This is a genomic window from Patescibacteria group bacterium (assembly GCA_023473585.1).
Classification (GTDB): Bacteria; Patescibacteriota; Microgenomatia; order JAMCYU01; family JAMCYU01; genus JAMCYU01.
Genome location: JAMCYU010000003.1, coordinates 1 through 57671, shown reverse-complemented (window position 1 = coordinate 57671; position 57671 = coordinate 1). Strand labels below are relative to the sequence as shown.

The window sequence follows — 57671 nt, the reverse complement described above, 5'->3', positions numbered from 1 at the left end:
AAGTTCCTGTTTTAGGTTTTGACCCATCCCAAATTCTTCGTTGTCTTTTTTGGACCACAACGCAAGATTAAAGATGATCCCCAAATAAAAACCGACGGTAAAGATTCCCCAATATAACATCATAAAAGACCTTTTTAGAGTAGGTGCGGTGCAGAAATTTGGCTTAATTTTAACTCTTTAAGAGGAACTGTCAAGAGAGATTAAATAGGTTAATAACTATCAATAGCTATCTTACTTTACTTTAATACTATTAATATAGATAAGAAACTATCAGCTCTACCAAGCTTTTAAAGGAAAAATCAAATTATAGTAGAAAAACTTTCTCTTCTTGACAGGTTCTTTTCGAACATACTAATATGGTTATATAACATCTATCGGTGGTTTAATTAATGAGCTATTCTCTTGAAATTAAAACTAAAGCGTTAAACTTGAGAAAACAAGGATTCTCTCTTAAGGAAGTTGCTGATGAGTTAAAGATAGCCAAAAGTACAACTTCTGTCTGGCTTTCTACTGTCGTTTTAAATAAAAAGGCTCAAGAAAGACTTAAGAAAAGAAGTATTTTGGGACAATATAAAAGTCAACTAATCGCTCGAACAAAAAGGGAAAAGGTTCTAAACGAATTAAATAGAAGGGCGATTAAGGAGTTGAGGCATGTTAGATTCAATAGACATCTTTGTCGATTTTTCTGCTCTTTGCTTTATTGGTGTGAGGGAACAAAAATAAATAGAACCAGTCTTAAGTTTACTAATTCCGACCCAGCAATGATTGCTGTCTTTTTAGAGCTTTTAAGAAAATCTTTTGATCTTAATGAGGCTAAATTTCGGGCTTTAGTTCATATTCATGAATATCATAATGATAAAAAACAAAAGACTTTTTGGTCGAAAATTACTAAAATTCCGCTCACTCAATTTAACCGAAGCTATCGAAAACCTAATACTGGAAAAAGAATCAGAAAAAATTATCAAGGTTGTGTATCAATAGTCTATTACGACGCTAAAATTGCAAAAGAGCTAAAAGCCTTATATAATACACTAAGCAAACACTTAGGGGTGTAGCTTAGTTGGTAGAGCTCTCGTCTCCAAAACGAGCGGTCGCAGGTTCGAGTCCTGCCACCCCTGCCCTCTTTTTAAATCTCCTCGAGAAGTTTTTTGAGACTTTTTAGGAATTTCGTTAATTGTTGAGGTTTTAAATGGCGTAAAAATTGGCTCGTCGTCCTTCTTTTAACCAAAATCTGCTTTAACTTATGATAATTGCCGTAGGGTCTTTGAATTAAATCCTGGGCTTTGTATTTCCCAAAAAGACTAAAGTAGAGACCCTGTACTAACATATTTTTAATTAGTCCTCCCCTGCCCTCCAAATCCAGCCGGCGAACGGAAACAAACGGCGAACTGCTTTTGATAATTCCGAATTTGCTCCCATTTTTAACGGCTCTTTGAATATAATCAGTATCTTCGGCAATTTTTGCCAATTTTTCATCAAAACCGCCGATTTTCCAATGTAGGCTTTTTTTGGAAAAAATTGTCCAGCCATAAGCCAGAGGAAAGATATTTTGCATAATATCCATACCCCAGTTGGTAACCAAATAATAATATTGATCAATAACTTTCTTAGTTAAAGGAGCGCTGATGGGATTAGCTAAATCCAGTTTTTCTTTTTTAATTTCCTTTAGACTCTTTTCTAAAAAATCATTCGGTAAGATCGTATCGGCGTCCAAAAAAAGCAACTGCTTAAACTGCGCTTTTTCCGCTCCCCGATTTCTTTGGATGGCCGGTGAGCGCTTTTCGGAAACGACAATCTTTAAGGCCGGCAAATAAGCCCTAAAGCTTTCGGCAATGACCAAAGTTTTATCTTGAGAGGAACCATCGGAAACAATCACTTCAAAATCCCGGTAGGTTTGCCGGGAGAGAGAAAAAAGAAGGTAACCGAGATAATCGGCCTCGTTTAGAGTCGGAATAATGATGGAAACCGATGGTAATTTATTATTAGCCATAATCTTTAGTCTACAACTTTACGATTACAATCAACAGTGTTTTTAGGTATCCAGTATGTAAAACTATCTAAATCCCCGCAGTGACTACAACAAACTTCTTCTTGAACCAAAAGATCGCCTCTTTTTCCTTTTCCAAGAACGCCTCTATTAAGATAAACGCTCGGACAGCCGCATCTCTCACAAACCTGACTACTAGCATCGGGTTTAAGAAAAATCCCCAGCTCTAATGGTTCTTTTTTAATAACTGGTCCGCCATCATGGGGACAATCTTCGTTGGGACAATTGGCAACCAAAGCCGTTGACCCGTCCAGGGAAATCTCAAAAACGCAACCACAAAAACTTGTCAATCGAACACCATAACCGTTTTTTAGAGCCTGATAATCTCTTAAGGCAAATTTACTGTGCCGACATCTTTCGTCAATCAAGCTCGTATCAACCGATCTATAGCCTTGATAGTCATTAATGGCTCTCTGCTTAACGTATTGATACCAGGGCTTGGCAGTTAAATCACACTCGTTTCGTCCGTGGGCTTCTTTGCTTTTTCTGGCTGACCAATAATTGACAGCTCCTGTTCGTGTCAAACCAAAATGACGAGCGACAAAACCATAGCTTTCTAAAAAAGCGGAACGTACGGCGATGTCTTCTTCGGTAATTTTTCCATCTTGAGTCAGATTTAACGCCTGACTGTCCAGAATCAAAATCTTCGCCTCGCTTCTAAGTTCCTGACTTAAAACTCCTAGCAAACCAGAAAGTTTGACTTCATCTTTAACCGCATTATCAACATAAATAGTCGCACCGCCAAGCTCTTTTGGTCTTGGAGTTTGGTCGAAGACTCTTTGGGGATCATCGGTCCTAACAATGGTTTCGCCCCAATCCGAATTAATACCCAATGTCAATGCCCGAATTTCACCGGTTTGTGGCATTAAGCGAATCATTAAGTTGGTGCGGTCTCTTAGGGGCGATGGCCTAACTTCTCGTAAAAGAAAATGGGGGTTAAGGTCTTTTTCCAAACAAAAGAAATCCGAAACAGTCTGGGGAGCCAGCAGACGAAAATGTATAAGTTGTTTATCAACTCCGCCCCAACAGGTCAACTCTCCTAAATTTTTTTCTAGCTTATTAACCATAAGGAAAAAAGGGAATAAACGGGGCTTATCTTATCACTTTTCTTGAAATTTATCTAATCCAGAAGAAACTTCGTTTAAAACCTCCTTGAAGATTTTTTTTGCTTCCTGATAATTTTCTTTTCCGACCATTTCTTTTGCTCTCTCAAGCTTGTCAACTGCGGCAACGGCTATTGGCCGGTAGCCTTTTATTCTGGTTAACCCAAGACGATAAATAAACGTGCCTGTTTTTCCCATGATCATTCCTTTTTGTCTTTTGTCAGTACCCTTTTCCGGAAACTTAAAGGCTTCATGAATAAGGGCAAGCTTAAGTTCATCTCTTGTCCTTTTTAAAATGTCCCTGTCTTTCATCCTCTGATCAATAAGTCCTATCCTCATGGCTTCAAATTTACCAACGATAAAACCAGTCTCATGAAAACGATATTCAATTCTTTTAACCACGGCCTCAAGTTTTTTCATCATTGCTCCGGGGTTGCGGCGATCACCTTTGTCTTTACCCTTGCTTGCTTCTTCCAAAAGTAAATCCATATCTCTTTTTAAGGCTGACCGTGCCCGCCTCATCCCCGATTTTTCCATTAATTCCAAGGTCTGTTGGTAAAGATTCCTAAAGATCTCTTCAAAATCTTCGCGGGGAATACCCCTGGTTTCTTGTAAGGCATTCGTAACTTTGTCAATTTGTTCTCTAATTAACCCTATCTGTTCTAGCTCTTTCCCTTCATCTCTATATCTTTTTATGACATGATCCATATTCCTTATCCCTGCCTCAACCGCTCCTCCGTCTTTTTTAACCTGATGAAAAATCACCTCGGAAATCGGCCTTCTTTTTGAATCTAGCAGCCTTGCAAAAGTCCAACCCCAGGGTAATTTTGAAAGAGGAAAATAAAGCTCGGGCTTGATAATAAAAGATCGCTCTCGCCAGACCGGATAGAAAATATCACCTTGGGGAGAAACCCTAACCGAAGTTCCGGGAAGACGCCACATTTTGGCAATTTGTGTATTTCTTTCCGTTCTTTGGATAATAAAAAGAGGCAAACTTCCGCGGACCCTTTCTCGAACCTTAAGCCTCTCGGGAGGGACGATTCCTGACAAAGCAACTTCCGGCTGTCGAGGTTCTTTTCTTTCCTGTAGTACAACTCCCATAAGCTTTTCCTTAAGCAAAAGAACATTATATCAAAGATAAATGAGTGAAATTATTACAACGTAAAAGCTTTGCTTATTGATATTTCTTTGATTAATTCGTTTCGCTCACTATACCACTTGAAAGTTGCTTTTTTATCAATTGATCTATTATGATATATTGATTCCCGGAATCGGAGGCTATAACTTGAGGGTTTTGAGGTAGGCGCGGAATTCGCCGTTGATGTCCGACCGAGCCAGGGCAAATTCGATCACGGTTTTTAAATATTCCAGTTTGTTGCCAGTATCATAGTATTTCCCGTTTTGGATTTCGCAGGCGTAAACCGGAATTCCCTGATCGCGTAAAATATTAATCGCGTCAACCAGCCAAATTTCGCCGCCCTTGGCCGGTTTTAGGCTTTTTAAGGCCGGAAAAATCTCCGGCGGCAGAATATAAGCGCCGTGGGTGGCTAAATTGGAAGGCGCCTCATCCGGCAAGGGTTTTTCGACAATTTTTTTAATTTTATAAACCGGGCCTTTTACCGGTTCCAGTTCGGCAATCCCGTATCGGGATAAATGATCCTTTGTTTCAATCCGCACGCCCGAAATGACAACGCCCCCGTATTCCTGCCAAACTTCAATCATTTGCTTTAATCTTGGCGGATCGGCTTTAATGAATTCATCGCCCCACATGACGGCAAAACTTTCATTGCCGATAATCGGTTCGGCTGACAAAACCGGCGTCCCGTTCCCATAAAGCCCTTTTTGGCGAACGTAAATAAAATTTGCCATTTCCGCAATTTTCTTCAATTCCTCAAGCATTGTTTCTTTTTTACCCTGTAAAAGATTATTTACCAAATCAGCATTAGGTATATCAAAATGGTCCTCAATCGCTCTTTTTGCAGCACCGGTGACGATGACGACATCCTCAATGCCGCTGACCACCGCTTCCTCAACCACGTATTGAATTACCGGTTTGTCAACCACGGGCAGCATTTCTTTAGGCATAGCTTTGGTTTGAGGAAGGAAACGGGTTCCGAAACCGGCAGCCGGAATAACGGCCTTGCGAATTTTTTTCATCTATGTTATTATATCTCCCGTATTCCCCCAAAGTCAAACAAAATAATTTTTAAATTGGGGAAAAGATCGAGAGCAGGATGCAAAGTCCCGTTGTTTTTTTAAAAGAGGTTAAAACCGAACTGGCCAAGGTTGTTTGGCCAACGAAAAAAGAAACCATCAGATTGACAACCGTGGTGGTTGGAATCAGCGTCAGCGTTGGTTTATTTTTAGGCGCGATTGATTATCTTTTAACCAAAATCATGGAAATTATTTTACAAAAATGAAAAGTAACGAACAAAAAGTTGTTGAGGCTGCCTGGTATGTTGTCCATACCTATTCCGGTCATGAGGTTAAGGTCGCCCAGGCCCTCAAACAGCGCATTGCCTCAATGAAACTGGAAAATAAGATTTTGGACATTATCGTCCCCACCAGAAATGTGGTCACGGTCCGCGCCGGCAAAAAAGAAGACGTTAAAGAGAAAATTTTCCCCGGCTATCTTTTAGTCAAAATGATTTTGGACGATGACAGCTGGTTGGCCGTAAGGACGACACAGGGCGTCACGGCTTTTGTCGGGACCGGTGATAAACCCACCCCCATCTCTCCTTCTGAAGTTGAGGCCATTAAAAAATTCATGGAGATGGAAGCGCCCAAATATAAAACGGCGTTTTCTGTTGGCGAAGCGGTCAAAATTATTGACGGCCCGTTTGCTGATTTTTTAGGCTCCATTGAGGCCATTGATGAAGAAAAAGGCAAAATCAGAGTTTTGGTTTCGATTTTCGGCCGGGAAACACCGGTTGAGCTTGACTTTTTACAGGTAGCGAAAATATAGTTATGAGTTCGGGGTTTTGAGTTCGGAGTATTTTACTCTGTATCATAACTCATAACCCATGACTCATAACTCATAACTAATTATGGCTAAAAAAGTTAAAACCATTATTAAATTAAATTTACCGGCGGGCGAAGCCACGCCGGCACCACCGGTTGGCCCGGCTTTAGGTCAACACGGCCTGCCAATCATGGAATTTGTCAGGGCTTATAATGAAAAAACCACTGAGCTTAAAGGACAGGTTATTCCGGCGGTCATTACGGTTTATGAAGACCGGACTTTTTCTTTTGTGACCAAACTGCCGCCGGTTGCAGAAATGATTAAAAAGGCCCTGGGTTTAGAAAAGGGCGCCAGCAAAGCCGGACAGGAAAAGGTTGCCAAATTAAATAAAACTCAAATTGAAGAAATCGCTAATAAGAAAATTAAAGATTTAAACGCCAATGATCTTGCGGCGGCGGAAAAAATTGTCGCCGGCACCGCCAGAAGCATGGGCATAGATACCGAATAATCTATGGGAAAAATCAGAATCAAAACCTTAGGCAGCGATGCCGAAAAAGCGCAGAAAGAACATGATAAAACCCGCCGTGAGGAAAAGAAAAAACGGCTGGTTCATCTTGCCAATCTTAAGGGCGGCCAAAAACTGGTTGACATGACTGATTTGTCAACCCCAACTCCAGAAACGGAAATAGAAGAAGAAGCTCCAACGACTCCGGAAGAAACAAAAAAGAAAGCTAAAATTAAAGAAAAAAAACGTTCAACCCGTTATCTTGAAGCGAAGAAATTAATTGATCCGGGAAAGCTTTATTCCCTTAGCGAAGCCTTATCTTTAATCAAAAAAACCAATCTTAGCCGTTTTGACGGTGCCGTCGAAGTCCATCTTAATACGACCGAAAAGGGCATTCGCGGTCAGGTCAGTTTACCGCACGGTACCGGTAAACAAATCAGGGTCGCGATCGCCGATGACGAGCTTTTGGCGGAAATTGAAAAAGGCAAAATCAATTTTGATATTTTAGTTTCCAGCCCGACCATGATGGCCAAGTTAGCCAAGGTGGCAAAAATCTTAGGCCCTAAGGGTCTTATGCCGAATCCGAAAAGCGGCACCATCAGTCAGGACCCGGAAAAACTGGCCAAAAGTCTTTCCAGCGGTCAAATTCAATTTAAAACCGAAACCGAAGCCCCTATTATTCATCTGGTCATCGGCAAGACAAGTTTTTCCGACAAAGATTTGGAAGATAATTTTAAAGCCTTAATTGCAACCATCGGTTCGCTTAAGATAAAAACGGCCTATCTTAAAACCACCATGAGCCCGGCCGTTAAGGTCAACTTTGCTTAAAATTTTTACTTGACATCTTGTTGGTTTTTTGTTATAAATGACCTGTCCTAAGACAGTAGGCATCCATAAGACCTACCGAGGAGAAATTAGTTATTAGTAATTTGGTTATTAGTAACTTAAGCACTCGGTGAGAGTGCTTTTTTTTATTTAAGAAAAACAAAGGATGAATAAAAATCAGAAGATCCAAGCCGTCAGCGAATTAAAAGACAAACTAGAGAGAGCAAAGTCTCTTGTTTTAACTGACTACCGTGGCTTAACCCATCGACAGCTTGAAGAAATGAAACGGGCGATGCGGGAAAGCGGTGCGGAATTTTTAGTGACAAAAAATCGGCTTTTAAAATTGGCCATAAAGAAGGAATTGGGCGAAAAATTGGAATTTTCAAGTTTTGAAGGTCCAACCGCTTCCCTTTTTTCTTACGAAGACGAAATTGCTCCTTTGTCGGTTTTGGCCAAATTTATGAAAAATTTTGGCTTGCCGCAAATTAAAATCGGGATTTTGGGCGAGAAAATTTTAAAAAGCGACGAGATTCTTAAAATCGCTGCTCTCCCCTCTCGCGAGATCTTAAGAGCGACTTTGGTTGCCAGACTTAAATCGCCCCTTTATGGTCTTCGTTATGCACTGCATTGGAATATCAATAAATTAACTTTAGTTTTAAAAGCCGCTTCGACTTCGATCGCGGCAGGTAAAGGAGGTGAAAATCATGGCTGAAGAAAAGGTTAATAAAATTTTAGAAGAAATCGAAAAATTGTCGGTTTTAGAGCTTAACGATTTGGTTAAGGCTTTAGAAGAAAAATTCGGGGTGGCGGCAGTTACCGCGGCTCCCGCAGCTCCCGCCTCCGCCGCGTCTGACGCGGCTTCTGGCGAGGCAAAGGACGAAGGACAAACGGTTTTCAATGTCGTTTTAGCCACTGCGGGCGCCAACAAAATCGGCGTGATTAAGGTCGTTCGTGAGATTAATCAGGCTTTGGGTCTTAAAGAGGCTAAAGATTTAGTCGAGGCCGCTCCCAAAGACGTCCTGACCGCCGTCAATAAAGCGACAGCTGAAGAAGCGAAGAAAAAGCTAGAAACCGCCGGTGCTACCGTTGAGTTGAAGTAAAATAGGTATTGACACACCTCTATACCTTGTGATACATTAACTCGCGGAGGTATCTATTATATGGCACTTGGTGAAGAATGGCCCGATCTTCTAACTGTCCGAGAAGTCGCCAAAATCTTACGCGTTTCTCCTTTAACGATTAAGCGCTGGGGCAAAAGAGGTAAACTTCCAGCCATCAGAATTAATTCCCGAGGAGACAGACGCTATAAAAAAGAGGCAGTCTTGTGGCTCCTGGGAATTCAACAAAAGTCGGCCTAAATTAGATCTTTGATGTTTTTTAAGTCTTCCGCCGCCTGGCTGGGGTCAATGGTATTAACATGAAGACCCGTTCCCAATTCAAGTCCCGCCCTCTCGGCTAATCTGGGAATAATCCGTAAATACCAATTTTCCGCTGGAGCGATATAGAAGTTATAGGAAAGATCGGGAAAGAGAAATAGCAATTTTTTCAAAACATCCTGCAAAATTTTCGCCAAATCATCAAGGCAAGCGTCAGATAAATCACCAAAGGTGTAACCGTTTTTCCGTTCCGACTGAATGCATTCTTTCTGGGCAATCCAAACCTCATACGGCCACTGAGAAAAATCGGGGCAATACGTCACAAAATGAGAATTATCAAGAATGATATTGCGGACCGGTTCCAAGGGTAAAACGTCAAGTCTTATCTGTCTGGGAAAAACCACAACCTGTGAATGGGGATGAAGCAAGGATTCTCCTGATCTTAAACCCTTATTATTAAAGATTAAAACCTGTCCGGTTTGCGTTAAACGACGGTAGCGCTCACGATAAACTTTTAAAATAATTTTTACTTGCTCCAAAGGTAAATCATTTAAATCAAATTTATGATCGGGAGAATGAATAATCACTTCGTGGGTATCGGTAATCGGATATTTATTAGGGACGACTCTGACCAGCCACTGGTTATCGTTAGGGGTGCTTTTCCCCCAACGGTAAATCTCCGGTGGTGTCATTCCTTCATTACCATAGCAAAAGGGACAATCACCACGCCAAAAATAGTCACCTTTTTTGACAACTTGGCTGGCTTTTTCTTCTTCACGAATTTGAGAAGGCCGCGAGGCCCGACTCGGGGCAATAACAACCCACCGTTGTGTTTTGACGTCAGGAACAAATTTAGCCATACCTTAATAATAGCTAAAGATTTTTAACGATGCAACGTCTATTTATTTGCAGCCGCTACTTTATGATAAAGCTCTAAATAAGATTTGGCACTTTTATCCCAGGAAAAGTCCTGATTCATCGCCGAAGTAACCATTTGTTCCCATTCTTTGGGTTTAAAATAAGTTAAAAGGGCTCGTCTTATCGTCGTAAGCAGCGCCGAAGCAGAATATTCTTCAAAAACAAAACCGGTTTGCTTATCCAGAACACTGTCGGCTAGACCACCGGTTTTCCGCACGATGGGTAAACCGCCATAGCGCATGGCAATCATTTGGGGTAAACCACAGGGTTCAAATTTAGAAGGAACCAAAATTAAATCCGTTCCGGCGTAGATCTCGTGTGCCAAACGTTCATCAAAGCGATCAACCATAACCATTTTATTACCGGAATTAGCGGCTAGGGCTTGAAATTTTTTTTGCCAACTCTGGTCACCGGTACCTAAAAGAATAAAGTGCAGATTTTCCCGCTCCAGCAGTTTTTCCAAAGCTTGGTAAAGAATATCCAGCCCTTTTTGGCGCGGTTCTAATCTGCCGACAAAAGCCAAAACGGGAATTCTTTCATCTACCCACAACCCCAATTCTTTTTGAAGAGCTTTTTTATTGCCGATTCTTGCCATTTGATAATTAGATTGATCATATTGCTTGTTAATGAGCTGATCCCGTGACGGATCCCAAACTTCCGTATCAATACCGTTTAAAATGCCGCTCAGTTTCGAAGTCTTTTTCTGCAAAACTCCCTCAATCCCCCAGCCGAACTCTGGCGTTAAAATTTCTTGAGCGTACGTTGGCGAAACCGTATTCACATAATCAGCGTGATTGATCCCCTCCATTAAAAGGTCAATGTCGCTGTTTTGCGCGTCCCATTTAAGAAACTCACAGGCATCAGCCTGAAGATCAAGCTTTTGTAAAAGATCAACCCGCGCAATTCCCTGATAAGAAAGATTATGAATGGTTAAAAGAGACGGGAGATGATCGGTTGGGGGCGGACAGGAACCGGATAATAGAAGCGGAACCAAAGACGTATGCCAGTCATTAAGATGAAGGAGATTAAAACGATTATTTGTCTCTCCCATTTGTAATTTAACATATTCGGCAATCGCCCTTGAGAAAAAAGCAAAACGGGTAACTTCACTTACCGTTCCGGTAAAGGCCTGATGACCGTCTTTAGAAAGATATTGATTATTTTCCAAGAGCAGAACCGGAATCGTGGTTTTCGGCAAATTTATCTGCCAAACAAAAACTTGTTCCGCCTGGCCAGCAAAGGAAACCACAAGATTCGCCACTTTAATCTCTTGAGAGCCGGGGATTTTGACATCTTCGTAGCGGGGAACCATAATTTTTATTTCGACGCCCAGTTTTGCCAAAGCTTTGGGCAGACTCCCGGCCACGTCACCCAAACCGCCAACTTTAATAAGCGGCGCGACTTCAGAAGCACAATATAAGACTTTCATTTTATTCGGCGCTTCAAGAATACCTCGCAATTTATTGCGAGGATGAATTGAAGCAAAGAAAACATTCTCCCTTAAGGGTGAAACCCTGCAATTTATGGCAGGGAGAATGTTATTTTCTCAAGCAAAATTTTCTTTTGCGCCTCCATAAATTCGACAGGAGCCTTAATAAGAAGAGCGTGTTTTACCAGCTGACTGGCTAGGTAAACCAGATCAAAACCAAAAATCGTTTCAAAATCAGAAATCGGCATCGATATGCTCTTTTTATACTCTTTTAGCAGTCTATCTCCCCAATTGCTACGGCGCCAGCCCCAAAGATAAAAATCCGTCAAATCCCACGCCGGATTATTAAAATGAAGAAGGTCCCAGTCAATCAGGACAAAATTTTGCTCTTTATACATAATGTTTTGCGGATGAGGATCACCATTGGCTAAAAACAGGCTATATTTATCAATAATTTCTTTTTGGGCAAGAAGAAAGTTTAGGACCTTGTCGAAAAATCCCCGGCCGAACTCCTGATCCAGGGCTTCTTTGGTCTCAATGATATTTCCGAGGTAAAAATCGGCCGACCGCGTTTCCATCCCTTCTTCCTTAAAAGTCATTTTCTGTAATTGGCTTTCGGCTCTGGCAAGCTTCTCGGGATTAATCAAATTCAACGCTTCTTGACTTAGGCCATGAGTTTTAACCGTGTCGCCGGCCAAAGGCCAAGGCAGAAATTCCAGCCAAAACCAACCGTCTTTTGCCCAAAATTGCGGGACGATATCAGCCAAAGCGCCGCCGTCCTGATGAACCCGCTTGGAGAATTTAACAATCCTTTCGGCCGCGGGGTTTTGTTTGAGCGCAAAAAGCTCACCCTTTTCGTTTTTGACTAAAAAAACGCTGCCGGCTTTAAGGTCTTTGATTTTCGTAAAACCAAGTTTCGAAAAATCTAACATTCTAAATTAATATAGTAAAGAGGCGACGCGTAACAATTTTGAAATACCGCCTTATGGCAATAACTATATTATCAATCTCAATTACGTGCTCTGCCATAGCTTTTAGGAATAGACTGAGTCGCGGTTATGGAAAAATTCGTTACCGCCGACTCAAAAACATCTCTATTCCGGTTGTCCGGGAGCGATTTTCTGATATTTTTTCTTATATTTTTCCGCTAATTTCGCGTATTCTCCCAACCTGCCTTCGGCCCGCAATTGATCAACGACATGAATCAGATTATAAATATCCAAACCGTGTTCCAGCTTATAAAGCGAATCACGCCACCTGATCGCCTGTTCAAATTCCTGCCTGGAGATAGCCTTAGCCATTTCTTTTTTCAAAATCTCAATAATCGCTTCGTATTCTCCGGGCTTGGCTCTTTTCTTAAAAGGAATTTTAATCCAGGCCTGTTTTTCAGCGTGAAGCTTGTGCACGACGCCTTCTCTTTGCCAAGAAAAAGCCTGGGCCATGATGTCCTGATAAAGACGGATCGCCTCTTCTTTTTTAGAAGCATCAGCACTTGGCGTCTTTTCAACAACATTTTTTAAATTAAAAGCGCCGACCTCGATTTCCTCAATACTCCACCAGGCATCAGGGTTAGCCCACCAAAAAGCGTTACACGATTCTGCCCGATCCAGCATGATTCTTTCCTCTCCTCTCGCTTCCCCAGCCACTTTAATCGCCAAGTCAAGTAATTGTTTTAAAAGAACATGGATTCTGTTTTTCTGGCGATAGTAAAGATAAAAAGGTTCGTTTTTGTCAATTTCTTCCTGGCTTGAAGCCCAAGAACAAGGGACAGGATCAAACTGTTCCCCTTTATCCTTAAACTTTTCTCTTGCCTCTGAAACCGTCACAAACTCGAATTTATCCGAAGCGAAAAGATTAAAAAGCAGGTTTTCCAGTCCCGGACGGTGATGACCGAAGGTTTCGCCGTCCATCGCGGTCAACAAATATCTTTCCTTGAGAAGTTCCGGTTTTAAAGCTTCGTAAGTCGACTCAATTGTCCAAACTTGAGCTCCCATAATTAAATTTGAAGCCCGGCGTTCCCGGAAAATAACCCGCAGAGGTAAATCTTTAATTTGGTAGATCTTTTTAAAGTCTTCTGTTTTTATTTTCTCTTGGCCGGCAATTTCGTCTAACATAATCCAGTTAAAACCCAAGGAGGAAACCACTTCGGCAACCTTGCGGTCATATCCCATTTCCGGCGGAAAAAACCCCTTAGGCTTCCAAACCGGCCCGAAATATTTTCGGTTCGTCTCATCATTCAGTTTTATTTGACGTTCAATCTCGCTTTCGGGCAAAATCGGCAAAAAGGGATGATATTTACCGCTGCCCGTCAACTCCAACTGTTTATTTTCCGCTAAGTGACGTAAGCCGTCAATCACGTCGTTGGCCCCGTTTAAGGCCAGCAATTCGGTCAAACAGGCATTGATATTTATCGTCAGACGGGCTTGGGGATTTTTTAAGAAGCCGTTAATGAGGGGTCGGTAACTCTCATCAATAATTTTTTGCAGAATTTCCGGCCGTTGATTCGGCGGCTGATAAAAATGTAAAAAAATTGCCCAGACCATAAGTTAATACTACCAATAATTACCAATAAATACCAATTTCCTCATTTAACATGGCACCATTTCTTCACCGTAAAGTTGGCGTCCGTTTAAGATAATTTCCTTATATAAAGAAACGGCCTGATTTTTCTCTAATTCGGAAGTTGAGCTTTTTAAGACGACGTCCTGAAGCATTTTGGCTCCCCTTTCGACCATTTTGGGGTGCCAGCAAGGATGATGCGAAGCCCACCAGAACTGATCCGAATGGATCGCCCGATCAAGAAGCACGTGGACTTCCTCGGTTGCCTGCTCACCCACCTTTAAGGCTAAATTGAAAAGTTGCCATTGAAGCCTATGAATCGGATTTTGCGGATTATCCCAACGGTCAAAAGATTCTCCCCAAGTTGAAAACTTAGGTTCAATTTCCCCAGCCACCGGAAAGAAATTAAAAAGGTCTGAAATTGTCACTAACTTCAATCTTTGATCCTTACTTGAACCGTTTAATAATTCTTCTAAAAATGAGAGCTGCTGAGGCTGATGATGGCCGAAAGTCTCGCCATCCATGGCTATGACAAGATAACTATCCTCATCTAAATTATATCTTTGTGTCTCAAAAAACCTAAAAAGTTCATGGAGATTGGTTATGGTTGCAAAAGCCACGGCTAAGGAGAGTTTTCTGTCTCGAAAAAAGAAAGATAAATGGTCGCTTCCTTTTTTTTGGTAAATTGTCTTTTGGGAACCAATCATTTGCTTGAAAGACTGCGCCGACTCCTCAAGAATTACCCACTTAAAGCCTCTTTCCTCCAGGATCTTGCCGACCTGGGGTGAATAGGCCATTTCCGGCGGGAAAAACCCTAAGTTTTGACTTATCCAAACCGGCCCAAAATATTTTTGGCTAAGTTCGTCATTTACCTTTATTTGTCGTTTTATTTCCTCGTCGGGAATTTTGGTTAAAAGAGGATGGTAGGCCGCCGAAGCCGTCAGCTCAATCTTTTTCTGCTCGGCTAAATTTCTAAAACCGGCCACGATTTTTTCCAAACCAACTCTCTCTAGTTGCTCGGCTAAAGAAACCGAGAAGTTAACCGTCAAATGACCGTTTGAAGCCTTGACAAGACTCTCCAGAATTTTTTGGTAGCTTTCTTGACTAATTTTTTTGGTAATTTCCGGAAATTGTGTCGGCGGTTGATACAGATGGAGAAAGAGGGCAAGCTTAAGCATCACTCCTCCATTCTAAAGGCCCGTGGCGGATTAGAAGAAAGACTTCCCTGACGAAAAATGATAGCTCTTTCGTAAAGACCTAAATATTTTTGAGCTGAAGCACGCCAGGAGTAATCTTTTTTCATCGCTCTTCTGACCAGTCCTTGCCATTCCGATTTGTCTTTATAAGACTCTAAGGCTCGAATAATCGTGGCAAAGAAAGAAAGATCATTATAATTTTTAAAGGAAAAACCTGTACCTTCATGTTTGTCGGGATCATAATCAATCACGGTGTCAGCCAAACCTCCGGTTGCCCGCACAATCGGAATACTTCCGTAGCGCATGGCTTCAATAACCGTGATGCCTCCCGGTTCCCATTTAGAAGGAGCCAAAAACATATCGGTGCCGGCAAAGATTTTCCGCGGTAAGGTCCAGTTTGGTAAAAGATGGGTCCCGATTTGTCGGGGAAATTTTTTCTCAATCTCGGTAAAGAAACCGCGATATTTGTTGTCGCCACCGCCCATCGCAATAAATTGAATCGGGTATTCGGAAAGCAAAAAGGGTAAAATGCGCGGGAAAAGATCAAGCCCCTTTTGTTCCGTCAGTCTTCCGGCAATCGCTAAAATTGGCGTTTCTAATGATTGAGGTAAACCAAACTCTTTTTGCAGGTCAAGTTTATTTTCCTGCCTTTTCGCAATATTTTTTAGGGAAAAATTGGTTTTAATAATTTTATCGGTTAACGGATTGAAATCGTCATAATCCAGACCGTTTAAGACACCAAAAACTTTAGTCCTTACCTCTTTAAGGAGCATATCCAACCCCTCGCCGTATTCCGGAGTTAAGATTTCCTTGGCGTAGTTTTCAGAAACGGTATTGACAATATCAGCGTAGAGAATGCCCCGTTTCATAAAATTTTGTTTTCCCAGCCTCTCGTTGAAAAACGAGGCAATTTGGCTCCGTCCATCATCAATCTCCAGTTCAGAAATAAAACGATGATCAAAAGTCCCCTGATGGGTTAAATTATGAATCGAAAAAACCGTCGCGATCTTCCTTAATTTAGGTTCACTTTTATAAACGGTTCGCAGATAATTAACCAAAAAACCGGTATGCCAGTCGTTGCAATTAATAACGTCAGGCGTCCAGTCAAAGACTTTTAAAAACTCCAGGGCGCCTCGGGAAAGAAGAGCAAAACGAATCGGGTCGTCAGTATAACCATAAACGTTGGCCCTCATTTCGTAATACTCCATATTTTCTAAAAAATAAACGATTGGTTCTTTGGCCCCGCCTTCCCAGGTCTTGACATTGCAGATTAGTTCTCTCATTCCCTCTTTTTCACCGGTCGGGACTCTTAATCCCTGATAAAGCATCTTGATCCCGTATTTTTTCTCATCAATGGAACCGAATTTGGGAAGAAAAATTCTCACATCAACTCCCAGTCTTTTTAAAGCTCGGGGAAGAAAAAACATCACCTGCGAAAGCCCGCCGATTGAGGCAAAGGGCGCCACTTCGGTCGCGACGAATAAAACTTTAAGGGGTTTATTGCCAAACATATAACCTCATTATATCGAAGATAAATGAGTGTAATTATTGATATATCTTCGATTAATTCGTTACACTCATTATATCTAACTCAGTTTCGCTTTGCAAACCAAAAAGATAAACTTAAGCAAGGCAAGCTGCCTTTTAATTCTCCAGGGTTGAAAGATTAAACGAAATAACCATTCTAGCCCTATCTTTTGCCCCCATTTTGGCGCCCGCGGCAACTTCCCGGCAAAATAATCAAAAGCTCCACCGACAGAAAGAAAAACGAGGGGCCGATGAATAAAAAATGATCGTCGATGAATAAGTTGATTGATAAAAATCTCTTGTTTTGGGGCACCCATACCTACCAAAATAATCTGCGTCTCCGTTTTATTAATCTTCTCTGTTAAGAGGTCTAAATTATAACCGCTTTCCATTGCCCATTGATTGCCGACTCTTTCCATCCTTGGCCCTTCTTCCCCCCAGGCTTTAAGTTGAGGATATTCTCTTTTCAAGCAATCTATCGCCTGGAGTGCCAAAAGAGGCGATCCGCCAATAAGTCCGATAGGTAAGCCCTTTTCCGCGGCCAGTTCTATCAGTTTTTTGGCCAAATCCGTTCCGGTAATTCTTTCGGGAAGCTTTTTACCTTCGAGACGACTTGCCCAAATAACCCCCCAACCATCGGCCACCGTTATTTGGGCTGAATTGACAATCTCTTTAAACTGTTTGTCCTTTTGGGCGTAAACAATAATTTCCGGATTGGGCGTAAAAATAACTAAGGGTCGAAAACTTTTTAAGTGGTCATTCGTCTTTAGTCTTTGGTCTTCTAAAAGGTATTTTTCAATTTCCTCTAGGACCTGATGCCAATTAAGATTAGAAAGACCAATCCCACCGATATCAATCTTATTTTCACTCATAACATAATGTTCTGGGTCTTTTTAAAAGATTTGCTGTTTTCCCTCTTGATAAAAATTGAACACTTTTTGTCTTTCAAAGAATAATCAATATCTAAAGGAATTCTTTTTATTATTTTTATTTATATTCAAAATAAGCTAGCTTTTTCTGTTGACTTACTATAAGATATAACTTTATACAGCTTCTAAAACTCTTTTTTAAGCGGAAACAATTTGCCATTTGGCTTATAGATATAACTATCAGCTTATTATCTTTTAACGATTGACCGTTTGTAAAGTTCAAGATTTTCAATCGCGACGCCCGTTCCCCGAACCACACAAAGCAAAGGATCTTCAGCCACGTGAGCCGGAACACCGGTCGATTCCGTAATAAAACGGTCCAGATGACGTAAAAGCGAAGTTCCGCCGGCTAAAACCATGCCTTTGTCAATAATATCCGAAGCCAGTTCTGGGGGCGTTTCTTCTAAAACACCCTTGATACAGGCAATCATTGACACCAAGGGGAGTTGAATAGCCGCCGTAACCTCGCTTGAATTAACTTCAATCATTCGCGGCAAACCGGAAAAAGCGTCACGTCCGCGAACTTCCATTTTCAACTCCTGGTCCAAAGGGACGGCCGACCCGATTTGAATTTTGATCTCTTCACTCATCCGTTCACCAATGATTAAATTATAATGCTTTTTTATATAGTTTGATATTGATTCGTCGATTTTATTGCCGGCAACTCGGGCTGATCTGTGAACAACGACCCCGCCCAGCGAAATGACGGCTGTTTCCGTCGAGCCGCCGCCAATATCAACAATCATGTTTCCCGAAGGTTGAGCAATGGGGATTTTGGCGCCAATAGCCGCCGCTAGGGGTTCAAAAATAATATAAACATTTCTGGCTCCGGCCGCTAAGGTCGCGTCTTCAACCGCCCGATGTTCAACTTGCGTACAGCCGGTCGGCACGGAAATCATGACTTCGGGTTTGAAAAGCTGGTGATGACCGCAAACCTTATCAAGAAAATAACGCAGCATGGCCTCGGTCACAACATAATCAGCAATCACCCCATCACGCATCGGTCTTGAAGCGGTAATATAGCCGGGCGTCCGACCAAGCATTTCTTTGGCTTCGTTGCCAACGGCGACAACGCGATTGTCAGGCATGGCGACCGCCACGACGGTTGGTTCATTTAAAACAACCCCCTGCCCGGCTAACCAAACTAAAGAATTGGCGGTGCCCAAATCAATACCGAGGCGTTTAAAAAACATAATTAAGGTCAATTATATCCTTTTTATGATATAATTTCAATGTTTATGAAAAGAGCCATAACAACAATTTTCTTAATTTTGGCCCTGATCGCCACGACCTTGGCCGTGATTGCTTTTGGCCGCGGTTACCGTTTTAATCCTGGCCAAAAAAACCTTTCCTCAACCGGCCTTTTGGTCGTCAGTTCCGATCCGACCGGCGCCCAGGTTTGGCTTGATGGTAATCTTAAAACGGCCACCAATAACACTCTGGCTCTTTCTCCCGGCTGGTATCAGGTAAAAATCACGAAAGAGGGGTTTTTGTCCTGGGAGAAAAAATTGCGCGTTCAGGGTGAAGTTGTAACCGAAACGCAAACCATGCTTTTCCCAAGCACCCCTTCCCTTTCACCCTTAACAACCAGCGGCGTGATTGCGCCGGTTCTTTCTCCGGACGGCACGAAAATCGTCTACGCCATACCTCTTAAAACCGGTTCAACCAACGAAATTTCAGTGAAGGCGGGACTTTGGGTGTTTAATTTAAATTCACAGCCCTTGGGTTTTTCGCGTGATCCCCTGCTTTTAGCCAAATCAAGCTCCGGCTTGGATTTTGCTCAGGGAACATTTGCCTGGTCACCGGATTCCAAACAAATCCTAGTCTCCATCGGTGCGAACCGTTATCTTTTAGAGGGTGAAAAAACGAGCACGGCCGTGCCTCTAAGCTGGGATGGCTGGAAAAACCTTTTAAAAGATTGGGCTCTTTTGGAAAAAGAAAAAGAAACCGAGAAAATGATTCTTTTACCTCCGGAGATGGCCAAAATAGCCACCGAAAGCGCGAAGATTTTCGCTTTTTCGCCTGACGAAACGAAACTTCTCTATCAAGCCACGGCTTCGGCGACTCTAGCCCAATTTTTAACACCAGCCCCAATCGCGACTAACTCTACGCCGGAAGTCAGAATTCTTAAACCGGGAGCAACCTATATCTACGACCTGAAAGAAGATAAAAATTTTGAAATCCAAAAAGACGGAGCTTTATTGTCGTGGTTCCCCAGCTCGAGACACTTAATTGCCGTCGAGTCGGATAAGATTTCGCTTATGGAATATGACGGAACGAATAAATCAACGGTCTACAACGGCCCTTTTGAAAAATTTGTCGGTCCTTCGCCTTCGGGCAGCAAACTCTTGGTTTTAACCTCATACAACCGACCGACAGGCCCGCAATTTAGCGGCATGGCTAATCTTTACTCCATTAATTTACGCTGAAAGGACATCCCCGGGCTGAGTTGAACAGCCAATCTTTCCCTTCCGCCTTCGCTAAGGCTACGGCGAGACAAGTAGGACGCGACTGCTCTAAAATATTTGCGCCCTTGGCAAGAATCGAACTTGCAATCTTTCCCTTAGGACGGGACTGCTCTGTCCAGTTGAGCTACAAGGGCGCAAATATTTCAAGGTTCTGGCGAAAGCCAGGTTCTTCTCCAGTTGAGCTACGGGAACATACTGTTTGTATTCTAACATAAATTGCCATATAATGAGCAAAACGAATTATAAGTTATTTGCTTAATTCGGGGTGTAGTGTACCGGTAACATGCACGGTTCGGGACCGTGAGATAGAGGGTTCGATTCCCTCCACCCCGACCAAAAATGAAAATCATCCTGGCTTCAGCTTCGACGGGAAGAAAAATGCTCCTGGAAAAACTGGGACCTTCTTTTACGGTTATTCCGGCTCACATCGACGAAGAAAAATATCAAGACCCAGATCCGCTCCAATTAGTGCAAAAAATTGCCAAAGCCAAGACCATGGCCGTGGTCAAGATATTAAGAGATAAGGAGATTAAGAAACTAAAGTTGATCATTGCGGCGGACTCCATGGTTTATTTCCGGGGCAAAACCTTTGGCAAACCAAAATCAAAAAGCGAAGCCAAGAAAATTTTACAGCTTCTTGCCGGACAAACTCATGAATTTATTACCGGAGTCTATATTTTTAATACAAAATCAAAAAAAGTGTATCAAAAAGCCGTTAAAACAACCGTAATTTTCCGTCAGTTTACCCAAAAATGGATTAACGAGTATGTCCAAACGGCCGCGGTGACGACCCACGCTGGAGCTTATTCGATCGGTGATGCGATGATGAAAGGAAAATTTAAGCTTATCGGTTCAGAAACAAATGTCGTTGGTCTACCCTTAGAGGTTTTATTACCGATCTTGAGGAAAGAAAAAATCCTCTTTAAAGGTTCAATACTCAAGGATTTCTTCCGGAGAGAACATTAGCTTTATTTCTTTGGCTGCCGATTCCGGGCTATCAGAGATATGGACGACATTTCTTTGAATTTCAGTGCCTAAGTCGGCACGAATCGTTCCCTTTTCGGCTTTCGCCGGATCAGTCGCCCCGCTCATTCTCCTAACTTGACTAACAACGTCTTCACCCTGCCAAACCATAGCCATAACCGGCGTTTCATTCATAAAAGCCGCGAGGGCCGGAAAAAAAGGTTTGTCCAGATGATGCGCGTACCATTGATTCAGGAGTTCATCGTTCAGCCAAACTAATTTGGCGGCAATCATCTTAAAACCGGCCTTTTCAAAACGGGCCATAATTTGGCCGATTAAGCCTCTTTGCACACCATCCGGTTTAACTAAAATAACGGTTTTTTCCATCTAATTTACAACTTTAGCAAATTCTTAAATTTTTGTCCATCCTTAAAAGGACCGATCACCGCCAAATTAAGCTTTGCCTCTCTGAAAACATCATCGGCCACCCTTTGGATATCTTCTTTTTTAACCCGATCGATCTTTTCCATCATTTCCTCCGGCGTTTTCACACGATTTTCCAAAATCTCGCCCGAACCGAAGATTGAAGCCGTAAAACGGCTATCCTCCAGTTCCAAAATCAAACGGCCTTTTAAGAATTCCTTGGCTTTAATAAGCTCTTTTTGAGATATATCTTTTGCTTTTGATACTTTTCGATATTCTTCTAGAATAACCCTGATCGCTTCTTCAATTTTCTCCAAATCAACTCCGGCTAAAGTCACCAGATGCCCCACATCAGCGTAATGTTCGGCCACGGAATGAACATAATAGGCCAAACCCCGTCTTTCGCGAACCTGAATAAAAAGCCGCGAACTCATGCCCCCGCCTAAAATCGTGGCCAAAATTCCCAAAGCATAACGATCGGCATGAAAAAGATTGTAACCCCGAACGCCTAAAACCAAATGAGCCTGTTCGGTTTTTTTATAAACGATTTTGGCTTGGGCTTTATCTTGCTTGTCTAAGGCAGGCAGAAAAGTCCAGGTTTTTTTGTTCTGCCAGCCCCCAAGACTCTTAACGACTAAATCCTTAATTTTTGGCTCTTGCCGGCTGATCCCGCCCGCGATAACCACTACTGTGTTCTCCGGCGCGTATAAACCGTTAATGTATTCCATAAAATCGGCTCTTTGAATTTGGGCAATCGTTTCTTTACGACCGGCAATATCCCAACCCAAAGGCGTATCGCCATATAAAAGTTCTTCAAAAATCTCGCCGATCTTTCTTGATGGCGTGTCCTCATAAAGATTAATCTCTTCAATAATGACGCCTTTTTCGCGATCAATCTCTTCTTTGTCAAATTGAGAATTAAGAAGCATGTCCGATAAAACATCAATTAAGACGGGTAAGTTTGGGCTGGCCGCTTTAACGTAAAAAGCGGTTTGGTCTTTAGAGGTAAAGGCGTTAAATTCACCGCCAATCCCTTCGATTTCGGAAGAAATGGCAAAAGCCGAAGGTCTTTTTTCCGTTCCCTTAAAAGCCATGTGTTCCAAAAAATGTGACAGGCCGGAAATCGGCCTTTTCTCATAACGGCTGCCGGCACCGACTAAGATCATGACCGTCACCGACTGGACATGCTCCATCGGAACGGTAATCAAGCGGAGACCGTTAGGTAATAATATTTTTTTATATTCCATAAGCTTACATTTTCTCTAAGGCTTTTATCCCCAGTAAATTCAGCCCGTTTTTGATGATCTGACTTGTGGCCGCGGTTAAGACCAGCCTTTGCGCCCTAAGCTTGGGGTTCTCTGCCTTGAGAATGGAAAGCTTATTATAAAACAAATTATATTTTTGCGCCAGATCAAAAAGGAAATTGCAAAGGAGATTGGGCGAATAGGTCTGCGCCGCCAAAATAACGATTTCTGGAAACTTATAAAGAGTCCGCAAAATGGCAATTTCCTCTGGCGCGCGGGGAGCCTTTTGAAAAAATTCATGGCCGATGGCCGCTTTTTTCAAAACACTCATACATCTGGCATAGGTATATTGTAGATACGGTCCGGAATTGCCCTCCAGCTGAAACATTTTCTCCCAGTCAAAAAGAATATCGGTCGAGAAATGATGGCCAAGATCAAAATATTTAATGGCGCCGATTCCCACCGCCAAGCTGACCTCTTTTTTCTCCTCCGGCGTTAAACCCCGACCTGTTTCTCCCTGGTCAATAATTTTTTCTGATCGGGAAACGGCTTCGTCTAGGACTTCTTCCAAATGCACGGTTTTCCCCTGCCGGGTACTCATTTTTCCACTAGGCAAACGTATCAAACCATGTCCTATATGAACAAACTGCTCCGGCTTTCCTAAACCAAGTTTTGAAGCCACGCTAAAGAGCTGGCGGAAATGAAGCGTCTGATCTGCCCCAACTTCATAAAGATATAAATCCGGGTGCCAATTTTCTTTTCTAAAGGCGATGCAGGCCAGGTCCCGGGTTTGGTAGGTCGTCCCGCCATCTGATTTAAGAAGCATAAAAGGCGGCATCTTCAAGTTAGTCAAGTCAATAATTAAGGCGCCATCGCTTAAAACTGCCAGTTTTTGTTTCTTGGCTTCGTTAATGACTGCCTCCATCTTGTCTTGGTAGAAACTTTCACCATAAGCAAAATCAATCTTGACGTCTAAAAGCTGATAAAGACGATTAAATTCCCGCAAGGAAAGCGCAATACAATCCTGCCAGATTTTTTGGGCTTCCTTGTCTTTGTCTTCAAGTTTTTTAAACCAGGTTCTCGCCTCTTCCTCCAGGGTCGGATCTTTTTCCGCTTCCTCATGAAACCGCACGTATAATTTTTCTAAATCTTCTATCTGCAAACCCTGCGTTTCTCCTTGGTGCCATTTTTTAATCGCCACGATCAATTTTCCAAATTGAGTCCCCCAATCGCCTAAATGGTTATCGCCGATCGTTTTCCAACCTAAAAACCGATAAAGATTGTAAAGGGCTTGACCGATAACGGTGGAGCGCAAATGGCCGATGCCGAACGGCTTGGCGATATTCGGAGAAGAATAGTCAATAATAACGGTTTTCCCCTGACCAATTTTTGCGGAACCGTAGCTCTCTTTTGCCTTTAGCACTTCGGCAAGCTCAGTGCTAAGATAGTCAGTTTTAAGCCACAGATTAATAAAACCCGGTTTAACTGGTTCAATCTCCTCAAGATAATCTCGCTTAATCTTCTTATATTCATTAACAATAAGTTGAGCGAGGTCGAAGGGACTATGAATTGCGGTCTCGCGTTTATCTAAAAGACCCGTCTTTACTCCAAAGGCCACCATCGCTATGTTTGTAGAGTAGTCTCCATGTTCCATTTGGACCGGATGTTCCAAGGTTGGCTCAAAACCCATAACGCCAATTTTCTCCAGGGTTTCTTTTAAATCGGCAATTATTTGATCACGGATCATATAGGCTAAATTATTGAGTGATTTTATTACTGTTCTTCGATTAATTCGTTTCACTCATTATACAACTTCCATTACCTTTCGGAAAGAACTACAATAAGATAAGACAAAGACGAAAATATGACTAATATGACCCATAAGACCAATAGGGGCGGATACGAAAGTTTGGTTGTTTATTGGTTGGCCACAACTATCCACGACTTAACGGTTATTTTCTGCCAAAACTATATTGATAAAAAATCAAGAACCTTTGACCAAATGGTTCAAGCGGCCAGATCGGGCAAGCAAAATATCGTCGAGGGATCTTTGGAGAAAAGCGTTGAAGGAAATCTCAAGCTAACCGGAATAGCCCGAGCCAGCTTTGGAGAACTTTTGGAAGATTTTAAAGACTTCCTTCGTCAGAGAAATCTTCTCCTTTGGGACAAAGACAATCCGCAAAATTTAGAAATCCGTCGAACGAAAGATTTACCAAATAAGTCTTATACGTCTTATTTGTCTTATATGACCTATACGCGTAATCCCGAAGGATTGGCTAATCTTCTTATTACTCTTTGCTATAAACAAAGTTTTCTTCTTGATCGTCTTCTAAAAGCCATCGAGGAAAAATTTATTAGAGAGGGTGGTTTCCGGGAAAATCTTTTTAAAAAGCGCCACGATTTTAAAAGAACTCTCTAGTTTTTTCTCCACCATTTTTCCCCATCCGAGACAATCTCTATTTCTCCGTCTTCGTCCGTTCGCAAGATCCTAATATCCTTGTCTCGTAATATCCCTAGAGTCTCCTTAGTCGGATGGCCGTAAGAATTTTTACCTACGGAAATAATCGCCAGCTTTGGTTTGATTTGCTCAAGAAATGAAGACAAGAGACTGGTTTTACTCCCATGATGCGGTACTTTTATGACTTTTATATCACTAATTCCTGATTCCTGATTTCTTATTTCTTGTTGCACGTCTTGGCCCGCATCTCCGGTTAATAAAGCGTTAAATTGGTTATAGGTAAGTTCCAAAACCAAAGACAGCTCGTTTAAGTCGGTTTGACTCGTTTGGGCGCCCAGAACTTGAGTTGAGGGCCAAAGCACCAAAAAACTTAAATTATCCAAAAGAATTTTTTCACCCGCGGCTTCTTTTTTCAGAGGAATTTTATTGTTTTTGATTAAATCCATTAATTTTTTATATTCTTCTCCTTTTCCTTCCGTCCCGCTACTAATAAAGTAATCTACATTATATCTTTCTAATACAGAATTTAGACCGTTTAAATGGTCGGCCTGGGGATGAGACAAAAAGACCAGCTCGATCTTCCGATCGTAAAAGGGCATATGTTTGCCCAGGCAACCGAGCACCTTTTCATTCGGCCCGCCGTCAACCAAAATATCCTCTCCGTTTGGGGTTCTTACATAAATCGCGTCTCCCTGGCCGACATCGCAAAAAACCAAATGGAGCTTGCCGTCCGGCCAAGAAGAAAAAGCCGCCAGAAGCAAAACAAAGCCTATTAATGCTCCCCCAAGTAAATATTTAAGGGAAATTTTCATGGTTTTTTAAAATGGGCTGGCGGCAACGAATTTTTCCGTCGCCACTTCTGCTCAAGTCAATTATAGCCTAGTCTTAGATTCAAGTATTGCTGAATTTAATATCCATTAAAGGTAAGTGTGACTCCTCTAAAATTGTTGACCGCCGGCCCCTCAATAAACACAAGGACGCCAGGTTATAATTTTTGACATCTCCACTCATTACGGCTGCGCCATCGTTTTAAAATTGCTAACGTGCTAGTGCGCTAAAACATTAATCTAAACAAGACAACGTGGAGTGAAAAAATTCATAACCGGCGGCCGCTTTCGCTCGCCTAAAAATTTATGGCCGCAAAGGGTATTCTGGCTGTCAACTCAACGACTTCGATAAAATAAGTCAAAGGCAACCAAATAATCCAGGCCAAAGGATAAGCTAAAGGCCAAAAAACTAAAGACAGAAGACTTAAGATAAAGCCCAAAACCATAATCGGCTGGACAATCCATAAAACCAAGACATTCGTGACCGGCGCAATCAGCGAAAGCTGCTTAAAAGTAATTAACATTACCGGCAAAGTAAAAACTTGAGCAGCCAGAGTCGTTTGTAAATTATCCTTCGTCTTTTTCAAAATTTCTTGCCCTACTCCCCTTGTCTTTTGGCTTTCCGGTTTCGAAGCAAAAAGAATAATGCCCAATGTCGCCAAAAAGGAAAGTTGGAAACCGACATCGGTCAGCCAGTTTGCAAAAAAAATTAACATGATTCCGGCGGCCAAAACCAAACTTAGCAAACTCCAGTCCCGTCTGCCAAAATAAACGGCAATAAGCGTCAAAGAACCCATGATACCGGCCCGAACAACCGAAGCCGAAGGGCCGACGAAGCCAATAAAGACAAAAATACTTAAAAGAGTAATGAAAATGGATTTTTTCCGGCCCAAAAAAAGAGTTAATTTGCCTATCAGGGCAACTAAAATCGTGATATTCATCCCCGAGAGAGCAATGACATGCAGGGTTCCGGTTCGACGGAGCGCCTCGTAAAAATCACGAGGCATCGTCTCTTTCGTCCCCCACAAAATTCCGTTTAAAAGAGCGGCCTGGGGCTCCGGTAAAAGCTTATTGGTCTTCTGGCTGAAAATATTCGTCGTTTTTGTATTAGTTAATCTATATTTTGATCGAGTTTCACCAAAAACAGGCCAAAAATTTTGACAAGAAAAGAAAATAGAGACAAGAAAAATGGGAATGAGTATGTTTTTCAAAAATTGCTTTTAAGAATTTAATAGACGCTGATTTTGTCTTTGATTTTTTCAAAAGTTGACTTGTTAATAATTTTTCTGCTTAACAGGTCTTCAATCGCCTGGTAGGGTCGGCCGTCAATAATTTTTTGCGCCGTAACCGGACCAACCCCGGAAAGTTTATCCAAGTCGCTTGAACTGGCGTTATTGATATTGATTTTATTCGCTATATCTTCATATCCTAATATCGCTTCTCCCGTCTTCCTCTCCCCCATCTTGGGAACATAAACTTTACCTCCGTCAATAAGCTTGGCCGCTAGGTTTAAATTCTGACTAATCCACTCTCTGTCCGCCTCACCACTTAAACCACCGGCCCTAATTAGCAGATCCTGAATACGACTGCCAGAGACAAGTTCATAAACGCCGGGGCTGACAATGGCGCCTTCAACGTCAACTTTAATTTGGGCGCTAACGGATGCCCCTAGATTAGCTTCATTTTCCCGAGTAAAAATAACCCTGGCACTTTCCTTATTTGATTGCCAAAGAAGAACCGCTCCGACTAAAAGAAAAACTGCCAGCAAAGCGAAAACAAGTGGGATTTTATAAAAGGCAATAAACTCATAAATTTTACTGGTGTTAATAATTCTCTCTTCCGCTTCGGGATCAGTAAATTCTGTCTCTTTGTCGGTCATATCACTTATTGTCCATTATGTCTCATTCTTTATTCTATTATTCTTAATTATTCGTATATTCCTTGTGTCAATTTAACTAGTTTTTACTCTTAAATCTCAAGGCTAAAAATGGATAAATTGACGCGCGATCGCGCATGATTTTATCCATAGACCAATTTTTTTGCTTGATTTTTCCACCATGGTTGTGGTAAAAGATCGCTTGGTAAACATGGATCAACTTCTAAAATCGCCAAATATTCCTCTTCCCACGACTTTTTGTCTTTCTCTTTTTGGTATTTTTCTACAAAATTTTGATATTTCAAATTTAGATCATCAAGACGCCAAAGCCTATTGGCCATCTCCTTTTCGTCGCCAACGAAGATTTTTTTGGCTTCCAAAGCAATGGCGTTATCCGATAAATTATTAACTCCAAGATGTTCTGCTAATTCCACTGCCACGTCAAAAGGGGTAATATAAACGCTCTTTTGCCACTGTGCAAAACCAAGTTCCTTAAGCTTTCTGCGCAGTCCGTCTCTTTTGGTTTTGGAAATCTCCGGAATATCAAAAATCACCATCCGCCATTTTCCATCCCATTTTTGCCCAAATCTTTTGGCCAAAGGAATGTCATAAACCAGTTTAATTTTCCCTCTGGAAGTAACTCTAAAAAAAGGTTCTCCTCTTTTAACAATTCTCTCTATCTGACCTGCTTTAAGCATTTGTCTGATTATTTTTTGAAAATAATCGTCTTTATATGAGATGAATTTAAGAGAAAGATATGGACTGGTCAACGTCTTATCCCAATCAGCTATCTCATCTAAACCTGCGGCTAAAAGAAGAAGTATTTTTTTAGTCAAACTACGCATTAACTTTATTATTAAGTCTCTCTATTAAATTTGTCAACTCTTTTCTCATGCCTAAAAATGGATAAATTGACGCGCGATCGCGCAAACTTTACGCTAAACTTGACAAAAAGAAAGCAGAGAGAGAGAGAGAGAGAGAATAGGATAGAAAAGGAGGTAAGTATTGTGGAAGATAACATAGACAAAATACTAGAAATTAAACCAAAAGAGGAAGAAAATGAGGGGCTAATAAAATTACGAAATTTTATGAAACCAGGAGAAGTATTTTTTACAAATTCCTGGGACGGCAAAACACCGACACCACACCTCTTTTCTAAACCTGTAGAGGAAATTGCCGCTGAATTAAAAAAACCGGTGATTATCAAAGTGTCAGGATTATTCCACAGGCTTTTGATTTAAATGGTAACCAAGCAGAGGGTTATCATGCGGTGGTGGTGAAACCAATCCCTAAGCGATCTTAACAATTGGTAACAAAGTTAATTAATTTCCCGGGAATAAAAACTACCTGCTTAACTTTTTTGCCGGCTAAATATTTAGTGGTTTTTTCGCTTGCCTCTGCTAACTTCTCTACTTCCTTCCTGACGCCTGATATCTGATACCCGATATCTAGCTTCTCTCTCACTGTTCCATTTACCTCAATAAGCATCGTTACCGTTTTTTCTTGAATTACCCTGGGGTCGTATTTTGGCCACGGTTGCTGATGGATAGACCACCTTTCCTCATGGCTAAAAATGGATAAATTGACGCGCGATCGCGCATGATTTTGTCCGTTTATTCTCTGCCAGAGTTCCTCGGTTAAATAAGGAGCAAAAGGCGCCAGGATCAGTAAAAATTTCTCTAAATCGCTTTTGTTCAAACCCCTTAAATCAACCTGCCAGACATTAATAAATTCCATCATCGCGGCAACCGCGGTATTAAATTTTAAGTTTTCCAAATCCTCTCCGACTTTCTTGATCGTCTTGTGCAACGCTTTAAGTAATTCCGGATTGGTTTTCTCGCGAGAAGTTTTGCCCATGGTTAATTGCCAAACCCTTTTGAGGAAACGGTAACAACCCTCGACTCCCTCGTCACTCCAGGCAATCATTTGTTCAAACGGCCCCATAAATGACTCATAAAGCCGGTAGGCATCAACGCCGTAAGCTTTAACAATCTCGTCGGGATTAATGACATTGCCCTTGCTTTTGCTCATTTTCTGATTGTCAGGTCCCAAAACAACACCATGCGAATGCCGGCGAGCGTAAGGCTCTTGCCCTGGGACAACGCCCAAATCGGCTAAAAACTTATAAATGAAACGCGAGTAAAGAAGGTGCAGGGTCGTATGCTCCATGCCTCCGTTATATAGATCAACCGGCATCCAGTAATCAAGTTTTTGACGGTCGGCGAATTTTTTCTGGTTTTTTGCATCACAATATCTTAGAAAATACCAGTTTGATCCAGCCCAGTTTGGCATGGTGTCCGTCTCCCTTCGTGCTGGCCCGCCGCACTCAGGACAAGCCACCTCAACCCATTCCTTAATGTTTGCCAGGGGTGATTCTCCGGTTTCCGTCGGCTGATATTTTTCCATGTAAGGCAATTTAACGGGTAAATCTTTTTCCGGTACCGAAACCGTCCCGCATTTCTGACAATAAACAATCGGGATCGGTTCGCCCCAGTAATGCTGACGCGAAAAAACCCAATCGCGAAGCTTATATTGCACGGTTCTCTCTCCCAACTGACGTTTAGTCAACCAGTCGGTAATTTTCTTTCTGGCCGCCAATGAGGACAAACCGGAAAATTCTCCCGAATTAATTAACTTCCCTTCTCCTTCATAGGCTTCTTTCTGAATTTCTCCGCCGGAAACAACCTCTTTGATCTTCAGGTGATATTTTTTCGCAAATTGATAGTCTCTTCGGTCATGAGCCGGAACAACCATCACCGCTCCCTCTCCATACCAGCCAATCACGTAATCACCAACCCAAACGGGTAGTTTCTCCTTATTGAGGGGATTTAGAGCGTAAAGACCGGTAAAAACTCCGGTTTTCTCTTTGCTAAGATCCGTTCTTTCCAGCTCCGACTTTTTTTGAGATCGCTCAAGATAGACCGCCACTTCCTTGGGCATCTTCTTTTTGATTTCCGGCATTTTTAAAAGAGGGTGTTCCGGCGCCAAAACCAAAGCGACGGCCCCGAATAAAGTGTCCGGACGAGTTGTAAAAACCTCAATGGCAAGATTAGAAATTGGAAATTTTATCTTGGCCCCTTCGCTTCGACCGATCCAGTTTTCCTGCTGGATACGGATGCGGGGTAAATAATTGACAATCTTCAGGTCATCCAAAAGCCTTTGGGCGTAGGCGGTAATTTTTAAAAGCCATTGTTTCTGCATCCTCCGTTCGGTCTGACAACCGCAGCGTTCGTGCGTCCCGTCAGCTAAAACTTCCTCCTGGGCCAAATTGGTCTTGCAGGACGGACACCAATTAACCGGGACGTCCGCTCTATAGGCCAAGCCTTTTTCTAAAAGTTTTAAAAAGATCCATTGCGTCCATTTATAATAATCAGGGTCGGTGGTATTGACTTCTCTTTCCCAGTCAAAAGACAGGGCCCAAGTCTTGGCTTGTTTTTTAGAATTAGCAATGTTTTGAGTCGTCGTTACGGCCGGATTAATCCCGGTTTTGATCGCGTAGTTTTCGGCCGGCAAACCGAAAGCGTCCCAGCCAAAAGGATATAAAACATTAAAACCCATCATCCTGTATTTACGGGCTAAAGCATCAATGGCCGTAAAGCTGCGACCATGACCAACATGTAATCTTTCGCCGGAAGGATAAGGAAACTCAACGAGAAGATATTTTTTAGGTCTTTTGTCAAAATCAACGGCCCGATAAAGTTTTTCCTTTTCCCACTTTTCTTGCCATTTAATCTCAATTTCACCTGGATGATAAGACTGTTTCCCCGAAGTTTTACCGAGGGGCCATTTTTTTTCAATTATTTGTGGTTGATCTTTTGTTTTCATAATTCGTTTTACTCATTATAAATCAGGCTCGTCCAACATGCAACCGGAAAAACACAAAAACCTGCAAAAAAAATTTGTCAAAAAATAAGGCCACAGAACAATCTTAATTCGAACAAAAAGTTCTCTGGCAAAGTAAGTTTCAGACTGCTAAACGATAACTTCTCTTAAAAAGAAAAAGAGGGAAAGAAAAATATTTAGGCAAAACTAAAGTAAACCATTCTTAGAGACAATGACTATGGGACATATACCGTTGGGAAAAAAGTTAATTTAAAAACTTATTAAAAGACTAAAAAAGACGAGATAAAAACAAAAACAAGAGAAAGTTTTCACACAGACAAGTTATCAAATAACATCATAAGCATAATTAAATATGTATAAAATTACAACCATTTGAAACAAAAGTTGTTCTGTTTGGTAAAGTTAAGACCTTTTGATATAGATAATAGATAGTTAAATGAAGAAAAAGTAATTAAAATAAAACCAAAAATTAATTCTCTTTATTTTGCAGAATTTATTAAATTTTCAATTAACCTTCCTAATAATCCCCGCAAAGAGATATTCTTATACTCCATCTTCTCTCTTTTTGGGCAAAAATACCGCTGCAAAAATCAATCTTTTTTAATTCTTAAGAATGAGTCTTTTGCGTAAGGGATAAATTAAAACAGAGTCAAGCAGCCATGTCTTTTGTCTGCTAAAAGCAGGGTTCTGTCGCTTTTAGACCTCTCCGGCTAAACCTGAAGCCCTTGCGTTAATTATGACCGGCTTTGTCTTTTATCTTGCTTTCTTGTCTTTTTTCCGCAACTATTTTTGCGGGAAATTTAGCCTCAGGGCGGATAACATTCTCCCTTAAGGGTGAATGTATTCTTGAAGTGCCGAATAAAAAATTACCCCCTTGCGGGGGTAACTTTTCAGAAATTTATTTTGAATAATTCAAAATTACATTCCCTTGCTTTTACTAAAGCATTCACGACAAAGAACGGGACGATCACCTCGGGGAACGAAAGGAACTTCGTCTTCCCGACCACATTGGCTGCAGGTAATCTTCGTCATCTGTCTTGTGCCTTGCATTTGGCTGCGTTTTGTTTGACGACAAGCCGGGCAACGAACAGGAGCGTTATTGAATCCTTTTTGTTGATAAAACTCTTGTTCACCGGAAGTCCAAACAAAATCAGCGCCACAATCGCGGCACTTTAAAGTTTGATCTTGGAAAGCCATTTTTTATTTCACCTCCCTCCCTGGTTAAATTCCCAGAAGCTTCGTTTCCTCCATGCTCCTGGGAAAAGCCGCCAACTGGCGGACCAGAGAGATGGTGAACACCGATGATCCGGGTACATGTACTTGACGTATTGTAACACAAAAAATCTAAAAAAGCAAAAGTCCTACTTTGATTGTGTTTACACCATAAAAAGCTTAGCTTTTTATGGTGGACCCGGGGGGAATCGAACCCCCTTCTCCTCCATGCCATGGAGGCATGCTACCGGTATACCACGGGCCCTAAAAAAAGCTATGCTTTTTTCAGGGTAAACCCATTGTCAAAAGAGTTTACTCTTAATAAAAGGTGCTTGCACTTGAAAAGACCTGCGAAGCCTTATTCTTCGAATAGTCTTTTCAAGTGGACTCGAGCGGACTCGAACCGCTTATTTACACTGAAAAATCGACAGATTTTTTAGTGCCTCCCTCAACCTGCCCGCCGCTCTTGTGGACTGGAGGAGATTCGAACTCCCCACCTCTGCAATGCGAATGCAGCGCTCTACCAAATGAGCTACCAGCCCTCATGCGCTTCGGCAGGCGGGTGCGAATGCGGCGCATTACCACTGTGCTAATGGCCCTCGCCAAACTTATTTATTATATCATAAAACTTTTTTACCACAAGATTCTTCTTCCAAGACCTGGTCCTACCTAATTCTTCCGACCCTACCAATAGCAACTTACCGCCTCCCAAAGGCTAAAAATTATCTTGGGAAAATGCGGGAATTAAAATTCATGTCTCTTTTTATCATGTTCTTTTTACTACCTAACCATATCAATTTAGCCTCAAGCTCCCTCTTGACAAGACCTCTTTTTTATTATTATAGTTAAGTTATGGCAAGAGATTTTCCTTGCCGTAACGAGAAATTGAAGTTCAAATGACGCCTGCCCGAGAGAGATTAATTACCGCCAAAGACTTAATTCTGCTTTGTCAAAAACAAGGTATTGGTCTTGGTCGCGGGAACCCCAATAACCGTCTGCGTTATTTTACTAAAATCGGCCTCATCCCCCATGCCCAAAGAAAACAGGTCGGAGTGAATGCTTTCACCGAAGGTCACTACCCTTTCTACACCCTGCAACTTCTGGAAAAAATCCAGGAATTAAAAAAGGCCGGCAAAACAATGGCCGAAATTGGCAGAATCATGACCGCGGAAAAACTCAAGTATGAAGTCCAAACTACCGGACAAACTCTTGGACAGGATTTAAGTCTCAAAACGCCACCCCCCACCTTCGGCTTTCGGCTTTGGAATTTTGGCTTTCGAATCCAAAGAAAATTTGTCTACACGCTGGCGGGAATCATTTTATTAACCGGCATCCTTGTGGGACTGGCCGTAACTCCTTACGGTAAAGATTATCTTCAGCGTTTAACCGCTTATTTTTCTCAACAATTAGCCAATTTAATCAGACCCTCTTTATATTTTCCGGAGGTCGCCGGTGTTAAAATTCCCGAAGAGACCACCTTGGGCTTAAAACCGCAAGTCCTTTCGGAAAATCTTTTAGCTAATCCTTCCTTTGAAAATCCTCTAAACACGGTGGGAACCGACGGTCAGGGCAAAACGAAATTCGGCCAGGCTTGGCGCTGGGGCTATCTCGAAATGGCTCATAAAGGAAACTTCTATGTCAGCAATGACTCGGTCAGAAGCGGAACCTTGGCCATGAAAGTTTGGGATTCCCGATTCCCGGAATTAAACGCCCTAAATTCCGGGAATCGAACTGGCAACGATCGAATGTCATTGGGAATTAGTCAGACGGAAACGACGACAGTCAACGGCCGCCATTATTCTTTCTCGGTTTTTTTAAGAAGCAAAGATTTGCTCGGCCACCCCAAATTACGTCTTGGGTTTATGGGCCAAGTCGCAAAAGATGATCCCAACTATCCTCGTCTGGCCAAAGATGAGGTTGCGGCTTCGGCGCCGGTTGAGATTGCCGGCGTTTCGGGTTGGACGCCTTTCACTTTCACTTACGAAAACGCGGCTTTAGGAAAGTACCCTTTTTTGGAAATTATTGATTATCAGGGCGGCGTGATTTATCTGGACGACGCGAGTTTGGTGGAAATTTCTTCAGAATCTCAACTTGGCTCGGAACTTGCCGCCGGTTCGTCTTCGGCCTTTAAGGGGTCTGGGGCCGGAGTGTTGGTGGCCGCGGGCTTTCCCAGCGCCAACCTTTTTTCAGGCGCCGGCTCGATCAAAGGCGACAACAGCGCCAACTTTTATCCTGCCGACGACAGCCTGGGTTCGCTTGGTCTAACGAGTAAACGTTTTGCCACCCTCTTTGTCAATGACGCCAACCTGAAAAACACGCTCAAAGTCGGCGGCCAGGCAGAATTTCTCGGAGCGGCAACCATTTCCGGTAATTTAAAAATTGATAATGCCAAACTGATTTTGTCCGCCAGCCAACTTGGGTCGGATCTTAACCCCGCGGAAAACAATAAATATAATTTAGGCGACGGCACAACGCCCTTACGTTGGCTTAAGATTTGGTCTAAGGATGCGGATTTTTCCAATGCGGTCAGTATCGGCGGTTCCCTCACGGTCCAGGGAACAACTTTAGCGACCACCGGCAATATTGAAACGAGTGGTAATTTAACCGTTGGCGGCAACAGTATCTTGGGCGATTCAACCACTGATACGCTGACGGTTTCCGGAACCACCACCATCAATCTCCCTGACAACACCATCAATGCTTTTGATCTTCAAGAGGGCACCAATGACTATATCAATATAGATACGACTAACTCAAGCGAGAAAATTACCCTGGGCAGTACTTCCATTAATCCCACTTTGGTTATCAACGCGCCGACCATCAATTCCGTTTCGACGACGGCCTTAAACTTAGGCGCGGCCACTTTGGATTTTAACGGCGCCGGAATCATCCAATATGGAGATGGCTCCAATTTTACTCTCCGCGATGACGGCTTAAATAATATTTTTAAATTAACCGGCAGCACTAATCTTTTAGAATTCGGCAGTGCCACCGACAATAATGCTTTTACCTTTCTGGGCAGTGGTATTTTTACCATCGGCTCACGGCTGACCGTGGCCAACACCGGACTTTTGACCTTGGTTAACAACGCCACCATTGACAATACCACCGACGGAATCATCACCTTAACCGAACCGACCATCAAACTTTCCGGCTCAACCGCCGTCAAGATTGATTCCCCGACTTTAGATCTTTCGACTCAAGCGACAAATGTTGACTTGAAAAACACCACTGTCAATGCCTTAAGTTTTGAAACTTCGCTTCTTTCCTTAGATACGCAAAACTCCCGCGTCGGCATCGGCACAACCACTCCGGCGAATAAACTCACCGTTTCTGGGAATGCTGATCTTACCGGTAATTTGGGCATCGGCACAACCACTCCCGGATCAAAGCTTGGGGTCTTAAGCAATGTTTCTATTGGTGCTTCCTACGGGAACATTGCCGCTCCTACTTCAGGATTGATCGTTGAAGGCAATGTGGGTATAGGCACAACCAACCCCGGTGCTTACGCTTTGCAAGTGGCGGGAGCGACTTATTTAAACGGTTCCGTCATCTTGGGAGCGACAACTTCTGACAGCTTAACGGTTAACGGTTATGTTAACAGTGATTTAGTTCCTAATCCCGGCTCTAACTACAATCTTGGCTCAAACACCCGCCGGTGGCTTAATGTTTGGGCCGATACCGTGACGGCGACAAATTTATCAGGCACGGTTGTTACCGGAGCGACTTCTGCTTACGATTGGCTGATTGGTTCGGCTAACGCCACCACTGACACCCAAGACATTACCTTAACCTTTGAACGAGGTGTGCCGGCCACTAATGCCGAGATACGCTGGAATTCAACCTCGAAATGGCTCTCGACGAACGCGCCCACTTTTTTCATCAATCCCGATTCCGGGATTACCGCCTCCGGCAAGGCGGCCCTAATTGTTAACCAAATCCAAAATCAGGATCTTTTTACCGCCTCGGCCTCGGGCACGCCGAAGTTTGTCATCGCCAATTCGGGCAACGTTGGCATTGGCACCACCAGTCCGGCCTACAAACTGGAAGTCAACGGGACTTTAGGCGTAGGCTCCACCGCCTCCTTCACCTCTTTGGTGAATGTCGCAACCTTAACCGCCTCCTCTGGAGTTTACACCGATGCTTCAAAAAACCTAACCTCAACCATTCCCACCACCGGGTCTTTAGGCTACTGGCAAAGAAACGGGACAAATCTGGCTCCGGCCACCATTGGAGATTCTGTCGGTATTGGCACCACGTCTCCCTCGGCTCCTTTGTCGGTCGGCGCTACTTCCCAGTTTCAGGTTTCCTCGGCCGGCGCGGTCACGGCGGTTGGTGTTAATTCCGGATCAGGTCTAATTCAGGGAACCGGCGGCTTAACCGTCACCGGCACCACCAATCTCAACGCCACGGGAACCTCGGCGACCGCCATCGGCAACGCCACCGGCAATCTTTCTTTAGTCTCAAACGCCTTCAATCTAACAACGACTGGTGCCGTCTCGGGCATAACGACCCTTTCCATGAATAATCAACTCACCAATTCTTACGCCAACAGTGCCGCTTTGAATTTAACCGGCAACGGTTCCGGCATGACCTTTACCGGTACCGGTCCTAACCAAATTATCACTGCCGCCTCGCAAAATCTGGCCTTAATGCCGGGCGGCAACGTTGGCATTGGCACCACCAGTCCGGCCTACAAACTGGAAGTCAACGGGACTTTAGGCGTAGGCTCCACCGCCTCCTTCACCTCTTTGGTGAATGTCGCAACCTTAACCGCCTCCTCTGGAGTTTACACCGATGCTTCAAAAAACCTAACCTCAACCATTCCCACCACCGGGTCTTTAGGCTACTGGCAAAGAAACGGGACAAATCTGGCTCCGGCCACCATTGGAGATTCTGTCGGTATTGGCACCACGTCTCCCTCGGCTCCTTTGTCGGTCGGCGCTACTTCCCAGTTTCAGGTTTCCTCGGCCGGCGCGGTCACGGCGGTTGGTGTTAATTCCGGATCAGGTCTAATTCAGGGAACCGGCGGCTTAACCGTCACCGGCACCACCAATCTCAACGCCACGGGAACCTCGGCGACCGCCATCGGCAACGCCACCGGCAATCTTTCTTTAGTCTCAAACGCCTTCAATCTAACAACGACTGGTGCCGTCTCGGGCATAACGACCCTTTCCATGAATAATCAACTCACCAATTCTTACGCCAACAGTGCCGCTTTGAATTTAACCGGCAACGGTTCCGGCATGACCTTTACCGGTACCGGTCCTAACCAAATTATCACTGCCGCCTCGCAAAATCTGGCCTTAATGCCGGGCGGCAATGTCGGCATCGGGACGACGGGGCCAGGATACAAACTTGATGTCTCTGGACTCGGAAGGTTCACAGATAGTGTTTATTCCCACGGAGGATTTTATCCCGGCAACGCAACTCTCCAAACCACAAGAAAGTTTGGTGATGACGGCACTTGGCTGACAGCGAGCAATCTTAAACTAGCAGGGACGTTGGATATGAGTGCGCAATCGATTATTAATGCTGTCGATGTTAAAGTGAATTCCGATACCTTAGCAATCAAAAATACGGGCGGTAATAACAAGTTCGTTTTTAAAACTTCAGATGGAAGTTTATGGATTGGAGGGTCAACCGCAGATGGAACAGCGGCTGCTCCGCTCCATGTAGTGGGCAATGGAATATTTACTGGCAACGTCGGTATTGGCACCACCAGTCCGGGAGGAAGTTTAGAGGTGGCTCAAACAGTCACCGCGGCTTCGGCCGGGACTTACTACCAAACAAAGTTGGATAACACTTACACGGGAACCATGAACTCGGCGACACCGGTGACTTCAATCTACGGCATGTACAACCGGCCAAACATCGGCATAGGAGGCACTTCTCCCCAACTGACCAATCTTTTTGTTGATTATGTCTCTGGTAACATTGGGGTGGGCACCACCTCTTCAATCACCAATCTTTATGGACTTTACGTTGACAATCCCACCGTCAATGCCGGTTCCTCCTTGACCAATAATTATGGCTTGTATGTCAACACTCAATCTGCGGGCACCAACAACTTTGCTCTCTACTCCGCCGGAGGAACCAATTACTTCGGGGGGAACGTGGGTATTGGAACGACAGCACCGAGCGAAAAATTGGATGTATATGGCACCATTCGTTCTTCAAACACAACCGCTCTTTATACACAATTAGGGTCAAATTATATCCGCTCTAATGGAACTCAAAATTTCTTCGTGGATAACTCAGCCACTGGCGTAGATACTTATCTTAGGGTTAGCAATGCTGGGTCGCTTGATACAAACGCGATTGTCATAAAATCAACCGGCAACGTCGGCATCGGGACGACGGCACCTGCAGCCCTACTCCATCTTTCTAAAAATGTGGATATAGCTTCCACCTATCAGAACACCCAATTGCGCATATCTGGGACTTCTCATCCACTGAAGGCTTTATTTATTGGCTATGATGACACTGCGGATTTTGGAGAAATCCAGACTTTCGATGCAGGAACTGCAGCAAAAAATCTGGCTCTTAATCCATGGGGCGGCAATGTCGGTATAGGAACGACGGGGCCGGGATATAAATTAGACGTTGTTGGAAATTCTAAGTTTTCTACTTCCGTTCAAACTCCCTATCTTAACATGGCCACTGACGGTTCTATCAATGCAACCGATATTTCCTTCACTTCTAACGGAAGTAAGTATGGAACCATTCAAACAGAAAGTTATGGTGGTACAGGCGCTTGGTCTCTAGGTTATCAAGCAGCCGTTAGTAGTACAATCGGAACGCCAGTTTTAACCTGGAATGGTAGCGGCAACGTCGGTATTGGGACAACGGTGCCGGGGGCAAAGTTAGATGTAAACGGTACGTCTCATTACGCTGGCAACCTTAGTCTTGACCAGCCTGTACAGATAGGTTTCGCAAACGGTCAGACTATTAAAGATAATAGTGCCGGTGGACTGGCGATAAACAGTAGTTTTTATAAACTTCAGCTAATAGGTGGCACTGATGCTACAAATGGTCTCATTGAACTACAGACGAATAATACGGTACGCATGACTATAACAAACGGCGGCAATGTCGGCATCGGGACGACAGCGCCAGCAGAAAAACTCGACGTGAACGGCAAGGTCAGGGCGACTGTTTTTGCCGACCAGAATGGAAACTACTATATTGACCCTGCTCAAGAAACAATGGGAGCTTCAGCAATTCTTTCTGGCAACGTCGGCATCGGGACGACAGGGCCGGGGCAGAAATTAGATGTCAACGGCACCATCCGCCAAGCAGGTTGTAAAACCGCCGGCACCCTCTCGGCTAACACTTCAGGAGATATTATCTGCACGTCAGATGAGAACCTGAAAAACATTTATGGCTATTATCAGGGAGGCCTTAGCGCGCTCTCGGCACTCAATCCGATACGCTTTTCTTATAAAGGCGAAGACTTTGTTCATGTCGGCTTCTCGGCACAGAATGTCAAAAGTGTCCTTCCTGAAGCCAGTGCTTTGCAGGATAGCGGTTATTGGAGCTTGGACACGACATCAGTCGTGGCGCTTACCGTCAACGCCATCAAGGAACAACAAGGGCAAATCGCCACACAAAGCGGTAGTTTAACTTCCCTTTCTGTCAAACTCGACGAAAACGGCAATCTCACCAAGCAAAAATTCGAAGCACTAAACTCGAATTTCGAAACAAAAGTTTCGGATTTAGATTTTCGGATTTCGAATTTGGACAATAAATATGCCCGCCTAGACTCGACTCTGGCCTCGTCTGAGGCGAGGCTGGCTTCGATAACCGCCGAGCTTAAAAACCAAATTTCTCTTTTGACCCTCGGCTTAAGTACCCAAGCCACGATTTCGGCCAGTCTGGTAAATCTCACCGGCAAAGACGCGACTTTGTCCGGCCAATTAACGGTTTTGGGCCGGACGCTTCTTTCCGACCTGGGTCTCACCGGCAAAATCACCAACGGCCTTTTGGTCGTTAACGGTCTTGAAGGTTCCATCGAAACTTTAGCACTCCCCTTGAAATTGCAGGCCACAGCATTGGGCAACATTGAAATGATGGGGCAAAAAATCGTGATTGATCAAAAAGGCAACGTCAAGGTTGAAGGCACGCTTACCGCCAAAAAGGTGGAAACCGAAGAATTTAAGGTTCTGGGCGCCAAAACCGCCGGCTCGGCCAGTCTTTTGGCCGGCCAGCTTGTCGCCACGATCTCGGCCGAGGCCGCCACCGCCTCCGCCCGGATTTTATTGACCCCGACGACCTTAACCGACAAGGTCCTGACCGTGACCGAAAAAAGAAGCGGCGAATTTGCCGTTGGCGTTTCGGCCACCAGTTCCGCCGATATTAAATTCGACTGGTTCATTGTCGGAAATTAACCTAGTTTGATATCTTGACTAAATAAAGGTTGGACTTTAAAATTAAAAAGATGCTCACTAAAAAAGACCTTGAAAATATCGGTAGTCTTGTTGATAAAAAAATCATCAAAGCTTTGGGTGATTTTTGGGCAGACTTAGCCGGTCCCTATTTGGAAAAAGAATTTTCTGCGGTTAATAAACGACTCGAGAGGCTTGAGGATCGGGCTGACAAGGTGGATGGCCGGCTGGACAAGGTGGAAACAGATGTTCTTGATATTAAAAGAGATGTTCAGGACATTAAGGCTGATATGCCAACCAAAGATGATTTTAAAAATTTAAAAAAACTTGAAGAAATTCACCGAAAGGAACTGGCCGCTTATGCTTGATAAAATCTTAGAAAGAGGCATTTTGGGTTTAGTCTTTTTCCTGCCGCTCTTTTTTTTGCCCTTAACCACGGAATTTTACGATTTTAATAAATTTATCTTTCTGTCCTTTTATCTTTTGATCCTGATGGTGACTTGGGCTTTTCGCGCTTACCAAAAACAGGAGATTGCCTTCACGCGGTCTTCTTTGGATTTACCCGTAGTTTTAATTCTTTTGGTCTATGCTTTGGTTTATTTTTTAGTTTCAACCAATAAAATCGAGGCTTTAATCATGCCCCAAGGTCTCGGCCTGATTCTAGCCCTAACCGTCCTCTATTTTCTGGTCAAGGAAACTTCCTTAACAAAAGGCATATCCTTAGCCCTTGTCGGCAGCGCCAGTTTACTCTCGTTTGCCGCCATTTATCAGTTTATCGGCGTCGGCGAAACTTTGATTCCCGAAAAAAGCTTCTTTGCCTTTATGCGGGCCACGACCTTTACCCCGGCCGGTAATCCTTTATCCTTGGGTCTCTTTTTGGCTTTGGTTTTAAGTTTCTATCTCCCCCAATTTTGGCATGAATGGGAAAAGAAACAACCGCTTGAATATTTCGCTCTGCTTTTAATCCTTTGCGGTCTTGGGGTCACTTTTTATCAATTATTGACAACCGCCAAACCTTTATTTCTGCCTTTTTCCGCGGGCTGGTTTGTGGCGGTCGAGGCCCTGAAGCGGTTTCCCTTTCTAGGCGTCGGTTTGGATAATTATCTGGCCGCTTTTACCGCCGGCCGGCCGATAAGCCTCAATTCGACCAATCTTTGGAATGTCCGTTTCGGTCTGTCCTCCAATCATTATTTTTATGTCCTAACGACAACCGGGCTTCTTGGTCTTTTCGCCTGGCTCTTTTTGATCCTAAGAACCGTCCGCCTGACCAAAAATAAATACCTTGTTTTTCTGCCCCTTCTCTTCTCCTTTCTTTTTCTTTTCTTTGTCCCGGCCGTTTCTCTTCTTTTATTCGTTCTTTATTTATTTTTAGGCTTATTGGCAAATCAAACCGTCACAACCGAGGTGAAGTTTGGATCCAAAACCGCCACGCAAATTTTGCTGACCGTGGTGATTCTTCTTTCAGCCGTCTCTCTTTACGGCCTCGGCCGGTTTTGGCTGGCCGATTATTATTTCCGTCAATCGCTTTCCGCCCTGGCGCAAAACCGAGGCACGGATGCTTACAATCTGCAGATTAAGGCGATTAATTTGAATCCCCAAAGCGAAAATTATCGTTTGACTTATTCTCAAACCAATTTAGCCCTGGCTAACGCTTTATCCGCAAAAAAAGATTTAACCGATCAGGATCGGCAAGATATCTCCGGTCTGATTCAGCAGGCGATTGCGGAAGCTAAGGCCGCCGTTAACCTCGGACCAAACCGCATCAACAACTGGGAAAATCTGACCAGCATTTACCAGGCGCTTGTTAATGCCGCCCAGGGCGCGGATCAGTGGACGCTGGCCGCTTATAATCAGACCATCGCTTTGGATCCCACCAATCCTTTACTTCGTCTTAACTTGGGCAGCCTCTTTTTCTCGGCTAAAAATTATGACGAGGCCATCCGCCAATTTAATCTTTCCATAAACCTCAAGCCTGATTTCGCCAACGCTTATTATAATTTAGCGGCCGCCTTAAAAGAGACCGGTAAAATTAAAGAGGCAGTGGCGGCCATGGAGCGGGTACTCGGCTTGGTTGAGCCAAATTCCAACGATTATCGGAAAGCTAAAAAGGAACTTGATGATTTACGAACCAAACTGCCTAAAGAAGAAACCAAAGAAGCGCCTTCGGGCCAGCCGGAAACCTTAACCGAACCGGCCACTTCTTCGGCCGTTCTTAACCCGCCCCTCAAACTGCCGGAAAATGCCGCTCCCCCGGTCGCCACTTCTTCGGGAACAAAGAAAGAGAAGTCCCCCTCTCCATCTCCATCTGCTTCTTAAAAGGGTTGTTATTCGGCGCTTCAAGAATACCTCGCAATTTTTTACGAAGTAAAAGCTCTGCTTTTTACGAAGTAAAAGCTCTGCTTATGGCAGGAAGAGTGTTACTTGAGGAAGGAGAAAGGATTAACGGCCACGCCGTTTTTGTGGACTTCAAAGTGCAGATGTGTCCCTGTTGATCTTCCGGTTGAACCCATCTTCCCGATGATTTGCCCGCGACTGACGGTCTGGCCCGCCTCAACGTAAATATCCGATAAATGAGCGTAAAGGGTTGACAAACCCAAACCGTGGTCAACAATGATGTGCCAACCGTAAGCGTACCTTTGGCGTTCGACCAGAATAACTTTACCCGAAGAGGCCGCGGCAATCCCCGGCGCCGACGAGTCGGCAATGTCCAAAGCCATATGGTACCAAACGGGTCTTTGCGTAATGCTGCCGCCAACCGGCCAGATCAACTCGCCTGTCCCGCCGGCATACTCCTTCGCCGGCATTGAGGTCGCAATCGGCCGCGCCTCAGGCATAACCCCGTCGGGAATAATTAAACTTTGGCCGATATTTAAAGCAAAAGTGTCCAGATCGGCAAAATCGTTAAAAGGAAAGTTAAGAATTTTCTGGGCGTCGGTTTTGTAATATTTGGCCAGACTGTAGATCGTTTCCCCGGCCCTAACTTTATGAACAATGCCGGTGACCGGCGGAATTTTAATTTCCTGACCGATTGATAAATGCTCCACCCCGCCGGTTAAATTCAGATTCGCCCATTTGATGGTGTCAATCGAAACGCCGAATTTTTCGGCAATCGCGCCTAAGGTATCCCCTTTTTGGACTTTATAAGAAATCACTTGATCTCTGGGTTTATCGGAGATTAAGGTTGAGGTTTCGTTGGTCGCTGTCGTTAAAGCGCCCAAAACGGCCGAGGGCGGCGTAAAGGTCGAGATTTCATCCTGCACCCCGGGGTAAGCCGTGGCAACGACCGGCGCGACCACCAGTCCCACCCCAATTAAAACCGCCAAAGAGAGGTGTAAAAAAGGTCTGGAGTAAGTGCCACGCCGCGCCAGGAGAAAATCAACCAAAAAACCCTTACCGATTTCAAATCTCGCCAACCAAGAGTTTAATCTTGTTTGTAAAGAGTAACGAACACACCTTAGAAATAAACAAAAATCTTCCCAAAGCAAATCGGGTTTCATGGAAACTCACCATAGCAAATAAAAAACTCATTGTAAAGATGTCAAAAGACTACAAAACTATAACAATTCCTAATTAACCTAATTAACCTAATTTCTAAGATTGGAAATTGGGGATTTTTTAGATTAATTAGAAATTAGAATAATTAGAAATTCTCCTTAACCCTTATTTAAACTCTCTAAGAATTCTTTGTTCGAAGAGGTTTTCCCTAATTTATCAACCAAGGCTTCGGTTTGGACAGCGGCTTCGTCCCCTAAAAGTCCCAGCATGCGTCTTAAGGTGACGACTCTTTTCAAAGTTACCTCGTCAAACAGGATCTCTTCCTGACGGGTCCCGGAAAGAATGACGTCAATGGCCGGGAAAATTCTTTTGTTGGCCAAGTCTCTGTTTAAATGTAATTCCATATTGCCGGTGCCTTTAAATTCTTCATAAATTAAATCGTCCATCCGGGATCCGGTATCAACAAGACAAGTCCCGATAATCGTCAAACTGCCGCCGTTTTCAAAACAACGGGCGGCGCCTAAGAATTTTTTCGCCGGATAGAGGGCGGTCGGATCAAAACCTCCTGACAGAGTTCTTCCTGACGAAGGCATGCAAAGATTGTAAGCCCTGGCCAGTCTGGTAATCGAATCAAGCAAAATAACCACATCCTTACCCATCTCCACCAGTCTCTTGGCCCGCTCCAGGGCAATTTCGGCAACTCTGGTTTGATTTTCCGGCGGTTCGTCAAAATTGGAGGAAATGACTTCGCCTTTAATGTTTCTTTGGATGTCTGTCACTTCTTCCGGCCGTTCGCCGATTAAAGCCGCCATCAAATGAATTTTCGGATCATTAGCGGTAATCCCGTTGGCAATCTCTTTTAAGATTGTTGTTTTGCCGGCTTTAGGCGGGGAAACGATTAAGCCTCTTTGCCCCCGGCCGATCGGCGACAAAAGATCAATCATTCTGGTGGATAACGGCAATTTTTCCGTTTCCAGTTTAATTTTTTCTTTAGGATAAATGGCGACTAAATCGTCAAATTTAGCCCGATTCATGGTCTTTTCCGCTTCTTCGCCGTTGATTTTTTCGACCTTTAAAAGACCAAAATAGCGTTCGTTGTCCTTAGGCGGTCTCGCCTGCCCGCCGACCATGTCACCGGGACGAAGCATAAATTTTCTGATTTGTGATTGGGAAATGTAGATGTCGGAGTTTCCGGGAATAAATTTCGGCCGTAAAAAACCGTGCCCCTCCGCTTGCATGTCCAAAATCCCTTCCATGTAGGTCGCGCTGGCCAAATCATCGGCTCGATCAGGAAAACGACCATTAAAAGGAGAAACCACCGGGGTATGGTTGTTATTGACGATCGGCAGAGGTTTGGGCTGATTAACTTCGGGTTTGACTTCTTGATTCCCCACCAAATCCTCAACCGTAAAAGAGGGAGCTGTTAGTTTCGTTACCATGAAATTAAAAATAAATTGGACACAAACTTTGGAATTAAATAATAGAAAGTACTTGAGGTATCAATCCAAAGACATTTATACCATGACTCTAATCTCTTGTCAAGAACCAGATTTTTTTGATCTTTAAATCAAATCTCGTCTGTAGACCAACCGCTTGCTCTTTCCAAACCTTGTTCAAACTGAGAGATTAAAGATTGACGATCAAGTTCTGATACCAGTGTGGAACAATCAGCCTCGTCTGTTGTCAATTGGTCAATAAGATTGTCTCCATTATAGCCCCTCATAAGGACAACGGCTTCTATTTGTGGAGGGTTGTTTGGAGACTCAAGACCAAGTCTTCCGTTTTCGTCTAAAAAAAGACGAAACATCGTGTCGCTCCAAGGATATGCCTTTTGTAAACCTGACCTCCAGGCAACATTCGTATCGGTTACTTTTGTGGGAAAGACTTCAAATTCCTTGTCAAACCCTGCTCCTCCTAAAACTCGAAACCTTTGATCTTCTCCTTGGTAAAGTGGGTGGATGTATAATTCTCCTCCGTCTCTGTCAAAAACAAAGCCTTTTAAAACGTATGTTTGGTAACTAGGGGCTAAAAAATCTAATCTTTTTATAATCTTTGCTTCCGCAACTCTATTGGCTTGTCTTAAATCCGCCAATCCCAAAGTCTTTTCAAGTTTATCTGATGATGGTGACATAAAAATTTACCTTTCCGGGCAAGAAGAGCAGAAAAGATTGATAACGACGCTTATTTTATGATTCTTTTTTTTGTTTGTCAGGTCAGCGCCAGCTGGGAAACCAAAAATAGGTTTCGTTTAATTCTTTAAGAATCGGCAGGGCCGAAAGATGAGGATAAAAATAGACAAAGACCAAAATAACAAGTATTAAGTAGTAAATAGCAAGTATTTTAAACCGAGGACTTTGCCAGAGTTTGTCTAAACTATACCCCAGGGCTAAACACATAAAGGGAATGGAGGGCAGATAATGATAAAGAAACATAATCCGCGGCGACAAAGCCCAGGGAAGAAAGAAACCAAAATAACCCACAACAATAAGTATTAAGTAGAAAGTATCAGGTATAAAGTATTTTCGTTTTATACTTAATACTAAATACTTAATACTTAATACTAAAGTGTAGCCGACCGCCAAAAGACCAAACCACCAGATCGCCGGATTGCCCATGGCGTAAATATTGGCAATCGTCTCTTTACCATAGTCAACATAATACCAAACCGGCCTAAACATAAACGGCCAGGAGTACCAGGATGAGGTAAACGGATGAGTCGCTTTAAGCCCGGTATGATACCACCACATTTGGTGCTGGAGTCCGTCAAACTGCTGCCAGGTATGCCCGCCGGCAAAGAAAGGCAGATAAGTAAAAAGATAAACGAGAAGCGGAATAGCAAGAAAAATTAAAAGAAACTTAAAAAATCCCCGCAAGAGATGGCGTCCAACAATTTTTGTAGCTTCACAGCTTACGGCTTCGTCTTGACCTAAATCTGACTGCGTGCTATCACTTGATTTCTTTATCAGGGTTGACAAGGTGGAGCGAAAAAATTCGTTGGCGACGGCTCTGAAAAGAAATAAACCTCCCAAAATCCCGATCGCGTACATGGCTGTCCATTTGGAAGCCAGAGCCAAACCCAGGCTTATACTCATAAAGAGAAGATGGGTATCTCCTTTTTCAAGAGCACCCCTGACGCCACCCATCGGAAAGAACAACGTGCTATGCCCAGGTCTTTGAATGGAGGCAGACCCGGGTGCGGGTTGAAAAAGTGAGGACCCAGCTTCTGATCGATACCTGGTAAACAGATAAAACGCCAAAAGCATAAAGAAAAGAAAAAAGGTGTCGTTCATGCCGATTCTCGACTGGACAAAAACCAAACCGTCAAAGTTTAAAAGAAAGGCCGTGATTAAACCGACACGCTGATTAAAAAGCTGTTTACCCAAAAGATAACCCAGGACGATAACCCCGGCGCCGAAAAGCGCCACCGGAAAACGCCAGGCAAAAGAATTTTCCCCAAAAATCTTAATCCCCAAAATCATCATTTCCTTGGCCAAAGGCGGATGCGTCCATTCATAGGCAAAACCCTTAGGCGGCGTATTCCACCACTCCCAGGCCGCTAAATTTCCCTTTTCCATTTCCACGGCCGTAAAAGCGTGGTAAACTTCATCAAATATGTAAGTCTTTGGAATATCTAAACGTATCACTCTAATAAGAAAGCTTACAAAAAACAGGAAAATAACTAAAATCATTTCTCTTTTTATCTTTTTCTCCCAGACAAATTTCTCTAATTTCCCCAATCCCCTTATTCCCCAAACTAAAATTAAGCCAAAAATTGTCACCGAAAGAAAACTTAAAAATTTGAAGTTGTTACCGATAAAATCTGTCAATTGGGTAATTTTCAGAAAATTCTGATTGTAATAAGTGTAAACGTAATAAAGATTTAGAAAATGAAGAACCGATAATGTCCCGTAACCAAACCAGATTTTTCTTTTGTTAGTCAAAGCCGCCGTAATGAGAAAAAAAGGAAAAAAAGCATAAAACCAGCGCTCGTGCACGCGCGTCGGCAACATAAAAAACATTAAAACGATCAGGGCTGCCGAAAAAAAGAAAAACATGACGTTTTTCTTTTGCCAATAAAGAAAATAGGTAAAAAGCAAACCCGAGGCTAAAAGAAGAAAACCCCAAAACTGATAAGACAAGCCCATAAAATTTAAATTGTCTGGTTCCCAGGTCCCCAAAAGACCCCATAAATTTACGGCAAAGAGCGAGGTATAAGGATAGGTATTACTGCTTTTGATGGTAAGCTGCATTAATCCGGAAAGCGGATTTTGAGGAAAAAACGGCAGGCTGATCAAGAAAATACTGCCCGCAAAAGCGAAAAGATTAATGACAATCTCGCCTACCGTTGCTTTTTTGGTAACCATCCATAAAAGAAATAAAGGGAGGAAAAAGATGGCCTGCGGCTTCAAAAGACATGAGACTCCCAAAACGACAAAGCTTAGCTTTTCTCTTTTTTTTAACAAGAGAAAAACGCTTGAAAGAAGCGACAAACTAAAAACCGAATCAATTTGTCCCCAGATAGCGCTGTTAAAAAAAGTGAACGGATTAAATAAAAATAAACCGGCGGTTAAAAGAGCCAGCCTGGAAGAGCGGTTTTCTTTGACTGTCTGATAAATAAAAAAACCAATCCCCAAATCAGCCAAAACCGCCGGAATTTTCATTAAAATTTCATAAGGAAGATTGGGAATAAACCTATGGAGATCTGCCAAAAACCAAAGAACATAAAGATAGGCCGGTAAATAATCGCACCAAATCGTGCCATAAAATCGCGCCGGCCCGACCGCTAAAAGATGGTTGGCCCAGGCCATCCAATCATTGATATCAATGCCAAAGCCAGGCAACGGCAAGAGAAACAATCTTCCTAAAAAGGCCAGAAACAATAATAAGGGCATATTGCAGAGTCTTAGGACTTATAAACCAAATTCAATTCATTATATCAAAGATACTCGTTTTAATTTTTCTTTTTAAGCCGAAAGATTGTCTTCGCCGCTTCAAGTTCATAATCTTGATCTTGAAGGGGTATTTTTTCGATAAAATAAACCGGCCTGATTCCATTAAATTTTTTAGCCAATTCCAGCCACTTCTCCGGCCCATCATTAATGATGGTCACGTCGTTTCTTATTTTTTCAACTTTAGTTAAATACCAAAGCGGTGTGGAATAACTCCACCACGCAAAAATAACGCTATCTTTGGGAACAATCTTTAGGGTGTTTTCGGCATAAATTAGCGCCTGGTAGTTTTGGCTTTGGTCAACTAAAGGATAATTGGTTTTTATCTCCCCAAACAACATAAAAATCAGTAAAAATAAAATTAAGAAAGAAAGACGACCGATTGTCTGGTTAATAAAGGAAAAACTACTAAAACCCCAGATGATAATGATTAAAAAAGAAGAGATAAAATAACGTTCCAAAATCGCGTTCTGATAATGAAGGCTAAAGTAGAGGGTCGAAAGGAATAAAATAAGAGTCAGAATTGTAAATTGAGAAAGTTTTTTTAATCCAAAGAAGAAGCCGATGGCTGCCGGTATCAAAAAAAACGAGGGCAAGAAGGTCCCAAGGCTCGAATAATAATAAAGCATTGTCTCCTTAAAACTGTTCTTCGTCCATGCGTGCATGAACCCGGAAAAATCGCTGCCGAAAACGTGACGGTAAAAATTAGTCAAATTGTCAATTTTATAATTAATGACTAACGGCTCCTTAACTAAAGACAGGATCGGTAATAAAAGATAAACCGAAAGCCCCAGCAAAAATAAAAGCAACGAATTAATTAATAATTTAAGGTTAAGCGATTTAATTTTTAGAAGAAACGTCAAGCCCAAAAGAGGCAGAAAAAAAATCGAAAGCATATGGTTGCCAATTGATAAACCAATAAGTAAGGAGACAACGGATAATAATTCCGCTTGTTTTTCAACGATTATTTTATAAAAAAGAAAAATCACCATCGTCGTCAATAACAAATGAAGGCTATGGACTTCCGCTCTTACCGCCATGTCCCAGATTGGTTTGCCCAAGCCGAAAACTAACCCCGCCAAGAAAGAGACGGCCGAATCTTTAGTGATCTTTTTTATTAATAAAAATAAAAAGCCAGAGGATAAAGAAACACAGATGGCGGAAAAGAGATTCATGCGCCAAGCGACTGAGCCAAAAGGAAAAATGGTCAACCAAATTTTACCAAGGACGATATAGGTCGGGTAACCGGTCGGATGACCGATATCAAAAGTAGAGGCAATTGTTTGTAATTCACCGGTGTCCCAAAAACCGACTGTTGGTAATAAAGTTTTCAAATAGAAAACCATTAAAACTGAAAAAACAAGCAAAAAACCCATACCAACGGTTAGTTTTCCCTTAGCCATCAGAAAAATGATACAATTAATAAGAAATATTTACAAATAATTATGGGAAAAAAATCTTCTCTCGGTTTATTTTTATTATTTAGTCTTTCCGCTTTCATCTATTGGTTAACGTCCGGAGGCACAACTCCCTATAATTATTTTGTGAGACTGGCCGATGCCTTTTTGCAGGGACGCTATTGGCTGACCGAACAACCAAGCTGGTTAAGCGAACTCGTGCCCGCTGGTCCGGGAAAATTTTATGTTATCCAACCACCCATGGCCGCCATCATAGCTCTTCCTTTTGTGGCTTTTTTTGGTAAAAATTTTCCTCAACAAATTCTGGCCCATTTAATCGGAGCCGGTATTGTCGTTATGACCTTTCTTTTAGCGCAGACAGTGACTCATAACCGAAAAATTGCTTTGTGGTCAGCCATTCTATCCGGTTTTAGCTCAATTATTTGGTATCTTTCCGCTACCGGTTCCGTTTGGTATCTTGGCCAGCTGACTGCCTGTTTCTTCCTTTTAGCCGCTGTCAGAGAAGCGGTGGGCCAAAGAAGATTGTCGCTAGTCGGAGTTTTCATCGGCGCCGCCTACCTCTCAAGGATCCATACAATTTTAGCCATACCTTTCTTTTTGTACTTATTGAAAGAGAAGATTCTGACCCTTAAAAATATCTTTCTTTTCAGTTTTCCCATCGTCATCTTTCTGGGCTTTAATGCCGTTTATAATTTTGTCAGGTTCGGAGTTTTTTACGACAAGGGTTACTATCTTATCCCGGGAATTCTTAACGAGCCTTGGTTTACTCAGGGCATGCTCAACCCTGTTTATCTTCTAGAGCACTTGCGGATCATGTTTTTAGAAATGCCCAAAAGGTTGGATTATTTTCCCTTCGTGCAGCCCTCCTGGTATGGTTTAGCTATTTGGATCACCACGCCAGCCTTTATTTATAGCTTGACGGCTAATATTAAAGAAACCGTTGTCAAATTTGCCTGGTTGGCAATTTTTTTAATTTTTTTATTAGTTGGTTTACGAGGAGGTACGGGGTGGACCCAGTTTGGCTATCGTTATGCCGTCGATTTCTACCCTTTTTTGCTTTTTTTAACCATTAAGGGTGTGGCTCGAAGTGGTTTGAAATGGCATCATTGGCTGCTGCTCCTTTCGGGTATCATCGTTAATCTTTGGGGAGTTATCTGGATTAACAAATTCGGCTGGGTAAGTTTTTAAAGATATAAGTCCAAGTAGAATTAAAAAGGGAGTAGTATGCCTGCCCTACACACTACTCCCTAAAAATATTTCTTCTAAATTAAAGTTGTTTTTATCCGCTAAATTTTAAGATTTTGCCTCAAGAATTTTACTTGACAAACTTTTTATTTAATGTTAATTCATAAGACATAGGCATTCGGTCACCTCTGCCTAGTGACCGATTGCCAACACAAAGGGCATTACTACTCGAGGCGTGCGGCTTGCGGTAGTGATGCTCTTTTTTGTTCCCTCACAATGTAAAAACCGGAATCGATAAACCTTTACGTGCCAATTCTCTTAATTGTTCCTGGGCGACTTTTAAAACCGCCTCATTTTCAAAATCAGCACCCACCTTATTCATTCTTTTCTTGTTCCTGCCTAAAATTTTATCAAGTATTTTGTGCATAAAATAAAGCCTTATTTAAGCTATAGCACATCAAAAAACCTTTGTCAAGACCCCATAGTATTTTAAACTTAAAATAGTTGATATCCTATAATTTTAGATAATAGTTATAGAGCGTTGTAACAATCTTTTAAGATACACTAATTCCTTGTTGATAATTTGGGGATAGAAAAACCTGTCAAAAAGAGGCTCTTTTAACGGAGGATTTTTTGACTGACACTGACGAGTGTCTTAACATTGGTGGGGGTAATGGGTATGGTGAAACCTAAGCGCCTAGCCTCTTTGACCCTTTTTTCTTCGCCGATGACTTTTCTTATTTCGCCCAAAAGCCCGACTTCACCAAAAACAAAACTTTTTGAAGGTAGGGCTTTACCTTTAAAACTGGAAATAATCGCCAAGGCCACGCCTAAATCAGCCGCCGGCTCGTGCACGACCAAGCCGCCGGGAATATTGACAAAAATATCCCATGATTGGAGGGGCAAACCCAAGCGGCGATTAATAATGGCGGCCAAAATCGTTAAACGACCCTGATCAAAACCACTGGCGATACGGCGGGGAAAAGCTAAGTTTGTCGGCACCGCGAGGGCCTGAATTTCGACCAGGATTGGTCTTGTTCCTTCTAAAAGAGGGACAACGACCGAACCGGGAACCTCTTTTTCTCTTTCCTGTAAAAATAAAGCCGAGGGGTTTTTAATTTCGACCATCCCTCCGTCCTCGATTTGGAAAATACCGACCTCATCCGTTGGGCCAAAACGGTTTTTCAAAGAATGTAAAGTCCGACCCGGATAAAATTTTTCGCCTTCCAAAATTAAAACCGTATCCACTAAGTGTTCCAAAACCATTGGTCCGGCAATGGCTCCTTCTTTGGTCACATGACCGATTAAAAAAATCGGCACCCCTAATTGTTTGGCCACCCGCGTCAATCGTGTTGCGCACTCTCGGATTTGTCCAACAGAACCGCTGGCCCCGGTTAGGTCGGAAGTTTCTAAAGTTTGAATAGAATCAATAATAACCATTAACGGCTTTAATTCTTGTATTTGGGTACAAATTATATCCGCATCAATCTCCGGAAATAGTAAAAGACTATCGGTCTTAATTTTTAAGCGCTCGGCGCGGATTTTTACTTGCTCCGGGGACTCTTCGCCGCAAACATAAAGACCCCCTAACTTGGCACAAATTTGTAAAAGCAAAGTTGATTTACCGATACCGGGATTACCCGCCAGAAGAACAACACTCCCGGGGACAATTCCCCCGCCTAAAACCCGATCCAATTCCTCAAGACCGGTTAAAATTCTTTTTTGGGAAAGACTTTTGATTTCGGAAAGTTTTTGCGGGTTTATCTTGCCTTCTCTTAAAGTAGTCCTTTTAGAAGACGCAGGTTCCATAACGGCGGTTTCGACGAGTGAATTCCAGGTACCGCAATTGGGACATTTCCCCAACCACGAAGCCGATTCATACCCGCACTGCTGACAGATGAATTTAGAGTAAGTCTTCATTTTTTGAGAGGATGGCGCGTAACAATTTTCGACAACCCCGCACTTACGCTCCTGCCAATTCTTGTAGTAAAACTACGTGCTAGTGCACTAGCACAATAATCTACCAAGGACAATGCGAGGTGAGAAAATTCGTTACCGCCAGCCTCGCCACCTACCGGTACCCCACTGGTTTTTCTTTTAAAACCAAGGTTAAGGAAATCTTTCTTTTTTGATAATCAATGCCTTCGATGACACAGGTGATTTTTTCATTTTCCTTAAGTTCAACCTCGGGCGGAATTTTGGAGATATGGATAAGACCCTCGATCCCCTTTTCCAATTCGACAAAAACGCCGAAACTGGAGATTTTTTTAACTTTACCGGTAATTTGCTGTTCCGGATTGTATTTTTTCACCAATTCCTGCCAGGGATCGGCAGTCAACTGCTTGACTGATAAATTAAGGCGTCCGGTTAAGGTATTTGTTGAGATAACCAGAACTTTGATTTTATCGCCGATTTTATAGTAGTCACTGGGGTTGCCGACTTTTTCCCAGGCCATTTCGGAAATATGCACCAAACCCTCAACCCCTTCAACGTTGACAAAAACCCCGAAAGGGACGATGCCTGAAACGGTCCCTTTATAAGTTTGGGCAATTTTGATTTTGGCTAAGGCCTCAGGATTCCTTTTTTCTCCCTGTGCCCTTTTTTCGGAAAAAACCAAACGATTGGTTGTTTTGTCAATATCCAAAACAATAACCCTAATCTTCTCACCTAAAGATTTTTGGCCTAAAGCGGAGGCTAATTGCGAAGCCGGTAAAAATCCCCTGACTCCCTGCCAGTCAACCAGAAGTCCTCCCCTGGCCGATTCAAGGTTGGAAACCTCAACGGCTTCTCCTTTTTCCTTTTTTTCCAGTAATTCCTGCCATTTTTTATCCAAACCGGCCCGGCGAATTGACAAAACGATCTGACCGGCGTCGGTTTCGGGAGAAACGATTTGGACCAAAATCTCATCACCAACTTTAAGATTGGGAAAAAGACCGGCGACTAAATCAATTTCTCTTTCGGAGATGATCCCTAAACTTTTATAACCGATGTCAATTAAAATTTCCGAAGGCTTAATCGAAATCACTTTCCCTGTCACCGTATCACCCTTCTTAAAACCACGAAGTTGATAGCCGGTGTTATTCAAAAGCTCCTCCATGGTTTGAGGTTCTTTAGAGGACTTAGTACTTAAGACTGAAGACTTAAGACTTTTTAATTCTTTTGGTGTTGAGTGTCTGGTGCTGAGTGTTTTGTTTGCCAAAAATCATACACATCCTTTCATTGCAAAGTAATAAAATTATAGCCTTTTCTCCCTTTTTAGGCAAGGGGGAAATTTAGCCATAAAAATACCGGCCTCGACCATCTCCCGACAAAAGGAGGGAGTAGCCACGCCTATTGGCGGGGCGTTTTTTTGCGGTCAACTTCATGGAGAGTTTTAGCCATAAAAATACCGGCCTCGACCTATTTTCGCGGTAACTTGCGTCACAACTATCGTCGGTGCTGGAGTGTTTTACGATTCTGTTCGGTATGGGAAGAAGTAGTTCCACTCCGCTTCAAAGACCGGTAAAATTATTATACCTTAAAAGGTAAAGAGAGTCTCTCTTGCCCGTTAAGAAACGCTCCCCGAGCCGCAGTAGAAATCTACTAAGGCAAGAGAAAAGTTTCAAACGGGTGATTTAAAAATTTGCTTGGTTGGTCTATTAGTATGGCTCGGCTAAAACCCTTACGGGCCTTACACCTGCCACCTATCAACCCGCCTCCGCCTTGCGGCTTCGGCGAGGTTCGCCTTGCGGCGACCCCGTCATCTTCGGGGGACCGTAACAGAACTTAATCTTAGGGTGGGCTTGGCGCTTGATATGCTTTCAGCGCTTATCCCGTCCAGATGTAGCTACCCAGCAATGCAACTGACGTTACAACTGGTATACCAGGGATCTGTTCCCACCAGTCCTCTCGTACTAGGCGGAAATCCCTTCAAGTTCTAATCGCTTGCACCGGATAGAGACCGACAATCATGTTACATCCCGATTAAATCGGGAGATACAACATTTCTGTTGTATTCTGCATGTTGCCATGCAGTTCGGACTATATCTTCCCTTCGTTTCTCACTTAGGGTCTGGCGTATAGTCTCTGAGGCTTCTCTTTTAGAAATGTGAGGTGTGAAATGGGAAACTGGATACTGACATGGGAAATGTGATTACTTGAAATTGATCCACTTTTCTCTAAGATTCGTCAATTTTTTACCTAAAATATCATATCGACGAATCAATTGATCTGCATAAGCATAATTTATATATTTTCTGCTTTTAGCAAAAGCTAAATGGCACATCATTTCGTTAGCTTCAGCCAATGCATCTCTTAAGAATTTTTTGAATTCTTTCTGGAATTCTCGCTTTGAATATCCTTCTGCAATTAATGCAGGAATTGATCTTGACGCTCTTTTCATTTGATCTACTAAAAGAAATTTTTCTTCTGGAGGAAATTTCTTTAAAAGATCGTCTATTTCGACACTTAATTGAAATGATTCTTTGTAAACATCAAGGTCAAGAAAGCTTTGAATCGCCATATTTTTATCTTATCACACTTCTCACTTCTTCATCCAGCTTCCCACTTCTCTTTTCTCATTTCCTAATAAAGAGCTTGCTTGCTGATTATCCCCACTTTCAAATTTTTACCTTATTGAGGTATTGGAAGATACTAACGGGATTTTCCAGCAATTAACCAGATTTATAGACAGCAACGGTCAATTTTTACTGTCTTACGACGTTCTGAACCCAGCTCGCGTACCCTTTTAACCGGCGAACAGCCGGACCCTTGGGACCTTCTTCAGCCCCAGGATAGGATGAGCCGACATCGAGGTGCCAAACCGCATCGTCGATATGGACTCTCGGATGCGATCAGCCTGTTATCCCCGGGGTAGCTTTTATCCGTTAAGCTCGGACCCTCCCACGAGGTATCCGAGGATCACTAAGACCGACTTTCGTCCCTGCTCGACATGTCCGTCTCGCAGTCAAGCACTCTTTCGCCTTTGCGCGTCCAACACGATTTCCATCCGTGTTAAGAGTACCTTTGTACGCCTCCGTTACCATTTAGGAGGCAACCTCCCCAGTTAAACTGCCCGCTAGACATTGTCTCTCCGCCAGATTTTTATGTGGCTTGGAGATTAGAATTGATATTCCCAAAGAGAGGTGTTCCATTAGTGCTCGCGCGCAGCGCGAGAGAAACCAGAAATCAGATATAGAAATTAGGAATTAGTTTATTACCAATTCCCAATAACTAATATCCATATCTTGCTTCCCTTGTGCTACGCACAAGCTCCCTCCTACACTCGACAGTTGAAAATATCTCCTCAGTGCCAAGTTACAGTAAAGCTCCACGGGGTCTTTTTGTCCTGGTGCAAGTAGGCCGCATCTTCACAGCCACTTCAATTTCGCCGGGCAAAGGCTCAAGACAGTCGCTTGCTCGTTCTACCTTTCGTGCAGGTCGGAACTTACCCGACAAGGGGCTTCGCTCTAATTACCGATTAAATCGGTATTGGACTATATCTTTCCCGACCTAGTCGGGATCCGACGTATAGTCTCTGAGGATTTTAGAAACAGAAGGATGGATTGT

General features: G+C 43.0%; 46 protein-coding genes, 5 tRNA genes, 2 rRNA genes and 1 other annotated feature (1 of these 54 running past the window's edge). Of the genes, 18 read left to right on the top strand and 35 right to left on the bottom strand.

Going from position 1 to position 57671, the window contains the following annotated elements; translation table 11 throughout:
- Window positions 1-123, bottom strand: the 5' portion of a protein-coding gene (locus M1575_00955) for a hypothetical protein (protein ID MCL5095290.1). The gene continues 51 nt to the left of window position 1, outside the view; the window shows 123 of its 174 coding nt (coding positions 1-123); it begins with the start codon at window positions 121-123; its stop codon lies off the left edge, out of view.
- 266 nt (window positions 124-389) lie between these two features.
- Here M1575_00955 and M1575_00950 point away from each other — a divergent pair, with 266 nt between their 5' ends.
- Together M1575_00950 and M1575_00945 are read left to right on the top strand one after the other, a co-directional pair.
- Complete coding sequence (locus M1575_00950) at window positions 390-1055, top strand: hypothetical protein (GenBank protein ID MCL5095289.1); 666 nt, start codon at window positions 390-392, stop codon at window positions 1053-1055.
- Window positions 1046-1118, top strand: a tRNA-Trp gene (locus M1575_00945). The genes M1575_00950 and M1575_00945 overlap by 10 nt, the downstream gene beginning before the upstream one ends.
- Before the next feature lie 8 nt (window positions 1119-1126).
- Here M1575_00945 and M1575_00940 read toward each other — a convergent pair.
- From M1575_00940 to M1575_00925, 4 genes are all read right to left on the bottom strand, one after another.
- Window positions 1127-1990: a glycosyltransferase gene (locus M1575_00940; protein MCL5095288.1), complete on the bottom strand. Its 864-nt coding sequence runs from the start codon at window positions 1988-1990 to the stop codon at window positions 1127-1129.
- Between the two features lie 5 nt (window positions 1991-1995).
- Window positions 1996-3114: a hypothetical protein gene (locus tag M1575_00935; protein MCL5095287.1), complete on the bottom strand. Its 1119-nt coding sequence runs from the start codon at window positions 3112-3114 to the stop codon at window positions 1996-1998.
- 33 nt (window positions 3115-3147) lie between these two features.
- Window positions 3148-4251 carry a hypothetical protein gene (locus tag M1575_00930; GenBank protein ID MCL5095286.1) on the bottom strand — a complete coding sequence of 368 codons (1104 nt, stop codon included), beginning with the start codon at window positions 4249-4251 and terminating at the stop codon, window positions 3148-3150.
- Between the two features lie 177 nt (window positions 4252-4428).
- Window positions 4429-5307 (bottom strand): UTP--glucose-1-phosphate uridylyltransferase, encoded by an 879-nt coding sequence (locus M1575_00925; protein MCL5095285.1) that lies wholly within the window; start codon window positions 5305-5307, stop codon window positions 4429-4431.
- 77 nt (window positions 5308-5384) lie between these two features.
- On the opposite strand from M1575_00925, the gene secE reads away from it, so the two are divergent.
- From secE to M1575_00890, 7 genes are all read left to right on the top strand, one after another.
- Window positions 5385-5570, top strand: a complete 186-nt coding sequence (gene secE, locus M1575_00920; protein MCL5095284.1) for a preprotein translocase subunit SecE — start codon at window positions 5385-5387, stop codon at window positions 5568-5570.
- Window positions 5567-6115, top strand: a complete 549-nt coding sequence (nusG, locus tag M1575_00915) for a transcription termination/antitermination protein NusG (protein ID MCL5095283.1) — start codon at window positions 5567-5569, stop codon at window positions 6113-6115. Before secE ends, nusG begins: the two co-directional genes overlap by 4 nt.
- Before the next feature lie 82 nt (window positions 6116-6197).
- Entirely contained in the window at window positions 6198-6620 is a 423-nt protein-coding gene (gene rplK / locus M1575_00910; GenBank protein ID MCL5095282.1) for a 50S ribosomal protein L11, read from the top strand.
- Window positions 6621-6623: 3 nt separating this feature from the next.
- The gene (locus M1575_00905; protein MCL5095281.1) at window positions 6624-7445 is read left to right on the top strand and encodes a 50S ribosomal protein L1; all 822 of its coding nucleotides are present in this window, start codon (window positions 6624-6626) and stop codon (window positions 7443-7445) included.
- A 28-nt stretch (window positions 7446-7473) separates the two neighbouring features.
- Window positions 7474-7599, top strand: a sequence feature (ribosomal protein L10 leader region).
- Between the two features lie 9 nt (window positions 7600-7608).
- Complete coding sequence (gene rplJ, locus M1575_00900) at window positions 7609-8154, top strand: 50S ribosomal protein L10 (protein MCL5095280.1); 546 nt, start codon at window positions 7609-7611, stop codon at window positions 8152-8154.
- Window positions 8147-8542, top strand: coding sequence for a 50S ribosomal protein L7/L12 (gene rplL / locus M1575_00895; protein ID MCL5095279.1), 396 nt, complete (start codon window positions 8147-8149; stop codon window positions 8540-8542). Before rplJ ends, rplL begins: the two co-directional genes overlap by 8 nt.
- A 60-nt stretch (window positions 8543-8602) precedes the next feature.
- Window positions 8603-8800 carry a MerR family transcriptional regulator gene (locus M1575_00890; GenBank protein MCL5095278.1) on the top strand — a complete coding sequence of 66 codons (198 nt, stop codon included), beginning with the start codon at window positions 8603-8605 and terminating at the stop codon, window positions 8798-8800.
- On the opposite strand, the gene M1575_00885 is transcribed toward M1575_00890, so the two are convergent.
- The 8 genes from M1575_00885 to M1575_00850 all read right to left on the bottom strand — a co-directional run bounded on the left by M1575_00885 (window position 8797) and on the right by M1575_00850 (window position 18569).
- Window positions 8797-9678 carry a hypothetical protein gene (locus M1575_00885; GenBank protein MCL5095277.1) on the bottom strand — a complete coding sequence of 294 codons (882 nt, stop codon included), beginning with the start codon at window positions 9676-9678 and terminating at the stop codon, window positions 8797-8799. The genes M1575_00890 and M1575_00885 overlap by 4 nt on opposite strands.
- A 38-nt stretch (window positions 9679-9716) precedes the next feature.
- Window positions 9717-11165, bottom strand: coding sequence for a glycogen synthase (locus tag M1575_00880; protein ID MCL5095276.1), 1449 nt, complete (start codon window positions 11163-11165; stop codon window positions 9717-9719).
- 92 nt (window positions 11166-11257) lie between these two features.
- Window positions 11258-12097, bottom strand: a complete 840-nt coding sequence (locus M1575_00875; protein MCL5095275.1) for a phosphotransferase — start codon at window positions 12095-12097, stop codon at window positions 11258-11260.
- Window positions 12098-12259: 162 nt separating this feature from the next.
- Window positions 12260-13708: a UvrB/UvrC motif-containing protein gene (locus M1575_00870; GenBank protein ID MCL5095274.1), complete on the bottom strand. Its 1449-nt coding sequence runs from the start codon at window positions 13706-13708 to the stop codon at window positions 12260-12262.
- Window positions 13709-13753: 45 nt separating this feature from the next.
- Window positions 13754-14902: a hypothetical protein gene (locus M1575_00865; protein ID MCL5095273.1), complete on the bottom strand. Its 1149-nt coding sequence runs from the start codon at window positions 14900-14902 to the stop codon at window positions 13754-13756.
- Window positions 14902-16431, bottom strand: a complete 1530-nt coding sequence (locus tag M1575_00860) for a glycogen synthase (GenBank protein ID MCL5095272.1) — start codon at window positions 16429-16431, stop codon at window positions 14902-14904. Before M1575_00860 ends, M1575_00865 begins: the two co-directional genes overlap by 1 nt.
- A 75-nt stretch (window positions 16432-16506) precedes the next feature.
- On the bottom strand, window positions 16507-17319 hold the full coding sequence (locus M1575_00855; GenBank protein MCL5095271.1) for a WecB/TagA/CpsF family glycosyltransferase: 813 nt from the start codon (window positions 17317-17319) through the stop codon (window positions 16507-16509).
- 245 nt (window positions 17320-17564) lie between these two features.
- Window positions 17565-18569, bottom strand: coding sequence for a rod shape-determining protein (locus tag M1575_00850; GenBank protein ID MCL5095270.1), 1005 nt, complete (start codon window positions 18567-18569; stop codon window positions 17565-17567).
- Between the two features lie 45 nt (window positions 18570-18614).
- On the opposite strand from M1575_00850, the gene M1575_00845 reads away from it, so the two are divergent.
- The gene (locus M1575_00845; GenBank protein MCL5095269.1) at window positions 18615-19805 is read left to right on the top strand and encodes a PEGA domain-containing protein; all 1191 of its coding nucleotides are present in this window, start codon (window positions 18615-18617) and stop codon (window positions 19803-19805) included.
- A gap of 99 nt (window positions 19806-19904) precedes the next feature.
- On the opposite strand, the gene M1575_00840 is transcribed toward M1575_00845, so the two are convergent.
- A tRNA-Arg gene (locus M1575_00840) sits at window positions 19905-19978 on the bottom strand.
- 127 nt (window positions 19979-20105) lie between these two features.
- Between M1575_00840 and M1575_00835 the strand changes: the two genes are divergently transcribed.
- Both M1575_00835 and M1575_00830 read left to right on the top strand, forming a co-directional pair.
- Window positions 20106-20180: transfer RNA gene (locus tag M1575_00835), tRNA-Pro, on the top strand.
- A 3-nt stretch (window positions 20181-20183) separates the two neighbouring features.
- Window positions 20184-20810, top strand: coding sequence for a Maf family protein (locus tag M1575_00830; protein ID MCL5095268.1), 627 nt, complete (start codon window positions 20184-20186; stop codon window positions 20808-20810).
- On the opposite strand, the gene ndk is transcribed toward M1575_00830, so the two are convergent.
- From ndk to argS, 3 genes are read right to left on the bottom strand one after another with little or no spacing between them, the layout of a single operon-like run.
- Complete coding sequence (gene ndk / locus M1575_00825; GenBank protein MCL5095267.1) at window positions 20775-21194, bottom strand: nucleoside-diphosphate kinase; 420 nt, start codon at window positions 21192-21194, stop codon at window positions 20775-20777. The genes M1575_00830 and ndk overlap by 36 nt on opposite strands.
- A 5-nt stretch (window positions 21195-21199) precedes the next feature.
- Entirely contained in the window at window positions 21200-22477 is a 1278-nt protein-coding gene (locus M1575_00820; GenBank protein ID MCL5095266.1) for an insulinase family protein, read from the bottom strand.
- A 4-nt stretch (window positions 22478-22481) separates the two neighbouring features.
- Window positions 22482-24221 (bottom strand): arginine--tRNA ligase, encoded by a 1740-nt coding sequence (argS, locus tag M1575_00815; protein MCL5095265.1) that lies wholly within the window; start codon window positions 24219-24221, stop codon window positions 22482-22484.
- A 117-nt stretch (window positions 24222-24338) separates the two neighbouring features.
- Between argS and M1575_00810 the strand changes: the two genes are divergently transcribed.
- Window positions 24339-24893, top strand: coding sequence for a four helix bundle suffix domain-containing protein (locus tag M1575_00810; GenBank protein ID MCL5095264.1), 555 nt, complete (start codon window positions 24339-24341; stop codon window positions 24891-24893).
- Here the strand turns inward: M1575_00810 and M1575_00805 are convergent.
- From M1575_00805 to M1575_00790, 4 genes are all read right to left on the bottom strand, one after another.
- Window positions 24890-25744, bottom strand: a complete 855-nt coding sequence (locus tag M1575_00805; protein MCL5095263.1) for an MBL fold metallo-hydrolase — start codon at window positions 25742-25744, stop codon at window positions 24890-24892. The two genes, M1575_00810 and M1575_00805, sit on opposite strands and share 4 nt — an antisense overlap.
- A gap of 311 nt (window positions 25745-26055) precedes the next feature.
- Entirely contained in the window at window positions 26056-26970 is a 915-nt protein-coding gene (locus M1575_00800) for a ComEC/Rec2 family competence protein (protein MCL5095262.1), read from the bottom strand.
- A 17-nt stretch (window positions 26971-26987) separates the two neighbouring features.
- A complete protein-coding gene (locus M1575_00795) occupies window positions 26988-27638 on the bottom strand; it encodes a ComEA family DNA-binding protein (GenBank protein MCL5095261.1) in 651 nt (216 codons plus the stop codon).
- Between the two features lie 140 nt (window positions 27639-27778).
- Window positions 27779-28480 (bottom strand): hypothetical protein, encoded by a 702-nt coding sequence (locus M1575_00790; protein ID MCL5095260.1) that lies wholly within the window; start codon window positions 28478-28480, stop codon window positions 27779-27781.
- Between the two features lie 57 nt (window positions 28481-28537).
- On the opposite strand from M1575_00790, the gene M1575_00785 reads away from it, so the two are divergent.
- The gene (locus M1575_00785) at window positions 28538-28876 is read left to right on the top strand and encodes a hypothetical protein (GenBank protein MCL5095259.1); all 339 of its coding nucleotides are present in this window, start codon (window positions 28538-28540) and stop codon (window positions 28874-28876) included.
- Between the two features lie 58 nt (window positions 28877-28934).
- On the opposite strand, the gene leuS is transcribed toward M1575_00785, so the two are convergent.
- The 4 genes from leuS to M1575_00765 form a co-directional block, all read right to left on the bottom strand.
- A complete protein-coding gene (gene leuS, locus M1575_00780; protein MCL5095258.1) occupies window positions 28935-31460 on the bottom strand; it encodes a leucine--tRNA ligase in 2526 nt (841 codons plus the stop codon).
- Window positions 31461-32396: 936 nt separating this feature from the next.
- Window positions 32397-32675 (bottom strand): zinc-ribbon domain containing protein, encoded by a 279-nt coding sequence (locus tag M1575_00775; protein ID MCL5095257.1) that lies wholly within the window; start codon window positions 32673-32675, stop codon window positions 32397-32399.
- 206 nt (window positions 32676-32881) lie between these two features.
- A tRNA-Ala gene (locus M1575_00770) sits at window positions 32882-32955 on the bottom strand.
- A gap of 204 nt (window positions 32956-33159) precedes the next feature.
- Window positions 33160-33232, bottom strand: a tRNA-Ala gene (locus M1575_00765).
- A 354-nt stretch (window positions 33233-33586) separates the two neighbouring features.
- Between M1575_00765 and M1575_00760 the strand changes: the two genes are divergently transcribed.
- Genes M1575_00760 through M1575_00750 form a run of 3 tightly spaced genes read left to right on the top strand, consistent with a single transcriptional unit; the run spans window position 33587 to window position 43393 of the window.
- Window positions 33587-41080 carry a tail fiber domain-containing protein gene (locus tag M1575_00760; GenBank protein ID MCL5095256.1) on the top strand — a complete coding sequence of 2498 codons (7494 nt, stop codon included), beginning with the start codon at window positions 33587-33589 and terminating at the stop codon, window positions 41078-41080.
- 50 nt (window positions 41081-41130) lie between these two features.
- Window positions 41131-41445 carry a hypothetical protein gene (locus tag M1575_00755; protein ID MCL5095255.1) on the top strand — a complete coding sequence of 105 codons (315 nt, stop codon included), beginning with the start codon at window positions 41131-41133 and terminating at the stop codon, window positions 41443-41445.
- Window positions 41438-43393, top strand: a complete 1956-nt coding sequence (locus M1575_00750) for a tetratricopeptide repeat protein (GenBank protein ID MCL5095254.1) — start codon at window positions 41438-41440, stop codon at window positions 43391-43393. Before M1575_00755 ends, M1575_00750 begins: the two co-directional genes overlap by 8 nt.
- Before the next feature lie 101 nt (window positions 43394-43494).
- Here M1575_00750 and M1575_00745 read toward each other — a convergent pair whose 3' ends face one another.
- From M1575_00745 to M1575_00725, 5 genes are all read right to left on the bottom strand, one after another.
- A complete protein-coding gene (locus M1575_00745; protein ID MCL5095253.1) occupies window positions 43495-44574 on the bottom strand; it encodes a M23 family metallopeptidase in 1080 nt (359 codons plus the stop codon).
- A 156-nt stretch (window positions 44575-44730) separates the two neighbouring features.
- A complete protein-coding gene (gene rho, locus M1575_00740) occupies window positions 44731-46011 on the bottom strand; it encodes a transcription termination factor Rho (GenBank protein ID MCL5095252.1) in 1281 nt (426 codons plus the stop codon).
- A 128-nt stretch (window positions 46012-46139) separates the two neighbouring features.
- Window positions 46140-46703 carry a hypothetical protein gene (locus M1575_00735; protein MCL5095251.1) on the bottom strand — a complete coding sequence of 188 codons (564 nt, stop codon included), beginning with the start codon at window positions 46701-46703 and terminating at the stop codon, window positions 46140-46142.
- 82 nt (window positions 46704-46785) lie between these two features.
- Window positions 46786-49464, bottom strand: coding sequence for a glycosyltransferase family 39 protein (locus M1575_00730; protein ID MCL5095250.1), 2679 nt, complete (start codon window positions 49462-49464; stop codon window positions 46786-46788).
- A 59-nt stretch (window positions 49465-49523) separates the two neighbouring features.
- On the bottom strand, window positions 49524-50924 hold the full coding sequence (locus M1575_00725) for a DUF2723 domain-containing protein (protein MCL5095249.1): 1401 nt from the start codon (window positions 50922-50924) through the stop codon (window positions 49524-49526).
- Between the two features lie 42 nt (window positions 50925-50966).
- Here M1575_00725 and M1575_00720 point away from each other — a divergent pair, with 42 nt between their 5' ends.
- Complete coding sequence (locus M1575_00720) at window positions 50967-52127, top strand: hypothetical protein (GenBank protein MCL5095248.1); 1161 nt, start codon at window positions 50967-50969, stop codon at window positions 52125-52127.
- 268 nt (window positions 52128-52395) lie between these two features.
- Here the strand turns inward: M1575_00720 and M1575_00715 are convergent, their stop codons facing one another.
- The 5 genes from M1575_00715 to M1575_00695 form a co-directional block, all read right to left on the bottom strand.
- Window positions 52396-52551, bottom strand: coding sequence for a hypothetical protein (locus M1575_00715; GenBank protein ID MCL5095247.1), 156 nt, complete (start codon window positions 52549-52551; stop codon window positions 52396-52398).
- Window positions 52552-52742: 191 nt separating this feature from the next.
- On the bottom strand, window positions 52743-54044 hold the full coding sequence (radA, locus tag M1575_00710; GenBank protein MCL5095246.1) for a DNA repair protein RadA: 1302 nt from the start codon (window positions 54042-54044) through the stop codon (window positions 52743-52745).
- Between the two features lie 151 nt (window positions 54045-54195).
- The gene (locus M1575_00705; protein ID MCL5095245.1) at window positions 54196-55221 is read right to left on the bottom strand and encodes a S1 RNA-binding domain-containing protein; all 1026 of its coding nucleotides are present in this window, start codon (window positions 55219-55221) and stop codon (window positions 54196-54198) included.
- Between the two features lie 289 nt (window positions 55222-55510).
- Window positions 55511-55627 (bottom strand): 5S ribosomal RNA (gene rrf / locus M1575_00700).
- A gap of 114 nt (window positions 55628-55741) precedes the next feature.
- Window positions 55742-57671 (bottom strand): 23S ribosomal RNA (locus tag M1575_00695); the annotation flags it as partial.

Coding starts and splice junctions, on each gene's coding strand:
- M1575_00950 (MCL5095289.1), top strand. CDS start 390: ATGAGCTATTCTCTTGAAATTAAAACTAAAGCGTTAAACTTGAGAAAA.
- M1575_00940 (MCL5095288.1), bottom strand. CDS start 1,990: ATGGCTAATAATAAATTACCATCGGTTTCCATCATTATTCCGACTCTA.
- M1575_00935 (MCL5095287.1), bottom strand. CDS start 3,114: ATGGTTAATAAGCTAGAAAAAAATTTAGGAGAGTTGACCTGTTGGGGC.
- M1575_00930 (MCL5095286.1), bottom strand. CDS start 4,251: ATGGGAGTTGTACTACAGGAAAGAAAAGAACCTCGACAGCCGGAAGTT.
- M1575_00925 (MCL5095285.1), bottom strand. CDS start 5,307: ATGAAAAAAATTCGCAAGGCCGTTATTCCGGCTGCCGGTTTCGGAACC.
- secE (MCL5095284.1), top strand. CDS start 5,385: ATGCAAAGTCCCGTTGTTTTTTTAAAAGAGGTTAAAACCGAACTGGCC.
- nusG (MCL5095283.1), top strand. CDS start 5,567: ATGAAAAGTAACGAACAAAAAGTTGTTGAGGCTGCCTGGTATGTTGTC.
- rplK (MCL5095282.1), top strand. CDS start 6,198: ATGGCTAAAAAAGTTAAAACCATTATTAAATTAAATTTACCGGCGGGC.
- M1575_00905 (MCL5095281.1), top strand. CDS start 6,624: ATGGGAAAAATCAGAATCAAAACCTTAGGCAGCGATGCCGAAAAAGCG.
- rplJ (MCL5095280.1), top strand. CDS start 7,609: ATGAATAAAAATCAGAAGATCCAAGCCGTCAGCGAATTAAAAGACAAA.
- rplL (MCL5095279.1), top strand. CDS start 8,147: ATGGCTGAAGAAAAGGTTAATAAAATTTTAGAAGAAATCGAAAAATTG.
- M1575_00890 (MCL5095278.1), top strand. CDS start 8,603: ATGGCACTTGGTGAAGAATGGCCCGATCTTCTAACTGTCCGAGAAGTC.
- M1575_00885 (MCL5095277.1), bottom strand. CDS start 9,678: ATGGCTAAATTTGTTCCTGACGTCAAAACACAACGGTGGGTTGTTATT.
- M1575_00880 (MCL5095276.1), bottom strand. CDS start 11,165: ATGAAAGTCTTATATTGTGCTTCTGAAGTCGCGCCGCTTATTAAAGTT.
- M1575_00875 (MCL5095275.1), bottom strand. CDS start 12,097: ATGTTAGATTTTTCGAAACTTGGTTTTACGAAAATCAAAGACCTTAAA.
- M1575_00870 (MCL5095274.1), bottom strand. CDS start 13,708: ATGGTCTGGGCAATTTTTTTACATTTTTATCAGCCGCCGAATCAACGG.
- M1575_00865 (MCL5095273.1), bottom strand. CDS start 14,902: ATGCTTAAGCTTGCCCTCTTTCTCCATCTGTATCAACCGCCGACACAA.
- M1575_00860 (MCL5095272.1), bottom strand. CDS start 16,431: ATGTTTGGCAATAAACCCCTTAAAGTTTTATTCGTCGCGACCGAAGTG.
- M1575_00855 (MCL5095271.1), bottom strand. CDS start 17,319: ATGAGTGAAAATAAGATTGATATCGGTGGGATTGGTCTTTCTAATCTT.
- M1575_00850 (MCL5095270.1), bottom strand. CDS start 18,569: ATGTTTTTTAAACGCCTCGGTATTGATTTGGGCACCGCCAATTCTTTA.
- M1575_00845 (MCL5095269.1), top strand. CDS start 18,615: ATGAAAAGAGCCATAACAACAATTTTCTTAATTTTGGCCCTGATCGCC.
- M1575_00830 (MCL5095268.1), top strand. CDS start 20,184: ATGAAAATCATCCTGGCTTCAGCTTCGACGGGAAGAAAAATGCTCCTG.
- ndk (MCL5095267.1), bottom strand. CDS start 21,194: ATGGAAAAAACCGTTATTTTAGTTAAACCGGATGGTGTGCAAAGAGGC.
- M1575_00820 (MCL5095266.1), bottom strand. CDS start 22,477: ATGGAATATAAAAAAATATTATTACCTAACGGTCTCCGCTTGATTACC.
- argS (MCL5095265.1), bottom strand. CDS start 24,221: ATGATCCGTGATCAAATAATTGCCGATTTAAAAGAAACCCTGGAGAAA.
- M1575_00810 (MCL5095264.1), top strand. CDS start 24,339: ATGACTAATATGACCCATAAGACCAATAGGGGCGGATACGAAAGTTTG.
- M1575_00805 (MCL5095263.1), bottom strand. CDS start 25,744: ATGAAAATTTCCCTTAAATATTTACTTGGGGGAGCATTAATAGGCTTT.
- M1575_00795 (MCL5095261.1), bottom strand. CDS start 27,638: ATGACCGACAAAGAGACAGAATTTACTGATCCCGAAGCGGAAGAGAGA.
- M1575_00790 (MCL5095260.1), bottom strand. CDS start 28,480: ATGCGTAGTTTGACTAAAAAAATACTTCTTCTTTTAGCCGCAGGTTTA.
- M1575_00785 (MCL5095259.1), top strand. CDS start 28,538: ATGGATAAATTGACGCGCGATCGCGCAAACTTTACGCTAAACTTGACA.
- leuS (MCL5095258.1), bottom strand. CDS start 31,460: ATGAAAACAAAAGATCAACCACAAATAATTGAAAAAAAATGGCCCCTC.
- M1575_00775 (MCL5095257.1), bottom strand. CDS start 32,675: ATGGCTTTCCAAGATCAAACTTTAAAGTGCCGCGATTGTGGCGCTGAT.
- M1575_00760 (MCL5095256.1), top strand. CDS start 33,587: ATGACGCCTGCCCGAGAGAGATTAATTACCGCCAAAGACTTAATTCTG.
- M1575_00755 (MCL5095255.1), top strand. CDS start 41,131: ATGCTCACTAAAAAAGACCTTGAAAATATCGGTAGTCTTGTTGATAAA.
- M1575_00750 (MCL5095254.1), top strand. CDS start 41,438: ATGCTTGATAAAATCTTAGAAAGAGGCATTTTGGGTTTAGTCTTTTTC.
- M1575_00745 (MCL5095253.1), bottom strand. CDS start 44,574: ATGAAACCCGATTTGCTTTGGGAAGATTTTTGTTTATTTCTAAGGTGT.
- rho (MCL5095252.1), bottom strand. CDS start 46,011: ATGGTAACGAAACTAACAGCTCCCTCTTTTACGGTTGAGGATTTGGTG.
- M1575_00735 (MCL5095251.1), bottom strand. CDS start 46,703: ATGTCACCATCATCAGATAAACTTGAAAAGACTTTGGGATTGGCGGAT.
- M1575_00730 (MCL5095250.1), bottom strand. CDS start 49,464: ATGCCCTTATTATTGTTTCTGGCCTTTTTAGGAAGATTGTTTCTCTTG.
- M1575_00725 (MCL5095249.1), bottom strand. CDS start 50,924: ATGGCTAAGGGAAAACTAACCGTTGGTATGGGTTTTTTGCTTGTTTTT.
- M1575_00720 (MCL5095248.1), top strand. CDS start 50,967: ATGGGAAAAAAATCTTCTCTCGGTTTATTTTTATTATTTAGTCTTTCC.
- M1575_00715 (MCL5095247.1), bottom strand. CDS start 52,551: ATGCACAAAATACTTGATAAAATTTTAGGCAGGAACAAGAAAAGAATG.
- radA (MCL5095246.1), bottom strand. CDS start 54,044: ATGAAGACTTACTCTAAATTCATCTGTCAGCAGTGCGGGTATGAATCG.
- M1575_00705 (MCL5095245.1), bottom strand. CDS start 55,221: ATGGAGGAGCTTTTGAATAACACCGGCTATCAACTTCGTGGTTTTAAG.